Source organism: Mycobacterium sp. 2YAF39 (genome assembly GCF_052114565.1).
Classification (GTDB): Bacteria; Actinomycetota; Actinomycetes; order Mycobacteriales; family Mycobacteriaceae; genus Mycobacterium.
Genome location: NZ_JBFREZ010000014.1, coordinates 1 through 57007, shown reverse-complemented (window position 1 = coordinate 57007; position 57007 = coordinate 1). Strand labels below are relative to the sequence as shown.

The following is a 57007-nucleotide window of genomic DNA, read 5'->3' as shown; positions in this document are numbered from 1 at the left end:
TCCGGGACTCGACGAGGCCGACCACAGCTTCTTCGACACCCAGGGGATGAAAGTGCCGGGGGCGGAGGCCAAGACCGAGAAGCTGCCTGCGCAAAAGCCGACCGATCTGCCACCGGACAGACCGGTCTGACCGCGCGCTTTTCAGCGCCCACCCGGGCGCGATCACTGGTTGCGCCCGCCTACGCGCTGGTGCTGTCCCTGGCCGTGACCGCGCCACTGTTCGCGCCGGGTTATCTGCTGCTTCGCGATGCGGTGTCGACTCCGCGCTCGTATCTGTCGGATGCCGCGCTGGGGCTTTCGGAGGCTGCGCCCCGCGCGCTGCCGCAGGATTTCGCCGTGGCGTTGGCCTCGACGCTGATCGACGGCGGGGTGGCCGTCAAGCTGCTGTTGGCCGCCGGGCTGTGGCTGGCGGGCTGGGGCGCGGCGCGCCTGGCGGCAGCGGTACTGCCGGACACGGGCCTGGCCGGCCAGTGCGTCGCCGCGACGCTCGCGATCTGGAATCCGTATGTCGCAGAGCGCCTTCTGCAGGGGCACTGGAGCTTGATCGTGGGCTACGGGTGTCTGCCGTGGGTGGCGACCGCCATGCTGCGGTTGCGTGAGCCGCGACCGGGGTGGACCGATGTGGGCGCGCTGGTGTTCTGGATCGCCCTCGCAGGGTTGACGCCCACCGGGCTGATGCTCGCCGCCACCGTCGCGCTGGCGTGCGTGTTCGCACCGGGTGCGGGCTGGGCACGGTGGCGGTGTGCGGCGGTGACGCTCGGCACCGCGCTGGCCGCAGCGCTGCCGTGGCTGACCGCCGCGGTCGTGGCGAGTTCGTTGGCGCCGTCACAGGCCGAGGGGGTCGCGGCGTTCGCGGCGCGTGCCGAGCCCGGCCTCGGCACGCTCGGGACACTCGCCAGCCTCGGCGGGATCTGGAACAGCGAAGCCGTACCGTCATCTCGCACAACGCTTTTCGCTATTGCCGCAGCGATCGTACTACTCGGTGTGGTCGTGTTGGGGTTACCGGTAGCAGCTCGCCGCCCGGCCGCCGTGCCATTGCTGTGCCTTGCCGCCCTTGCGATCGTGGTGCCCGCGGTGATGGCGACCGGCCCCGGGTTGGCAGCCGTCGAGGCAACGGTGCGAACACTGCCTGGGCTCGGCGTGCTGCGCGACGCGCAGAAGTGGGTCGCGTTGGCAGTCCCCGGTTACGCGCTCGCGGGAGCGGCAGCGGTCGTGACACTGCGGCAACGACTTCCGGCAGCCGCAACGGCCCTCATCTGCTGTGCCGCACTGATCGCCACGCTGCCCGATCTTGCGTGGGGGGTGGGCGGCAAGGTCGCGCCGGTGACCTACCCGTCGGGGTGGGTGTCCGCCGCGTCGATCATCAACGCCGACCCGCGCCCCGTCGCCGTCCTGCCCGTCGACAGCATGCGGCGCTTCGAGTGGGCGGGCGATGCGCCGGTGCTCGACCCGTTGCCGCGCTGGGTGCGGGCCGACGTGTTGTCGACCGGCGACCTGTCGATCGGCGGCAGGACGGTGCCCGGCGAGGGTGAACGCGCCCGCGCCGTGCAGCAGATGTTGTTGGACGGCGCCGATCGCGACCAACTGGCTGACGCCGGGGTGGGCTGGGTGGTCATCGAATCCGGCGGCGCCGCAGATACTTTGGCGCTGCCGGTCGCCTACCACGACGATGACCTCACGCTCTACCGCGTGGGCGGTGACCTACCCCATGCGCATGGACGCGGCATCATGTTGGCAGCGCATCTCGTCTGGCTGGCGCTGCTGCTTGGCGGGTTGGCGGCGTTGATTGGTCGAGCCGCGACGAGAGCTAGACGACGCCGCTGACCGGTGTGCCTGCGTTGACGGCGTCCAACACGGTGCGCATCGCGTCGGTGCTCTGCCGCCACGAGAACTCACCGCTGCGCACTACGGCCTTGGCGCCGAGCTGGTCGCGAAGCACCGGATCGGTCAACAGATCCGCGAGCGCGTCGACGAGACCGCCGCGATCGTCGACAAGCAGGCCGGTGACCCCGTCGACGATCGAATCGGTCAGCCCGCCCGACGACCGGTAGCCGATCGTGGGCACACCGTGCTGGCCCGCCTCGATCACGGCCAGCGCCCAACCCTCTTTGCGCGACGGCAGCACATGGACCCAACACTGCTGCAGGACATCGTGTTTGGTGACCTCGTCGACGTGTCCGTGAAACGTCATCGCGTCGGAGATCCCCAGCAACTCGGCGTGTTCCACCAGGCGCTCGTCCCACCAGCCACCGCCGAGCACATCCAGGTGCACGTCCGGAATTCGCGGGCGCAGTTCGGCGATCGCCTCGAGTGCGTCCTCGATCTGCTTGTGCGGTACCAGACGGGACAACACGACGACCCTGGGCGTCGCCGACCGCGGCGCGGTCAGGCTGGCAGGCGGTGCCTCGTCGAGACCGTTGCGCACGACCGCGATCCGGCCGGGATGCACACCGAGCGCGGACAGATCCCGCGCCGACGGCAGCGACACCGTGACGTACTGATTGCGGCGGTGAAGCCACGGCGACAGTCGCGACTCCACGAACCAGCCGAAGCGGCCGAGCACGGGACCGGCGACGGGCCACTGCTCGCGATGACAATGATGTACCAGCACGGCGACGCGGCGCCCGTAGGCAAGTCGCGCGAGGAACGGAATCCCGTTCTGGGAGTCGATCACCACGTCGGGACGGACCTTGCGCAGCGGGCCGAGACCGATACGGGCGAGAACCATCGACAGCCCCGCCCAGACGTAGATGGAGTAGGAGCCGCCGCCTCGGCTCACGCGCACCCCGTCGACGATCTCGCGCCGCGCCGAACCCGGGTAGCGCGCGGTCCGCAGGGTCACATCGACACCCGACGCCGCGAGTTGCGCGCCGATGCGCTGCAGATACGTCTCGCTGCCGCCGCCTTGCGGGTGGCCGGTATCGCGCCAGCACAACAGCAGCACGGAGCGAACACCTCGGTCGGACATCCCGTTCACACTAGCTGCTGGTTAATGTCCCCTGATGGCCGTTACCGACCTCTTCGCCCGCCGGGCGACGCTGTCGCGGTCGGTGCGACTACTGCGGGAGTTCCGGTACGAGCAACCCGATCCGGCGCGGTTCTACGGCGCGCTCGCCGACGACACCGTCGAGCTCGTCACCGATCTGTGGTGGGCGCAATCCCGTGTCGCGCCGACGGGCCGCACCCTGCTCGACGTCGGCGGCGGGCCGGGCTACTTCGCCGCCGCCTTTGCCGGCGCCGGTTTCTCCTACATCGGGGTCGAGCCCGACCCTGCCGAGATGCACGACGGACCTGCCCACAACGACGGCACAGCCACCTACGTACGTGCCTCGGGGCTGGCCTTGCCCTTCGAGGACGACAGCGTCGACGTCTGCCTGTCCTCCAACGTGGCCGAGCATGTCGCTGCGCCATGGCAGCTGGGGCGCGAGATGCTGCGCGTCACCAAACCGGGCGGGCTGGTGGTCCTGTCGTACACGGTGTGGCTGGGTCCGTTCGGCGGACATGAGACGGGGTTGTGGCATTACCTCGGCGGACAGCAGGCCGCGCAGCGTTACACCCGAAAGCACGGCCGTCCGCCCAAGAACAACTACGGCTCGTCACTGTTCGCGGTCTCGGCGGCCGACGGCCTGCAATGGGCGTCCGCCACCGGTGCTCTGGTCGCCGCATTCCCGCGCTACCACCCGCGATGGGCATGGTGGATGGTGCGTATTCCGGTGCTGCGGGAGTTCATGGTCAGCAATGTCGTGCTGGTCCTGCGGCCACCGACTGCAACAGGTTCTACTTTCCAGGGTTCGTAGGTAGTGTGACGGTCATGACACAGACCGTCAGTTTCAAGACCGAGTGGGACAAGCTTTTCATCGGTGGCAAGTGGGTCGAGCCCGCCTCTTCGGAGGTCATCGAGGTGCACTCACCCGCCACCGGCGAGCTGGTGGGCAAGGTTCCGCTGGCCACCGAAGCCGACGTCAACGCCGCATGCGCGGCGGCCCGCAAGGCATTCGACGAGGGCCCGTGGCCGCATATGAAGCCGCAGGAGCGTGCCGCGATCCTGGCCGCCGCGATCAAAGGCATGGAAGACCGCGCCGAGGAACTGAAGTATCTGCTGGCCGCCGAGACCGGGCAGCCGCAGACGATCGTCGACATGATGCAGTACGGCGCCGCGATGTCGGCGTTCCAGTACTACGCGGGCGCCGCCGACAAGTTCCACTGGCGCGACATCCGCGACGGTGTCTACGGCCAGACGCTGGTGATCCGCGAGCCCATCGGTGTGGTCGGCGCCGTCACCGCGTGGAACGTGCCGTTCTTCTTGGCGGCCAACAAGCTCGGCCCGGCCTTCCTCGCGGGCTGCACCGTGGTGCTCAAGCCCGCCGCCGAAACGCCGTTGTCGGTCTTCGCGATGGCGGAGATCTTCGCCGACGCGGGTCTTCCCGAGGGTGTGCTGTCGATCGTGCCCGGCGGCCCCGACACCGGGCGAGCGCTGACGTCCAACCCCGAACTGGACAAGTTCACGTTCACGGGCAGCTCCGCGGTCGGCAAGGAGATCGCCAAGATCGCCGCCGAGAAGCTCAAGCCGTGCACACTCGAGCTCGGCGGCAAGTCCGCCGCGATCATCCTGGAGGACGCGGACCTGGACTCCACCCTTCCGATGCTCGGCTTCTCGGGTGTGATGAACAGCGGTCAGGCGTGCGTGGCCCAGACGCGCATCCTGGCGCCGCGCTCGCGATACGACGAGATCGTCGAGAAGATCGCGAACTTCATCTCCGCCATGCCCGTCGGCCTGCCCGACGACCCCAACGCCGCGATCGGCCCGCTGATCTCCGAGAAGCAGCGTGAGCGCGTCGAGGGCTACATCAAGAAGGGTGTCGATGAGGGCGCCAGGATCGTCACCGGCGGAGGTCGCCCCGAGGGTCTGGACGGCGGTTGGTTCGTGCAGCCGACGGTGTTCGCCGACGTCGACAACTCGATGACCATCGCGCAGGAGGAGATCTTCGGGCCCGTGCTGGCGGTGATTCCGTACGACACCGAAGAGGACGCCATCCGGATCGCCAACGATTCGGTCTACGGCCTGGCGGGCAGCGTGTGGACGACCGACAACAAGAAGGCGATCGAGATCGCGGGCAAGATCCGCACCGGCACGTACGCGGTCAACATGTACGCGTTCGATCCGTGTGCTCCGTTCGGCGGATACAAGAACTCCGGCGTCGGACGCGAGAACGGCCCCGAGGGCATCGAGGCGTACGTGGAGCCAAAGAGCGTGCTGCTGCCGTTCGGCTACACACCCGAGGACTGATCACAGGAAATATGCTCTAGACCATAATTCCGGCTGCTGCCTGCACCTGCGGGCAGCAGCCGGAATCATGTCGGAGCAGCGGTTCACCTGCTGTTTACGATGATGTGGCTGTGACGCGGAATACATTTGTCGCGCCAGGGTGTTATCTCTTTTATGATGCTCATCATAGGTAGGGAGGTACGCCATGTGGATCGTTGAGATCAACATCGCTGGCCGTCGATTCGTCCACGAGGTGCACACCCGGCGACCGTCCTTCAAATTCAGCCCGCGCAGCTTCGGCTGGCGTCAACCCCAGCTCGAGCAGACGCGCGCGGCCTGATCGCAACGTTGGAGGTTGTTCTGTCTTCCACCGCGACCAAACCCGCCAAGCGGGGGTCCACCCGCACCAGCATGTTGATCAGCGCCGCCGAGGTGCTGCGCGAACGTGGTGCGGCGGGTGTCACGATCGACGAGGTGCTGGCCCGCAGTGGCGCACCCCGCGGATCGGTCTATCACCATTTCCCCGAAGGCCGGAATCAGATCCTCGCCGAGGGACTGCAGTATGCCGGTGAGGCCATCACCGAAGTCATCGACGAAGCCGCCGTCAACGGTGGCATGTATCTGGTCAGGAAATTCGTCGTCTTCTGGGAGGAACTGCTCGTCGAGAGCAATTTCACCGCGGGCTGCCCGGTGGTCGCCGCCGCCATCGGCTCGGCCGACGAAGAAGTGCAGCTGACCACCGTCGCGGGCCGCATCTTCGGTCACTGGCGCGACGCGCTCACCCGCGCCTTCGCCTCCGACGGATTCGGCGACGCCGATGCCGCCTCGTTGGCCACCATGTGCATCGCCTCTCTCGAGGGTGCCGTCGTGCTGTGCCGGTCGACGCGCAGTGTCGATCCGTTGCGCGATGTCGCCGACCAGCTCGAGTTCCTGATCAAGTCAAGGGAATTCGTGCATCGCTACGGCGTTCCCACCGCGCACACACGAAATCGCGATTGACCGCCGACTCCACCAACGCCCATTCCGACCGGATCGGCAGCACCGGAGATCCCCCGCCCAATGAACATGGCGCGTAGCTGACGATCATCTCGTCGATCAGACCTGCCGACGCGAACTGTGCTGCCACCTCGCCGCCACCGACCACCCACACATCCTTGCCTGCCGCGGCGGCGATCAACTGCGGATGCAGCTGGCGCACATCGCCATCGAAGGTCCGCACCGGATGTTCCCCGGCGATGATGTGCGGGCGGTGCGTCAGTACCCACGACGGTTGCTCATACATCCACGCCCCGGGCTGGTTGCGCACCAACCACTCGTAGGTCGACGACCCCATCACCAGTGCCCCAACGGATTTGATGAATTCGTCGTATCCGAACGCACCGTTGGAATCGATGTCGCGTGACGTCAGCCAATCCAGACTGTCGGCGTCGTCGACGATATAGCCGTCCAGACTGGAAGCGGTGTAATAGACAGTGGACATACGTTCTACCTTTCGCGTGCCTTGATCATCCATTCGAGCGGGTCGCCGTGCCCGGTGCGGATCCCGTGGTGGGCCAGCATCTTCCGGGCAAGTCCGCGGCGATGCGCGGAGTAGGTCAGGACATGCGCGACGATGCCGTAGAGCTGAAATGACTCCGGCGGATCGCACAGGGCGTCGATGACGGTATCCCCCATCCGGCCGGCGGCCGAGTAGTCCGAAATCATTGCGCTCCAGCGCTTTGCGATATCTATGTGATGCTCGGCCAGCTGCTCCGCGGTGCAGGACTCGGGCTGCGTCGCGGCGCGCTGCGGAAAGTCGCGCCCCTCGATCGTCGCCAGCCACACCTCCTTGGACCACACGATGGCACCGAGGACCGCACCGACACTGGGTTCTGGTCCGTCCCACTCGAGAACCTGCTGTCCGGGCGAGATACCTTCTGCCCATTGCTCTTTGGACAAGGCACACGCCTGCATGATCAGGTCGGTGGTGTCGGCCACGTCGTGGGCCACCAACAGCGCGGAGACGTCGGGCGATTCACCGGCATGGCCGTCGCTGTCGAGCCAGAGCGAATGCGGGGGATGGAAGTGCAGACCGTTCGGCGCGGGCAGCCGGAAAGCGGTGTCGGCGGCACGCGACGGCGGCACGCCGAAGCTGCGGCTGAACGCGCGGGAGAACACCTCGGCCGACGACCAGCCCTCGTCGGCGGCCACCGCCGACACCGCCTCGCCCTCCTTGAGTCGCCAGGCCGCGCGCTCGAGCATGATGCGGCGCCGCAGCGCGGCAGGCGACTCCCCCGTCAGCCGTCGCACCTCCCGCGAGAAGTGAAACTCAGACGCAAAACTGCTGCGTGCCATCTCGCCGACGCCGGTGTTGTCGGCGTCGACGACCGCATCGAGCAGTTCACGTAGTCGGTCGCGATGAGATCCCTCACTCACGGTGATCGAGTATGGTCTCCCCGCCCTCGACAAGGACATGACAATTCCTGCTGCGGTGGGCGGCGCTAGTGTCGTGTCCAGTGACTCAATTCGATGCGCTCTGCGCCAATGACTCGGAGCTGGCCGAACTGCGGGCGGCGATCCGGGAGTTTCTCGCCGCCGACCGCGAGGAGTTCGGCTGGGAACCGGCGATCGACTCCTGGCTGGCCAGCTGGGACGCCGACTTCTCGGCCCGGCTGGGCGACGCCGGGTTCGTCGGCCTGACCATCCCCGCCGAGTACGGCGGGCGCGGGCTCGGTCATCTGCACCGGTACGTGGTGACCGAGGAACTGCTGGCACACGGTGCGCCGGTCGCCGCGCACTGGTTCTCCGATCGGCAGTTCGCTCCGTCGTTGCTGTCGTATGGCAGCGACGAGCAGCGCCGGGAATTCCTTCCCGTCATCGCCGCAGGCAAGCTGCATGCGGCGATCGGGATGAGTGAGCACGACGCGGGCTCCGACCTGGCCGCGGTCAAGACGCGGGCGACCCAGACCGACGGCGGGTGGACCCTGTCCGGCACCAAAGTGTGGACCAGTGGCGCCCACCTCGCGCACCGGATCGTCGTGCTGGCCCGCACCAGCCCGCTGGACCCCGAGCATCGGCACGCCGGATTCAGCCAGTTCTTCGTCGAGCTGGACTCACCCGGCATCACCATCGACCCGATCGTGCAGATGGGCGGCGAACACCACTTCAACGAGGTGACGTTCGACGAGGTGTTCGTCGCTGATACCGACGTGCTGGGCGCCATCGGCGACGGCTGGCGACAGGTCACCTCCGAGCTGGGCTTCGAACGCAGCGGACCCGAGCGCATCCTGTCCACGGTCACGCTGATCGTCGGCGCCATCAAGGCGTTGCCGGGCGACGTCGACGACGGAACCGCCGCGGCGGTGGGTGAGCTTGTCGCCCGGATGATTTCGCTGCGGCAGCTGTCGATCTCGGTGGCCCGTGCGCTTGCCGCAGGTGAGGACGCGGCGACCCGGGCGGCGTTGGTGAAGGATCTCGGCACCCGCTTCGAACAGGATTCCGTCGAGCTGGCCGCCGATCTGCTGGACCGCGTGGACCGTCGAACACCTGAAGCCGCACGGCTTACCGACCTGTTGGCCACTGCACGGTTGCACTCACCGCTGTTCACTCTGCGGGGCGGTACCAACGAGGTGTTGCGGGGCGTCGTGGCGCGAGGGTTGGGTGTGCGATGAACGAACTGGAGCAACTCGTCGCCGACCTGGGACAGCGCTCGCTGGAGGCCAGACTCGACCGGCCCGGTTACCCGGACACCTTCGATGAACAGTTGTGGCGAAACCTCGAGGAGACCGGACTCAGCCGGCTGACCTCCACCGAGGACGCCGGGCCCGCGGAGGCGGCCACCGTGTTGACCGGTCTGGCCCGGCATGCGGCCGCGGTGCCCATCGCCGAAACCGACCTGCTGGCAATGTGGCTCGGCGAGAAGGCGGGTGTGACGGTCCCCGATGGCGGTCCGCTGACCGTCGTGCTCGCTGATGCCGAACTACGCGACGGCGTCCTCACGGGAACCGCGCACGATGTGCCGTGGCCGGACTCTGCGATGGTGGTGCTTGCCGCCAGAACCGCCGACGCCCTTCATGTCGGGCTGATCGCCGACCCGCAGGCAGCGGTGGCGCACAACCTCGCGGCCGAGCCTCGCGGCACGTTCGCATTCGAGGTCGAGGCGGACACGACGGGGGTGCTCGACGTTGGCGTGGCCGACGAATTCACCCGGCGCGGCGCGTGGGCCCGCTGCGTGCAGACCATCGGCGCACTGGACGCCGCGCGTGACCTCACGGTGGCGCACACCAGCGAGCGCGTTCAGTTCGGGCGCCCGCTGTCCAAGTTCCAGGCGGTTCAGCACTCGCTTGCGCAGATGGCCGGCGAGATCGAACGTGCCCGCGCCGCCACCGAGCTCGCGATCACCGCGGCAACCGACTTCGGGTTCGACAGCGCCGCAACCGATTACGCGGTGACGGTGGCAAAGGTCGCGACCGGTCGCGCCGTCGAATCGGTGACCACGATTGCGCACCAGTTGCACGGCGCGATCGGTGTGACGGTCGAGCACCGGCTGTGGCTGTTCACCATGCGGGCGCGAAGTTGGATCGACGACTTCGGGACCACCACGCACTACGCGCGACGGCTGGGCCGGATCGCACTCGCCGCCGACGATCCGTGGCAGATCGTCGTCAGCTGTCCAGCACCTCGTTGACGCGCGCCTCGACGTCGCCGCGATCACCGAAGTCGCCGAGGTCGATGCCGAACCGTTCGGTCAGGGCGGTCAAGACGCCAGCGGCCGTCGCGAACCGGATCCGTTCGGTGTCGCCCGAGCTGTGGATCGCAAGATTGCGGCCGCGCAGATTCCAGCGGGCGTCGCCGGTGACAAGCGCCACCGATAGTCCGGTGACGAAGCCCGACCTCGGATGCGTTGACACATACCAACTTCCGACTTCACGGTCGATCTGCGGAATCGGACGCGACGAGAAGGTGTAAAGCGCCTGCCACTCGTCTCGGATCTGTGCCTGCAGAACGTATCCGTCGCTGTGGTGGAGGACTCGGTAGGGCTCGTGCCGGGTGGGTTGTATCGTGCCGACTTCCAGGCGGATGGGCGACGACAGGGTCTGGCCCCCGAATCCGACGTCGACCAGCCATCGTTCGTCGGCACCCGGCACCGTCACCGACAAGGCCTCGTGCGTCTGCGCGGGCAGGTCACCTGAAGTGTTCATCCACACCACGCGCCCCCCGAGGCGCTCGACCCCGAAACCCAACTCCGCCAACACATATCCCATGACACCGTTTTGTTCGTAGCAGTAGCCTCCGCGACGGCGATGCACGAGTTTGTCGGTGAGCGCGAGCACCCCGAGGTCAGCGACCGGGATGCCCATCACAGGATCCAGGTTCTCGAACGGAATGGCGCCGTTGTGCGCCGCGACGATCGCGTGCAGCGTCTCGAGGTCGGCTGCCGCCTGCCCGGTGTATCCGACGCGGTCGAAGTAGGCGGCGAGGTCTGTCATGTGCAATATCCTGCGGCCTCAACGGCAGTTGAGGTCAACTTTGCGCACGGATTCCTAGGGACGCCCGCGTGACGGCGTCTGCGCCGCAACACCGTGCCGCAACGGAGTTCCTGGCTCGGCCGCTGTCGACTCCTGCACCGGGGATCCGGAGGGTGTCTTCGCGGCACCGGGCGTACTAGCAGGATCACCGGGAGAGGGTTCGGCTTCGTGCTCGAAAAGCCTGCGCAACGGACCCTCTTCGAGCATCCGGATGCGGTGTCGGATTTCGTTGAGCGGCATCTGGTCGTAGTCCGGTAGTGGCAGTTCCATTACCACCGGTTGCCCACCGCGGCCCAGCCGAAAACCGTCAGGTGCCGGTCCACTTCGGCGCGCGCTTCTCGGCGAAAGCGATCGCACCTTCCTTGGCGTCGTTGGACATGAAGACCGGTGCCAGGATCTTGGTCTGCTTGGCCCACATCTCCTCGGAGTTCCAGTCGCGCGCCTCGACGATGATGCGCTTGGTTGCGGTGACCGCAAGCGGGCCGTTCGCGGTGATCGTCTCGGCGAGCGCGATCGCGGCGTCCAGCACCTTCCCAGGCTCCGCGACCGCGTTGACCAAACCCAGTTCCTTGGCCCGCTCGGCGGACAACCGCTCTCCGGTCAGCGCCAGCTCCATCGCGATCGCGGGAGGGATGCGCTGCGGAAGCCGCAACAGTCCGCCGCCGCCGGCCACCAGGCCGCGCTTGACCTCGGGGATACCGAACGCGCTTTCCTTCGACGCGACGATCAGATCGCAGGCAAGCGCCAGCTCCATGCCGCCGGCGAGGCAGAAGCCCTCGACCGCCGCGATGAGCGGTTTGACCGGCGGCCGCTCGGTGAATCCCATGCCGCGGCCCTCCACGACGACGTTCTCGCCGCGCGCGAACGCCTTGAGGTCCATCCCCGCGCAGAACGATCCACCTGCGCCGGTCACGATCCCGACAGACAGCCCGGCGTCGCCGTCGAGACGGTCGACCGCGTCGGCCAATCCGCGACTCACCTCGGCGTTGACCGCGTTCTTGGCTTCGGGACGGTTGATGGTGATGATCAGAATCCGGTCACGCTGCTCGACCAGGACGGCTTGTTCACTGTTGTCAGTCACGCGGCTGATCGTAACGGCCGCTCCGGCCCTGCGGTTTGGCGATCAGGGCTTCTTGTTCCCGTTGCCGTGACCGTTGCCTTCGGGTTTCTTTTTAGGGGGCCGCTGCGGCTCGTCGGCCACCGGAACCGGGGCCGGCGACGGCGGCGGCGCCGAACTGAGCGGGGGCGGAGGTGGCACAGCGGTGCTGCTGACCGGCTGCGGTGGCTGGGTGGTCGACGAAGGGTCGAGCGCCAATGCCAACGTGGCGACGAGGAGTCCGATGAACGCGGCCGCGGCGAGAACCAGCTTTAGTCGCCGGGTCATCGGTCTTCGAGTCCGTCGCGGTGGTACGAGGTAATGAGTCGACGGAGCCATGGGCGGCGCGAGCACCTTGGTAGCCGGCCGTGAAGGTGCCGCGACTCCCCCGAGGGCGCTGCGCATCTCGAGGGCATTGCGGAAGTTCGTTAGTCCGTCCCGGGACATCGCGCGATTGATGACCGCGGCCAGGGTGGGGTCGACGTCGGGCCGCACCGCCTCGATCGGCGGAGGCGGATCGTCCACTATGGCCCGCATCAGCGACACGGGGTCCTCCTGAGGAAACGGGCGTCGCCCGCTGAGCGCTTCGTGCGCCATCACCCCGACGGCGTACAGGTCGTCCTCAACCGACGCGGGCGCGCCCGCCATCCGGCGGGGACTCATGTACTCCATCGTCCCGAGGATCTGTCCGGTCGACGTCTGTGCCGTTGCGACGGTCTTGGCGATCCCGAAGTCCGCCACCTTCATGGCGCTGCCGTTCTGGGCGAACAGGACGTTGCCCGGCTTGATGTCGCGGTGCAGGACTCCTGCTGCATGCGCGATGCCTAGCCCGCCCAGTACGTCGTCGAGCATCGCCCGGACTCGGTGCTGGGGCATGGGACCCATTGCGATCTCGTCACCGAGCGTCCGTCCCGGTAGCCGCTCCATCACGATGAACGGTGCGCCCTTGTGCTCGCCGTAGTCGTGCACCGCCACGATGTTGGGATGATTCAGCGAGGCTGCGGCCCGCGCCTCGGCCTCGAATCGGCGGCGCGCGTCGGCGTCGGCACTTGCGGTCGGATAGAGCAGCTTGATGGCCACCGCCCTGTTCAGCCGCATATCCCAGCCATCGTGGACCTCGGCCATTCCGCCGGCGCCCAGCAGGCCCCTCAGCTCGTATCGGCCCGCAAGTGGTTCGCGGCCGTTCATGGCCGATAACGTAGCCCGATAGGCCCACCGTCAAACCCGTCGGGGCTGATCATTAGGCCTTGGCCGTCCAGTGCGGTAAACTAGAACACGTTCTAATTCCTGACCCCAGGGGGCAGCGTGACCTCGACCGATATCGAACCGTCGGAGCTGACCAAGTGGGATCCGGGTCTGACCGAGCGCGTCATGGGAATCTGTCGGCCCTTCCTCAAGCGCTATTTCCGGTCCGAGGTGCGCGGGCTCGAGAACGTCCCCGCGGGCGGCGCACTGCTGGTCTGTAATCACTCGGGCGGAATGCTGCCGATGGACGTCCCGATCCTCGCGGCCGACTTCTACGACCACCACGGCTACGACCGTCCGCTCTACACGTTGAGCCACGACATGTTGTCGGTCGGGCCGACGGGCGAGTTCTTCAAGAAGATCGGCTACATCAGCGCCAATCACGAGAACGCCGATGAGGCGCTGCGCTCCGGCGGTCTTGTCGTGGTGTTCCCCGGCGGCGACTACGACGTGTACCGGCCGACGTTCACCGAGAACGTCATCGACTTCGGCGGCCGCACCGGCTACGTGAAGGCCGCCCTGAACGCCGGGGTGCCCATCGTGCCTGCGGTCGGTATCGGCGGCCAGGAGACCCAGATCTTCCTCACCAGGGGGACCTGGCTGGCCGAGAAGCTCGGGCCGATCGCTCGCCTGGCACGCACCAAGATCGTGCCCGTGTCCTTCGGCTTCCCGTTCGGGCTGTCCCTGGTGGTTCCGCCCAACATTCCGCTTCCGTCCAAGATCGTCATGAAGGTGCTGCCGCCCATCGACCTCGTCGCCGAGTTCGGTGAGGACCCCGACGTCGACGAGATCGACGCGCACGTGCGGCACGTGATGCAGCGCGCGCTCGACGATCTGGCGGGCGAACGCCGACTTCCCGTGCTGGGCTGATCTGGTTTTGAATGGCGGCCCTGCGGCTATCAAGGTCTTCTATGAGTAAGCGTCGCCATCCGTTGCTGCGCGCGATCGCAGAACTTGTCAACGCCGCCAACGGTGTGCAGCCCCTCGGCCGCGAGGGTTACGTCACGCTTCCGGCGTTCGCGTTCGGCTGGCCGACGTCGGAGATGTCACCGGTGTACATGGGTGTCTCGATGCTCGATGCCGTGCGCCGAGGTATCCGCGGTGACTTCCGTGGCACGTGCGGGCGGATCGCTTTGGTGCTGACCGCAATTGCGTGGGCACTGCTGTACCTGATCCATCGCCGAAACGTCTCGTCACAACCGCATTTCGAGGAGCCGCTGCGCGAAGCGCTTGGTGAGGACTACGAGCAGATCGCGAACCAATCGCCGGCGAAGCGGCGTCGCGCTCAGATCGGCGTGTGGCCCACCGACCTGGTCCGGCGGCGCTACGTCGAGAAGGCGGGCACCGTGCAGTACGGCCCGCACCGCAAGGTGAACCGCGCCGACATCTGGCGCCGCGCCGACCTGCCGCGGGACGGGAAGGCCCCCGTGCTTCTGCAGGTGCCCGGTGGCGCATGGGCGATCGGGATGCGGCGGCCACAGTCCTATGCCCTGCTGAGCCATATGGCCGAGCGCGGCTGGGTGTGCTTGTCGATCGACTACCGCGTGAGCCCCAAGAACACGTGGCCGGATCACATCGTGGACGTCAAGCGGGCCCTCGCGTGGATCAAGGAGAACATCGCCGACTACGGCGGAGACCCGGATTTCGTTGCGATCACCGGCGGTTCGGCGGGCGGCCACCTCTCATCGCTGGCCGCGCTGACACCCAACGACCCGCAATGGCAACCGGGATTCGAGGATGCCGACACGTCGGTGGTCGCCGCGGTGCCGATCTACGGGCGTTACGACTGGTTCACCGGGACGGGCTCCGGCCGCAAGGAGTTCATCGCGTTCCTGCAGAAGTTCGTGGTGAAGAAGCCGTTCGCCGAGAACAGGCAGACGTATCTCGACGCGTCCTCCACCAAGCGGTTACGCCCAGACGCCCCACCGTTCTTCATTCTGCACGGCCAGGACGACTCGATCATTCCGGTCGGCGAGGGCCGCGAGTTCGCCGATGCGTTGCGCGAGGTGTCGACGTCCACCGTCGCCTACGCGGAGATCCCGCACGCCCAACACGCGTTCGACTTCTACTACGGGTCGCCGCGCGCGCACTACACCGCGCAGGCGGTCGAGGAGTTCCTGTCCTGGGTGCACGCCAAGGTCAAGCCACAACCGGCCGAATCGGCAATCACGCCACCGTCGGCGGAGCCGACAATCAAGTCATAGCGGCTTCGATGACCGTCAGCTGCTCGGAAAGTCCTGCAGCACGGCGGATCTCGACGAACGCGTCGACCATCGCGGCGGTCAGCTCGTGCGGATCGGTCAGCGTCGCCCCGTCGGAGAGCACCGAGATGTTGAGCTGGTCGACGTAACTCCACACCGTGATGTTGAGCCCGCTGCCCGTGGTCAGCGGACCGACCGAGTAGATCTCGGTGACCCGTGCGCCGCCGACGCGGCCGGGCTCACGCGGGCCGGGCACATTCGAGATGGGGATGTTGAGCACCTTGTTCTGCCCGTCCTTGTCCGCCAGCCAGTGGAACAGCCGCTCGGCGGGGGCGGGTGGAAAGTAGGCCGACCATCTGCTGACGAGTTCGGGTCCCATGAGGTTGTGGGTCTCCTTGGCATTCACCGCTGCGTCGTGCACGGCCTGCACCCGTTGCAGCGGGTCGTCCAGGTCGATCGGCACCACCATCATCACGCCGCTGAACCGGTTGCCGGAGATGCGGTCCTTCGAGAAGTCGAAACTGACTGGGACGGAAGCCAACAGCGGGTGGTCGGCCTTGCCGTCGTACTTGATCGACAGCTGTCGCAGGGCACCCGCAGATATCGCGAGCACCATGTCGTTGATGGTGACGCCGAGATGCTTGCCGGTCTCCTTCACGTCGGCGAGCGCGAGCGTCGTGGTGGCGAACTTGCGCTGCGCGTCGACGCGGTGGTTCATGAACGACGGCGGCGGCGTGAACGGTCGGGTCAGCTCGGGCGAGAGCTTGCGCGAACTCTGACGCACCCGTCTCAGCCCCTTCGCGGTGTAGGCCACGACGCCGGGGAACCGGCCGATGTGCCGCATGTGGTCGGCGAATGCCGTGCGCAACAATTCACCCCTGGTCGGCGGGGGGTCGCAGGCGTACGAGTCGCGATCGGCCTGCGGGCCCAGCTGCAGATCCATCCCGCGCGCAAGGAGGTTCGCCGACGCGACGCCGTCGGCGAGCGCGTGGTGGATCTTGCCGAGCACCGCGATCCGACCGTTCGCCAGACCTTCGATGAAGTACATCTCCCACAAGGGCTTGCTGCGATCCAACGGTGTACTGGCGATCCGGCCGACCGCGTCGTCGAGCTCGCGGCGGCCGCCGGGGCTGTCGACTCGGAACGGGCGGACGTGGTACTCGAGGTCGACGTCGCAGTTCTCCCGCCACATCGGATGGTGGAACTTGAACGGGACGTCGACGAGCTGATAGCAGAACGGCTCGAGCTTGTGGAGGCGGCCTTTGATGACCTCACGGAACTGGTCGATGCCGAACTCTCGACCCTTGAGCTCGGAGACGTCGATCACCGCGAGCTTGAGGGTGTGCATGTGCACGGTGGGCGTCTCGCTGTACAGCAGTACCGCGTCCCACCCGCTGAGCCTCTTCAAAAAGTGACCTCCTAACCGGAGATCCTATATAACCTTCTTCGCCCCGATGAGCGTCCGGTTTCGATGAATCTGGTTGAGGAACAACCCGATTGCGGTCGATGCCGATCCGGTGCGGGCACCGTCGATCATGTCGAACGCATGACCTGCGCCCGGAAGTTCGACGTAACCCACCACCGAATGCGATGCCGCGCGCAATTGCTCGACGAAGCTGCGCGCCTGTGCGACGGGGATGACGCTGTCACCGGTGCCGTGGACGACCAGGAACGGCGGCGCGTCGGCGTGCACGCGGGCGATGGGAGATGCCTTACGGAAGATGTCCGGATGGCGGTCCAGCTTGCGCTTGACCACGATGCGTTCCAGGAAGTCGACGAACCTGACCCGTTCCACGGTCGAACGGTCTTCCCAGTCGTAGCGCCCATAGATGGGCACCACGGCGTCCACCGACGTATCGGAGCCCTCCGGGAGTTCGGCCTGAAGCTCCGGGTCGTTGGCGGTCAGACCGGCCAGGGCGGCCAGGTGGCCACCGGCGGACGTGCCGGAGATCGTCACGAAATTGCGGTCGCCGCCGAACTTGTCGACGTTGGCGCGGGCCCACGCGATCGCCGTCTTGACGTCGGTGATGTGGGAGGGCCACGTGTGGTGCGGCGCCACCCGGTAGTCGATGGAAAGGCACACCCAGCCGAGTTCGGCCAGGTGCGACATGAGCGCGTAGCCCTGAAGCATGCGGCTGCCGTGCACCCAGGCGCCGCCGGGGATGAAGATCATCACTGGCGCGGGTTCGGCGGGCAGATCGTCGCGGCGCCACACATCGAGCAGCTGCGACGGGCGCGGCCCGTACTGCACCGACGAGCGATGGACGTTGCGGCGCTGCTCGCGCAATTTCCACAGCGGCGGCACCTTCTCGGGCGCGGGCCACTCGATGTCCAGGTCCCTGGCGTTGACAATGCCGCGCAGCGCCGACGCGGTCACTTCATTCGTGCAGTCCCTGTCTGCGCGCTTTTGCTCCGCGTCCCCGGGGCTAAGCAACGATTTCGCCGTCGCGCCCAGAAAGTCGGGAAGATGCCGATAGCCCCAGACGCTCGCCGCGGTGAGGGCACCAAGCGGCTCAAGGTGTTTGCCGATGACGGGCAGCGACGCCGACGCCACGCTCATCGCCAGCATGTAGTCCGACGGGCTCGCCTTCAGCAACCATCGAGCACGTGTCCACATTGTCGGTCCGGGGTACCGGGTTTCCGGTCGCGGATGCATTGCGCGACTGTACCCCGCAGCACAGATTCCAAACGACAACATTCGTCAGATGTCTAGTGCCCGGATCGGCCGGGTGCTTTGTGAGCCGGATCACTGGACGCTGAGCTGGGCAAACGGGATAGCGTTACGGGATTGGCATCAAACGTAAATCGATCGTGAATGAGGACTTCCACCGTGAGTAAGTCAGCCCTTGCCATCACTGAAGAACACACAGACCTTGCCGACGCCGCGTTTGGCCAGCTCAACCGGGTGAACTCGCGGGCCGCCGCCCGCGCGACACTCGACGGCGGGCCCTCGCATCCGGCCGAGATATGGTCGGCGGCCGCCGACCTGGGCTGGGCGGGCCTGGCGATCGCCGAGGAACACGGTGGTTCGGGCTTCGGGCTGTCCGAACTGGCCGTGGTGCTGGAGGCCCAGGGCCACGAACTGTGCCCCGGCCCGTTCCTGCCGAGCGTCGCAGCGGCAGTGGTGATCGATCGCTGCGCACCGGATTCCCTTCGTGCCCAAGTACTTCCGGGACTGGCCGATGGCAAGACCATCGGCGCGCTGGCGGTGTCGGGCACCGTGAAGATCGGGTCCGATCAGGTGGCGACCGGTGAGAGTCCGGCCGTACTGGGTGCGCCTGACGCCGACCTGCTGGTCGTCGTCGCAGGTGAGGACGTTGTGGTGGTCGACGCAGGCGCCGAAGGAGTCACCGTCACGGCACTGGATTCCCTGGACCCCACCAGAAGCATCGGGTCCGTCGCGTTACGCGACGTCGCAGTCGCCGATGACCGGGTCCTGCGCGGTGCCGCACGCAAGGCGCGAACGGTGTTCCGGATTCTGGCGTCCGCAGAGGCGGTCGGTGTCAGCTGGGCGAGTCTGGAGATGGCCGTCGAGTACGCCAAGGTGCGCGAGCAGTTCGGGCGCACGATCGGCACCTTTCAAGCGGTCAAGCATCACGCGTCGAACATGCTCGTCAACGCCGAGGAGACCACCGCGGCGACCTGGGACGCGGCGCGCGCCGACGACCTCGACACCGCATGGTTCGCCGCCGCGGTCGCCGCATCACACGCCATTCGAACCCAGGTTTTCAACTCGCAGAACAATATTCAGCTGCACGGCGGGATCGGCTTCACCTGGGAGCATGATTCGCACCTGTACCTGCGCCGGGCCCGGACCCTCGCCGCATTGACGGCCGAAGCGGGTGATCCGCTGCTCGACGTCGTCGAGGGGCAGCGCAGCGGCCAGGCGCACGGCGCCTCGTTCACACTGCCCGACGAAGCCGAGAAGTACCGCGAGCAGGCGCGCGAGGCCGTCACCACACTGCGCGGGCTGCCGACCGAGAAGCAGCGCGACTTCCTGGTCGACTCCGGGTACCTGGTGCCGCACTGGCCCAAGCCGTGGGGCCGCGCCGCGGACGTCCTCGAGCAGTTGGTGATCGAGGAGGAGTTCGGTACGGCGGGCAGGAGCGGAGCGACCGGGGAATCGAAACCGGTCGATCGACCCGATATGGGCATCACCGGCTGGGTGACGCTGACGATCTCCCAGGCAGGCACCGAGGACCAGCGTGAGCGCTGGGTCGAACCGGTGCTGCGCGGGGAAGTGATGTGGTGCCAGCTTTTCTCCGAGCCGGGCGCGGGCAGCGACGCCGCCGCGGTGCGCACGTCGGCCAAGAAGGTCGACGGCGGATGGCGCGTCACCGGGCAGAAGGTGTGGACCAGCCTGGCCCACCTGTGCCAGTGGGGACTGGCCACCGTGCGCACCGATCCCGACGCCGCGAAGCACGCAGGCGTGACGATGATGGCGATCGACATGAAAGCCGAAGGCGTCACTGTCAATCCGCTCAAGGGCCTCACCGGTCACGCGCATTTCAACGAGGTGTTCTTCGACGATGTCTTCGTGCCAGATGAGGATGTGGTCGGCGACGTCAACAAGGGTTGGCTGGTGGCCCGGGCCACCCTCGGCAACGAGCGCGTGTCGATCGGCGGCGGATCGGGCGGCGCCAGCGGGTTCACTGCCGGCGATCTCATCAAGCTGCTCGACAACGCCCCCGCCGAGACCGCGGCGTACTACCTGCGCCGCGCAGGCGAAGTCATCGCCGAGTCGCACACGTTGAGGCTGCTCAATCTGCGCCGGGTCACCCGCGCGATCGCCGGATCCGAGCCCGGCCCCGAAGGCAACGTCACCAAGTTGCTGCTCGCCGAGGCGGGCCAGCGGATGACCGAACTGGGTCTGGAACTGGCAGGCTCGGCGGCCGTCGTCGGGCAGACACCGACGCTGACGCAGGCCTACCTCGGCAACCGGGCGATGACCATCGCCGGCGGCACATCGGAGATCACCAGGAACACGATCGCCGAACGGATCCTCGGCCTGCCGCGCGACCCGCTGCTGAAATAGCCGTGGCGGACCCTCAGACATACTGGAAGAGTGCCGGGCTCTTTCAACCCTTCGGACTTCCATCCAGACCTGCGCAAGATCGCGCGGCTCACGCCGAAACAATCGGTGACGCCGGTGACGTTGCCCATCATGCGGATGGTGACCCGCCGCATGTGGCGCCGTGCCCCCGAAGACGTCGAAGCGTTGACCCTGCCGTCGGGTGTCGGCGTGTGGTTGTACCGGCCGACCGCGGGCGCCGGCCCAGGACCCGCGCTGCTGTGGATCCACGGCGGCGGCTATGTCATCGGCCACCCGGGACAGGACGACCAGCTGTGCCGCCGCTATGCCCGCCGCCTCGGCGCCACGGTGGCGTCGGTCGACTACCGACTGGCGCCCGAACACTCCTACCCGGTGCCGCTCGAAGACTGCTACGCGGCGTTGAAATGGTTGACGGCACTGCCATCGGTGGACGCGGACCGCGTCGCGATCGGCGGCGCCAGCGCGGGCGGCGGGCTCGCGGCCGCACTGGCGCTGCTCGCGCGCGATCGCGGCGAGGTGGCATTGGCCGCCCAACTGCTGGTGTATCCGATGCTCGACGACCGCACCGTTGGTCGCGACGGCCAGGACAATCCCGGCCTGCGGCTGTGGAACCGGACGAACAACAGGTTCGGGTGGTCGGCCTACCTTGGCGACGCCGATCCCGAGGTCGCGGTGCCTGCCAGGCGGGCCGATCTGAGCGGGCTGCCGCCGGCATGGATGGGCGTCGGGACACTGGATCTGTTCCACGACGAGGACCTCGCATACGCGGAACGGCTGAAGGCGGCCGGCGTCCCATGCGACATCGAGATCGTCGAGGGCGCCTTTCACGGCTTCGACGGCATCGTCCCGAAAGCCAAAGTGTCACAGTCGTTCTTCGACAGTCAGTGCGCCATGCTGCGGAGCGTGCTGACACCTTCGGCCGCCTAGCCCCAATAGACCACGGCCCCAGCGACGATCGTGGCCGCGACCATGCCCGAGTCGAGTTCGCCGAGCACTTCGGCTGGGGGTGCCGCCAGGATGCAGAGGTCCCCGAGTTGGCCCGGTGCGATCCGGCGCGGCACAGTCGGCTGGTCCGCCGCGCCGAAGAACATCTCCAGCGCGGTGCGTGGCGGCACCCGTTCTTCGGTGCCGAGCACGGTTCCCGCGCCGGTGGTGCGAAACACGGCGGCGCGCATCGCCGCCCACGGATCGTCGTGGCCGAAAGGCATATCGGTGGAGAGCGCAACAGGAACATCGGCCGCCAACAACGAGGCCACCCGCCAAAGATCGCGATGCTCGTCGGCGGGCACGTCCTCGAGATACTGCTCGCCGCGTTCGGCGACGAAGTTGGGCTGCGTCACGACGGTCGCCCCGGCATCGACGATGTCCGCGACACTGTCGGCCGGAACCACCGCGGCGTGCTCGATGCGATCCTGCGGATGGTGACCCGCCGATCGCAGCGCGGCCAGGGTGACAACCAATTGCGCGGCGGTGACGCAGTGCACCGCGACGGGTGCGTCGTCGGCGTGCCGCTCGGCGATCCATTCGGTGAGGCCCCGAAGGTCCAGATCGGTGTCGTGCAGGATGCGCTTGCCGGGGGCCAGACAATGCACACGTTGATGCAGTTCGCCGTGGCGGTGGGCTTGCATAAGTTTGACGACATCGCCGACTTCCAGGTCCGGAGTCGCGTCGGTCACGCCGGTCACCCCGTACGTACTGAGGCGCCTGCTGACCTCGGCAAGTCCACTGTCGTTGCGCTGCAAACTATCCGACCACGTGTGGTCGGCGCTGGGTAGCCGGCCGTCTGGGTGATCAGGAAGGCCGACCCGTGCCAGCCCGGCTGAGTTCAGGGTCCACAGGACTCCGCTGCGGTGCTGGATCCTGACCGGCACCGGCGGCGACAGCTCATCCAGGGTATTGCGGTCCAGCGGCCCCGCGACCGCCTCGTGATATCCGACGGCACGCAGCCATCCGTCGCTTCCCACCTCGGCGGCCGCGAGCGCTCGTGCCAGACCGGTGCGGCTGTGCACTTCGGACGGACCCACCCGAATCGACGTCAACGCTGCGGCCGCGGAATGGAGGTGGACGTGGTGGTCGTGCAGACCCGGGATGACGGTTGCGCCTGCGGCGTCATAGACCTGCTCGCCTGGCACCGACACCAGCCCAGGTGCCACTGCGATGATCCGCTCCTCCGCGCGGATGTCGACGGTGCCCCCGTCGAGCAGGGTCGCGCGCTGAATCAGCATGAAGCAAGATGCTTCTCGGTGATCAGCCGGTCGACGAGCCCGTTGTCGGCGCCCAGCACCGATGCCGGTATCGACGGCTGCGGGACTGCGGTGCAGTGGATTTCGCAGCCAGCCGGAAGTTCGGCGTACATGGCGGCGACGGCCGACATCGACACCTCGATCAGCTCGCCGCCGCCCCGGCACAGCGACTGCGCGACCGCGACGGCGGCCTCCAGACCCGTCAGTGGATCGGCGATTGCATCACCGCAGAAGACCGGATCGTCGTCGGCGCCGCGGACCAGTCCACCGGAGACCGCGGCGTCGTCGCCGAACGCCACCCAGTTGGCGCACTGACCCTCGGTACCGTGGCCGGTGATCCGCAGCCAGACGTTGCCGTCACGCGGATCGACATCCGCCGGCCCCAGACCGCGCCGCGCGAGTGCGGCCGGGCGCGAGGACTCGATCACCACATCGGCCGCGGCGAGCAAAGCCCGCAGACCCGTCGGATCATCGAAATCGACTAGATACGAGAGCTTTCCGCCGTTCATCCAGTCGAAGAACTCTCGCGGTCCGGCACGCGCACCGTCGGGGCGGGACATGCTCTCGACCTTGACGACGGTCGCGCCCGCCCATGCCAGCAACTGTCCGCAGAGCGGACCCGCCCACATCGCGGACAGGTCAGCGACCAGAAGCCCTGACGGACCGCGCCCTGTCGTTGCCGCACCACGGGGGGAGACGCGCGGCGCTTCGGCCGGCGTCTCGCCGAGCGCGGCGACGGGAAGCCCGAGCAGCCGCCCCCGATCGGTGACGTCACCGGAGTCGTGTTCGGACACCCAGCGGTGCACCTCGGGCCAGGGATCATCGCCCGGTGCGTCGACCTGGATCAGCGCGGAAACGGCGTCGACATCATCGGGACGCGCCAGCGTCAGCGCACACCACCCGTCGCGACTTCGCATCAGATGCGTTGCTCCGCCCGCCGATATCCGACCACGCGGCGATTGATCCAGCATCCCGGCGCGGCCGGCGATGATCACGTCGGCGTCGACCTCGGCGCCGGTGAGGTCACCGAATTCTCCTGCGATACCCCGTGCCCGCGTCAGCACGGCATCAGGGACGACCAGAGACGTCACAAGCTCATTGTGCTCAGAACTGCAGGGCAGTAAAGCGCCAGTCCAGTACCTGCTGGTCCGGCTCCCCCGGAGTGCTCCCCCGAGTCGTCCCCTGCCCTACGGGCGTGGGCCCACCGCTCCTGCCCCCTGGGACGGCATAGACCAATGACCTCAGCTTGAGGACCCCGCCACGGCCTTCCGGCAACGGCACCGCGCCCTCGACATGCAACTCGCTGTAGAGCGTGTCACCCTCGTGCACAGGTCCGGTGTGGGCGCACGACTGCCAGCCCAGCACCGTCACCATATTGGGCAACAGCCGGGTGGCCTGTGCCAGCGCCAGGCCGATGGTGTGCCCCCCGTACACCAGCCGCTGGCCGCCGACTCGCCAATCATGATGTGTCGCAGCGATGTTCAGGGTCAACCGCGCGAGTTCGGGGGCGCCGCTCACGACGTCGGCCGTGCTGTGCAGCACCGCACCCGCCATCCCCGTATCGAAATGAGCGCCGGGGACCTTCGCTCGGTACGCCTCGGGGTTCCAGTCGGCCGTCGGGTCGGGAACGGGTACGTCCTCGGTGCCGATCGCGGAGAGGTCGTCGGCGTGACCGGTGTCGGGGGCCTGGTCGCTCAGCGGCAGCATGGCGCAGCGGTGGAAGTCGAGGATCAGCCGGCCGACATCGTCGACTGTGGTCATCCGCAGCGCCGCAAGCCCCGTGGGTGCGCGGCCAGGCTTGACCGAGTTCTGCTTCATCCCAACCACTTCGGTGCGGGTGAACAGTGTGTCGCCGATTACCGGGAAGCGGTGGAACATCAGACCGCGGTAGAACAGGTTGGCCTTGACCCGCTGGGTCGCCAGGGTCGACTGCCCGATCGCCACGTCGCACACCAACGAGGGGTGGGCCAGCGGGCCCGGGGCGCCGGCGACGGCGGCCGCGAGCTCACCGTCGAGGGCAAGGCGCAACCGATCGCCGATGATCGACTGATGAACGGCCGCCGCCCCGGCGGTCAGGGTCATCGACGGTGCGGCGTCGAAGACCAGTCCGACCTCGAGGTCGTCGAAGAATGGGCCGCTCACAGCAGCCATGTTGGCATTGGGCCGCACAAAGTGCAAATATGGCCGTACATATGTTGACTGAAGAAGAAACCATGCTGGTGGCGACGGTGCGGGCATTCGTCGACCGCGATGTGAAACCTGCGGTGCGCGAGGTCGAGCACGCCAACGAATACCCCGAGGCGTGGATCGAGCAGATGAAACGCATCGGCATCTACGGCCTGGCGATCCCCGAGTCCTACGGCGGCTCCCCCGTGTCGACCCCCTGTTATGTCGAGGTCACGCAGGAGCTGTCGCGGGGTTGGATGAGCCTGGCCGGCGCGATGGGCGGACACACCGTCGTGGCCAAGTTGCTGGCGCTGTTCGGTACCGAGGAGCAGAAGCAGAGATATCTGCCGCCGATGGCGACGGGTGAGCTGAGGGCGACGATGGCGCTCACCGAGCCGGGCGGGGGTTCGGATCTCCAGAACATCACCACCGTCGCCGCGGTCGACGGCTCCGACTTGGTGATCAACGGCGCAAAGACTTGGATCAGCAATGCGCGCCGGTCGGGTCTGATCGCCCTGCTGTGCAAGACCGATCCGGCCGCGACGCCGAAACACCGGGGCATCTCGGTGGTGCTCGTCGAGCACGGAGAGGGTCTGACGGTGTCGCGGGACCTTCCGAAGCTGGGTTACAAGGGTGTCGAATCCTGCGAGCTGACGTTCGACGGCTACCGCACACCCACGACGGCGATACTCGGTGGCGAGCCGGGCAAGGGCTTCGCGCACATGATGAAAGGTCTTGAGACCGGTCGTATCCAGGTGGCCTCGCGCGCGCTCGGAGTGGCGGCGGCGGCGCTGGAGGATGCACTGAAGTACGCCCAGGAGCGCGAGACCTTCGGCCAGCCGATCTGGAAGCACCAGTCCATCGGCAACTATCTTGCCGATATGGCGACCAAGCTGACGGCCGCGCGACAGCTGACTCTCTATGCCGCCCAACGGTATGACAGCGGTGAGCGTGCCGACATGGAAGCCGGGATGGCGAAGCTGTTCGCCTCCGAGATCGCGATGGAGATCGCATTGAACGCCGTCAGGATCCACGGCGGCTACGGATATTCCACCGAGTTCGACGTCGAGCGGTACTTCCGCGATGCGCCCTTGATGATCGTCGGCGAGGGCACCAACGAGATTCAGCGCAATGTGATCGCCGCTCAGCTGGTCGCCCGCGGCGGGATCTGATGCGGTCCGCGCCGGCGTATCAGACTCTGCGCGAACATCTTCGCGACGATATCGCCTCGGGTCGATACAGCGACGGCAGTCGGCTGCCCACGGAATCCGAACTGGTGGAGCGTCACGGGCTTTCGCGCCAGACGGTGCGGCGTGCATTCGCGGACCTGGTCGCCGAGGGTGTGGTGTACCGGGTGCCGGGGCGCGGGACCTACGCCAGCGAGGCGGGACAACGCTATCTACGCCAGCTGGGCTCGATCGAAGACCTGATGAGCCTGTCCGACGACACCACGATGGAAGTGCTGTCCGGGCTGCGCAGGCGGGTGGACCTCGATGCCGCCAGCCGGCTGCGGCTCGACGACGACATCGTCTACTCGGTGGTGTTCCGGCGCCTTCACGACGGTGTTCCGTTCGTGATGACGGCGGTGCACCTGGTGCCTGCAGTCGCGCATGCGGTGCTGTCGTCACCCGAACTCAAGGACGGTGCGGTGGGAGTCCAGACGGTGATCGGCATGCTCGAGCCGCATCTGGTCGAGCCCATCGCCGAGGCCGCACAGTCGATTACGGTCGCAACCGCGGACGGTACGGTAGCTGACGCGGTCTTGTGCGAGCCCGGTCATCCGATGCTGAGGGTGGACCGGCTGTACAGCGACACCGCTGGCCGCCCCGTCGAGTTGTCCGTCAGCCACTTTCTCCCGGAGCAGTACACGTACCGGGTGACGCTGCGCCGGTCGGGCTAGTTGTGATTTCGGCGTGCGCAGTCACGCTGAGCGTGACCAGCCACGCCGAAATCACACGACTTCGTCGACCAGACCCCACTGAAGAGCCGTCTGCGCATCGATGGTCTGACCGCTCAGCACCAGATACGCCGTACGCCAGCGCCCGATCCTGCGCGTGACGCTCACCGTGCCGCCCGCGCCGGGTATCAGTCCCAGGCTCAGCTCCGGCAGGCCGAAGACGACGTCCGTCCGCGACCGCACCCATCCGCAGAACGCGGCCATCTCCAGCCCACTGCCCAGCACCTGACCGTGCACCTCCGCGCGGCACCGCCGGCCCAGTCGCGCACTCAGCTCGTCGAGCACCAGGGCGGGGCTGTGCCGGGTGCGGGCCAGATGGGCGCTCGACGGGTCGGCGAACGTGCCGAACTCGGCGAGATCACCACCGCTGCAGAACGACGGACCGTTGCCTGAGAGCACGACGTCGGTCACCGACGGGTCGAGGCGGGCGACCTCGAGTGCTTCCAGCAGCGCCGCCCGGGCATCGGTCGAGAACGCGTTGTGCCGCTGCGGCCGGTTGAACCGCACGTAGAGCGTGTTGTCGATGCGCTCCGCCTGCACCGGATCCGGGATGTCGACCGGCCGTGCGGATCCCCGCTCGCCGAGCCAGCGTGCGAACTCCGGTCCCGACTGCAGCGTCGAGTAGGCGAGCGACTCGGTGATGACTCCGGTGAACGCGGACGCCTCGACATCGAGCGCGCGCAGCACGTCGCTGCAGACCGCGGCGGCCTGCGGCCATCTCAGGCACCGCTCGCTCAGTGCCTCGAGAGCCTCGGGCACCGAGGCCACCGTGACGGCGCGACGGTCGTCGCCTTTCGCTTCGGTGAGCGTGAAAGTCGCGTCGTCGCTTGGCGATCCGATCGCTACGACGACGCCGTCGGCGAGTTCGACGACTTCCCCGCTAATCACGAGTATTTCGCTATCAACTCCTGCTTGAACATCTTGCCGGTCTCCGTACGCGGCAGCTGCGGTTCGAACGACAGCGACCGCGGACACTTGTAGTGCGCCAACCGTTCACGCAGCCATCCGAGCAATTCCTCGCCGAATTCCTCGGTGGCGTCTGCGGGGTCGACGGTTTGAACGACGCCCTTGACGCTCTGGCCCATCTCGTCGTCGGGGATGCCGAACACCGCGGCGTCGAGCACCTTGGGATGGGTGACCAACATGTTCTCGGCTTCCTGCGGGTAGATGTTGACGCCGCCGGAGATGATCATGTGATGCTTGCGGTCGGTGAGGTACAGGTAGCCGTCGTCGTCCAGATAGCCCACGTCGCCGACCGTCACCCAGCCGTGTCTGTCGCGTGACTCGGCGGTCTTGTCGGGATCCTTGTGATAGACGAACTGCACGACACCCAGGTCGAAGTAGATCTGGCCGGCCTGGTTGGGCGGCTGGTCATTCCCGTCCTCGTCGAGGACGTGTGCCACACCGAGCAGCGGTTTACCAACGGAGCCAGGACGTTTCAGCCATTCCTCGGCCGAGATGAAGGTGATGCCGGCACCTTCTGACGAAGAGTAGTACTCGTCGACGACCGGGCCCCACCAATCGATCATCTGCTTCTTGATGTCGACCGGGCATGGCGCCGCCGCGTGTACGACTCGTTGCAGGCTGGACGTATCGAACGAATTGCGCACGTCTTCAGGAAGTTTCAGCATCCGGACGAACATGGCCGGGACGAACTGGCCGCTGGTCACCCGGTATCTCTGGATGGCGTCCAAGGCGGACTCGGGGTTGAACTTCGACATGATCACGGTCGTCACACCCATCGCCTGCGCGCTCATCGACCACAGGCACGGTGCGGTGTGGTACAGCGGCGCCGGGCTCAGATAGACGGAATCCTGGCTCATCTGGATGGCCATCAGGAGTGCCGACACCAGATTCGGTGTGTCGGCGGGCTTGGCATGGGTGAGTTCGCGGCGAATTCCCTTGGGACGGCCGGTGGTTCCCGACGAGTACTGAAGTAGATCGCCCTCGATCTCGTCGTCGATGGGTGTGCTGGGCCGGTTCACGACACACTCGGGGTAGCGCTGCCACCCGTCGAGGTCGTCGTCGGCTATCAGCAGCAGATCGGGCAGCACATCCAGCTCTGCGAGTCCTTGGCACACTGTGCGCGTCGCCTGTGAGCCGATCACCGCCTTCGCACCACTGTTGTCGATGATGTACGCCACCTCGGGCGGTGTGAGATGAGTGCTCACCACCGTGTAGTACAGACCGCTGCGCCGCGCGGCCCACATCACCGTCGGCAGATGCTCGTTGTTCTCCATGAGGACAGCGACGGTGTCGCCCTCGATCAGCCCGGCGTGCCGGAAATGGTGGGCCAGCCGGTTGGCCCGCTCTTCCAGCTCCTTGAACGTGACCACGGTTGCGGCCGGATGGATGATGACGGCCGGCTTGTCGGGCGTGGCCTCGGCATGCTCGCGAATCTGCATGCGCCGACTTTACGACGTGCGATCTTGACAGGTGTCAAGTGGTCGAAAGACACAGGTTGGGCGCGCTGCCAGACCTACGATCACATCGCCGGGGAATCGGGGGTCGAGGTGCGCGAATGACCAACGCCGCGCCGTCGGGCGTCGTCACGTTTCTGTTCACCGACATCGAGGGATCGACCCGCCGGTGGGAAGCCGACGCGGACGCGATGCGCTCGGCACTCGGCATTCATGACGCAGTGTTGAGGGATGCGATCCAAGACCACGGCGGTGTGGTGTTCAAACACACCGGCGACGGGGTGTGCGCAGTATTCGCCTCACCCGGCGATGCCGTCGACGCCGCCGTCGCCGCCCAACGCTCCCTCGAACTCCCCGTGCGGATGGGCCTTGCTACCGGCGAAGCCCAACTTCGCGACGGCGACTACTTCGGCGCCGTCCTCAACCGTGCCGCTCGGGTGATGGCAGCAGGGCACGGCGGCCAGATTCTGCTCGACGGGACAACCGCCGGTTTGGTTCCCGCCGCGGACATGACGACGCTGGGAAGCAAGCGATTACGTGACATCGCGAAGCCGGTCGAGATCTTTCAGGTCCAGGCCGCGGAGTTGCGAACTGATTTCCCGCCGCTGAAGACCGAGGATTCGGCGCCGGGGAATCTGCGGGTCCCCACTACCAACCTGATCGGTCGTGAGACAGAACTCAACGAGCTGCAATCGGCGTTGAAACAGCATCGTTTGGTGACGCTTACCGGCGTCGGAGGAGTCGGCAAAACACGCTTGGCTTTGGAGATAGCCGGGCGCTCAGCAAGTGCCTACCTGGACGGTGTGTTCGTCATAGAGCTTGCCGCGATAGCCGACGAGACCGCCATCCCCGAGGCGACGGCAGCGGTGCTCGGCGTCAAACAGCAGCCGGGCATGACGGTGACGGCCAGCATCGCGTCGGCGCTACGGGGACGTTCCCGGCTGCTGGTGTTCGACAACTGCGAACATGTGCTCGACAGCTCCGCCGGTCTGATCGGAGCGATTCTAGGGGCGTCATCCACCGTCACGATCCTTGCGACCAGCCGAGAGGGCCTCGGACTGGCGGACGAACAGCTCTGGCCGGTGCCCTCACTCGACGTCGGCAGCGGCGTCGAGTCGACTGCTGCAATGCTTTTCGTCGAACGCGTGCAGGCAGTCTCGCCCGCCTTCTCGGCGTCCAACCATCCGGAGGAAATCACCGAGATATGCCAACGCCTGGACGGAATACCTCTGGCTATCGAGTTGGCCGCGTCACGCATGCAGTCGATGACCGTCACAGAGGTTCGAGATCGGCTCGATAGACGGTTCCGCCTCCTCGTCGGATCACGACGGCAGCTAGAGCGTCACCAGACCCTGCGTCATGCGGTGCAATGGTCTTACGACCTGCTCGACGATAACGAAAAGGACTTGCTCGCAACGTGCTCCGTGTTCTCGGGCGGATTCGATCTGGCCGCCGCATGTGGCGTGTCGGGCTCGGACGACGAATTCACCACGCTGGACACGCTGGACGCGCTGGTTCGAAAGTCACTCGTCGTCGCCGACAGGTCAGCAGGACACACCCGGTACTCCATGCTCGAGACCATTCGTCAGTTCGCCGAAGAGCAACTCGTCACGACGGGTGACCCCGACGCCGTGCGTACCATCCATGCGCGCTACTTCGCAGGGCTCGAAAGCAGCATCACCACCCTGTGGGATGGGCCACGCCAACGCGAGGCGTACTCGTGGTTGACCGTCGAGATGGCCAACTTGCGCACCGCATTCCGCTTTGCCCTCGACTCCGACGACATCGACTCCGCTTCGGCCATCGCCATTTACGCTGCGCTGGCGGGATTCTGGAGCGACCACTACGAACCAATCCGATGGAACGAGGAACTGATCGAGCCCGCGCGAAGGATCGGCCACCGGCGTCTCGCCCAGCTGTATGGCATTGCGGCACTGTGCTTCACAGCCGGTCGAATCGAGGATGCACTGGGTTATGCCACCGCAGGGCAGGAGGCGATTCTCAGTGGCCGCTTCGACGAGACTCGCCGAGAGCACGAGGCATCCCTCGCCGCTCCCTACGCGGCGGCGGGTGAGCCCGAACGATGGCTCGATTGGTGCCGCACCGCGGTCACGCTGCATCCCGACATCCATATCCACACGCGCGCCCTCTTTGTCATCGCGCTACAAATGGCCGGTCAGAATGACGAGGCAATCGATGTGGCTGACGAACTGCCCGCCATGCTCGAGGCTACCGACAACCCGACCTACGCCGCGTGGGCGCTGTTCGCCTACGGCACCGCGTACCGCGACCGTGATTCCCGCATCGCCTATGACGCTCTGCGTCGGGGACTCGAAATCGCACAGGCCAGTGGAAGTAGACAGACGGAGTCGAACATCGCGGCGATGCTGACTTCCCTCACGGCCGCCCACGGCGAGCCCGCCGACGCCCTCGACTACTCGATTGTGTCGATTCGCAATCAGTACGATTCGGGCAACTTCTTCCTCGTCGGAAACTCGTTCGCCGCCCTTGCGTCACTGTTCGTCCGGATCGGGCGAGCCGAAGCCGCCGCGACGTTGATCGGTTGCGCAGACACGCCCTTCAACCGCTCGTCATTCCCGATGTTGGCTACGGATGAAGTTCGATTACGCGATGCGCTCGGTGATGATGCGTACGACTCCCTCGCTCGCGCGGGCGCGCAGATGACCTTGGCGAGCGCCGTGACGTACGCCTGCGAACAGATCGATCGTGTACGCGCGGAGATGGCCGCCGAACGCTAGAAGCACGCGAGCCACGCGCGCTCGCGAGGGAGGTGAGGAAGTGACTAGTCCGCTTCGGCGAGACGGTGCTTCAAGGCGTCGAACTCGTCCTTGATTCCCGTGGGCAGCTTCTCACCGACGAACTCGAACCACTCCTCGATCAACGGGATCTCTTCGCGCCACTCGGCGGTGTTCACGGCGAGCGCCTCGTTGACGTCGGCCGCGTCGACATCCAGACCCGACAGGTCCATATCTTCTGCGGTCGGCACGATCCCGATCGGCGTCGTCTTACCGCCGGCCTTCTGCTCGATGCGGTCGACGATCCACTTCATCACGCGGCTGTTCTCGCCGAAGCCCGGCCACAGGAAGCGGCCGTCGTCGCCACGACGGAACCAGTTGACGAAGAAGATCTTCGGCATCTTCGACTCGTCGGCGTTCTTGCCGATGTCGATCCAGTGCGCGAAGTAGTCGCCGACGTTGTAGCCCAGGAACGGCAGCATGGCCATCGGGTCACGCCGGACGGTGCCGACCTTGCCCTCTGCGGCCGCGGTTTGCTCGGAACCCAGTGTGGCGCCGATGAAGACGCCGTGCTGCCAGTCGCGAGCCTGCGTCACGAGCGGCACCGTCGTCTTGCGGCGACCACCGAACAGGATCGCCGAGATCGGCACACCCTGCGGGTCGTCCCACTCCGGGGCCAGCGTCGGGCACTGCGACATCGGGGTGCAGTAGCGCGAATTGGGATGCGCGGCCTTGCTTTCCGTCTCGCGCAGAACCCAGTCGTTGCCCTTCCAGTCGATGAGGTGATCGGGTTCGCCTTCCAGGCCCTCCCACCAGACATCGTTGTCGTCGGTCAGTGCGACGTTGGTGAAGACGGTGTTGCCCGCCTCGATGGTCTTCATCGCGTTCGGGTTCGACGACCAGTTGGTGCCCGGTGCGACGCCGAAGAAGCCGAACTCCGGGTTGACCGCGTAGAGGCGGCCGTCCTTGCCGAACCGCATCCAGGCGATGTCGTCACCGACGGTCTCGGCGCGCCAGCCCTCGATCGTCGGCTGCAGCATGGCGAGGTTGGTCTTACCGCAGGCCGACGGGAACGCCGCCGCGACGTAGTACGACTTGTTCTCCGGCGAGATCAGCTTGAGGATCAGCATGTGCTCGGCGAGCCAGCCCTCGTCGTGCGCCATCGCCGACGCGATACGCAGCGAGTAGCACTTCTTACCGAGCAGCGCGTTGCCGCCGTAGCCTGAGCCGAAGCTCCAGATCTCGCGGCTCTCGGGGAAGTGGCTGATGTACTTCGTGTCGTTGCACGGCCACGGGACGTCCTTCTGGCCGGCCTCCAGTGGGGCGCCGATGGAGTGCAGCGCCTTGACGAAGAAGCCGTCTTCGCCGATCTTCTCCAGCGCCGCCTTGCCCATCCGGGTCATCGTCCGCATCGACACGACGACGTATTCGGAGTCGGTGAGCTCGACGCCGAGCTTGGGGTCCTCGGCACCGAGGGGGCCCATGCAGAACGGCACGACGTACATCGTGCGACCGCGCATACAGCCGCGGTACAGGTCTGTCATGATGCCGCGCATCTCAGCGGGGGCCATCCAGTTGTTGGTGGGACCGGCGTCGATCTCGTTCTCAGAGCAGATGAAGGTGCGCGATTCCACGCGGGCCACGTCGGAGGGATCCGAGAGCGCCAGATAGGAGTTCGGCTTCTTGTGATCGTCGAGCCGCTTGAAAGTGCCCGCCTCGACGAGCTGCTCGGACAGCCGGGCGGCCTCCTCCTCGGAGCCGTCGGCAAACACCACCCGGTCCGGCTGCGTGAGTTCGGCGACCTCCTGGACCCAGGCGAGCAGCCCTTTGTGCTTGGTCGGTGCGGTGTCCAGACCTGGAATGGTCGCTGCGGTCATCAAAATCTCCTGTATATGTTTTCTGCCAGGACTCAGGCACCTAGAGCGTCAACCCGCCTGAAGAGGCTGCGCATCCGGTCGTCCCCGTATCTAAGAGGTTAACGCGGGTGACATACCCGCGGTAAATCGGATCTATGTCCGATCACTCACAGGAACGATTCAGAAAGCCCATCTCGGCGGTGTATCGATTCAGCTGACGGCCTTTCCGGGACGACGGAGCCGGACAGCTCCTCCCGGACAGCATCCAACTCGCTCTGAAGGGGCGGCAGGCGTCGGTCCATCGCCTTCGCCGCCCGTGCCGCGGCGACCGCGTGCTCGCGCAGTTCGGCGTCGATCTCGGCGACCCTGTCGGCCGCGGTGGCACTGTCGACCTCGTCGCGGTGAGCGAGCTCCGAACACAGTGCCGTCTCGGCGACCAGGATCCGGGTAGCAACCCTTTCCTCCACCGCGGAGCGCAAGACGTTGACGGCGTCGGTGACCCAGCGGTCGAGCAACCCCCGGTCGTGAAGCAGCCCGCGAATGCCCACCACCCACACGGTCAGCGCCAGCCCGACCGCGCCGCCCACCGCCAGACCTGCCACGGTCATACCGGGCGCCAGCCCGGCGAACAGCCGGGTCACCACGAGCGCCATCCCGAGCCCGAACCCTGCGCCGAGGATCAGCATCAGCCGCGTTTCCTGCCGACGTGACTTCAGCGGCGGCGGACAGAGCTGTGGCGTCGGCGGTGGCGCGATCGCCGCGGGTGCGGGCACGTGCAGTTCGGCCGCCACGTGTGCCAGCTGATCGGTCACGCCCTCGTCCACCTCTTCGGCAACCGCACGCACGCAGTTCCGCACCTGCGACTCGAAGGATCTGATGCGGCGACGCGACAGCTGCGCCGCGTCCTCGGCCAGCTCACCCCTCGCCGACGTACAGCGGTTGCGTGCCAAGTACCCGAGCTGCACCCGGGCCTGCTTGAGCTGACTGCGCAACGTGATGTTGCGCTCGTTCTTCGACAGGCGTGTGCGACGCAGAATGTCGTCACGGGTCTCGTGCAGTACGCGCACCCGGGCGCGGCGTTCTGAACCGTCGCCGTCGGCCCTGCACTGCTCGATCATGCTCTGCAGTCGACTTTCACGCGCGCGCAGTCGATTCCGTTGTGCCACATCGGGATCCGACAGCCGTTGCCGCAACAACGCGACGAGTTCATCGGTGCGGGGTTCGCCCAGATCCGGAGCGGCCGCGGCGCCGGCCCAATGAACCTCGGCGTATCGCGGCGCACGCTGCGCCAACAGCGCCCGGTCCGCGGCAAGCGCGTCGCGCCAGTTGCGGTGCGCATCGATCTTCGCCACCACGCCGATCACCAGATCGGTGTCCCTGGCCGCCGAATCCATTAGCGCACAATCGGATTCCGTCACCGGCGCAATTGCCGACACCGTGAAGACCACCGCGGCCAGGGCATGCGAGGAATCCATTTCCCCTGACTCCACAAACGTGTACTCGGGAAACCGGGTACGCAGCGCACCGATCAGGCTGGTGGTACCCGACATGCACGGGCCCACCACCAGTACGACGACGGAGCTCCCGCAGGTCACCTGCACCGCCCGAGCAGACGCAGCGACCCTCGGCGAATATCCACCGAGCAGCTGTAGTGCAAGGCACCGAGCGGCCCGGTGCCGTAACGCCGCCAGTGCACCGCGCGCCTGCGGTGCGCCGCGGGATCGTCTCCCCTGTCGACGTGCATGCCGTCGGCTTCCACCACCTCGACGGCCGCCCCCATCACAGCCAGCACCGTGCCGTCGGCCACGAGGAACCCGGCGAGTTCCTGGTCTCCGGATCTTATTGCGAGCGCATGCAATTCGCCGATCGCTGCGCGCACACGCTGGTACCGCACGGGCGCGGCGACTGCTTCCACCTGCGCCACCGCGTACTCCACGCCGCTCATTCGGCGCAGCAGCGCCCGCACCGCAGCCGCGTCGGCACCGTCTTCGATGGCCATCACCGCACGGGTGATGCCGAACCGGTCCAGCGCATCCAGCAGGCGTCGACGCATCTGCGCCGACAGCGGATGTTCGCATCGCACGAACGCGTCGGTGGATGCCAGATCCGCGGGCGTATCGACCAGCGTCCGCAGTGCGGCCATCAGTTCGTCGTCCAACTCGGCCGCAGCGAGCAGCCCCACCATCGCCACCGTGGGCGTGTTCGTCGACGCACCGATCGCCGCGGCATGACGCTGCGCCACCGCCAGCGGCCCGTCGACCCCGTACGCCGTCAGATCCGCCTTGTTCAGGACGATCGCGGTCGGACGGTCCGATCGACTGACCGCGAGCCGATCCTCGGGCTTGAGGACTTCGGCGATCACATGCACGGCGACGTCCGCGTCGGCGGCGTCGGTGCTCACCGCGACACCGGAACAGGTCAGGGCGGCAGCCACGGTTGTCCGCCCGACCCCACGTCGACCCTCGACGGCAACGCGCACCGGCGCACCGGCTCGCCGGATGATCGGCGTCAACCGCGGATTGCGGCTCCGCTCGGCGAATTGGGTCAGGACGTCGACGAAGATCAGGCGGCCTCCATGTTCCCCCGCGGAGCTCCGCATGCGGTGGCCCCGTTTCCCACCCACGATGGTGGCACCCCCAGCGGCATGGCGCGTGCGGCAGTTGTGACCTCTGGGGATAAAAGACAGCGTGCCGACACCAGGTAGCAGCAAAAGGCAACTGTTGGGTATCAATCTGCACCACGATGCGGGTACTCCACCCTTGATGAGCGACCATGGACGGATGCTTTCGGGAAGCGCGGATGTCGGGGCACCACCCGCGTCGCATCTGCATCCCCGCATCACCAGCTTCCGAACCCGCCGCACCACGCTGAGCGGGGGCCAGCAGGCCACGTGGGAGCGGCTCTGGCCCGAGCTGGGGAAGTACGCCCGCGAAGGCGACGGACCCGCACCGCTGCTGGACACCGAGACATGGTTCGGGCGTTCGGCGCCCATCGTGCTGGAGATCGGCTGCGGAGCGGGCACCTCGACGCTGGCGATGGCGCAGGCCGAACCCGACATCGATGTGGTGGCAGTCGAGGTCTACAAACGCGGGCTCGCTCAGCTGCTGTCCGGTATCGATCGCGAGAACGTGCCCAATATCCGCTTGATCCGCGGCGACGGCGTCGACGTCCTCGAGTACATGTTCGGCCCCGCATCGCTGACCGGTGTTCGGGTGTTCTTCCCCGATCCCTGGCCGAAGGCCCGCCATCAGAAGCGTCGGCTGCTGCAGCCGGCGACCATGGCGCTGATCGCCGACCGCCTGCGGCCAGGCGGTGTGTTGCACGCCGCGACCGACCACGCGGGTTACGCCGAACACATCGCCGAGGTGGGTGACGCCGAACCGCGACTGCGCCGGGTGTCCGCAGACGACGCCCTGCCCATGTCGGCCGACCGGCCGGTGACGAAGTACGAGCGCAAGGCGCTCGCAGGCCCCGTCGTGACCGAACTGCTCTGGGAGAAGGCCGAATGAGCCTCACCGAAGACATTCAGCGGATAGAACCCCAGATAGAAGAGGCCGCGCCGGCCACCTCCAGGGTGCTGCTGGTCTGGGACGCACCCAACCTGGACATGGGCCTCGGCTCGATCCTCGGCGGCCGCCCGACGGCGGCGCACCGGCCGCGTTTCGATGCGCTGGGCCGCTGGCTGCTGTCCCGCACGGCCGAACTCTCGGCGGCGCGTCCAGACGTCTCGCTGGAGCCCCCCCTAATTCCGGAGGCCACCGTCTTCACCAACATCGCCCCAGGTAGCGCCGATGTGGTTCGCCCTTGGGTGGAGGCATTGCGTAACGTCGGTTTTGCGGTCTTTGCGAAACCGAAGATCGATGAAGACAGCGACGTCGACATCGACATGCTCAATCACATCGCGCTCCGCAGGAGCGACGGACTGGCCGGCGTGCTGGTGGCTTCAGCCGACGGGCAGGCATTCAAGCAGCCCTTGGAGGAAATCGCCCGCGACGGCATACCTGTCCAGGTGCTCGGATTTCGCGAACATGCGAGCTGGGCGCTAGCGTCGGATACCTTGGTGTTCGTCGACCTGGAGGACATTCCTGGTGTTTTCCGGGAGCCACTGCCGCGAATCGGACTCGATTCGTTGCCCGAGCAGGGGGCTTGGCTGCAGCCGTTCCGGCCGTTGTCATCGCTTTTGACGTCGCGCGTCAACAATTGAACTTGCGCGGGTCACCACTGACTTAGTTAGGAGCTCAGTTGTTCGCCTGGTGGGGTCGAATGGTGTACCGGTACCGGTACGCCGTCATCGGCGTCATGGTTGCACTGTGCCTCGGTGGCGGCGTTTTCGGTATCAGTCTCGGCGAGCACGTCACCCAGAGCGGGTTCTACGACGAGGGCAGCCAATCGGTCGCCGCGTCCATCGCGGCCGACAAGGCATACGGACGCGACCGCACGAGCCACGTCGTGGCGATCCTGACGCCGCCCGACGGCAAGAAGGTCGACGATCCCGAGTGGATGAAGAAGACCACCGACGAGCTCAACGATCTCGTCGCCGACCATCAGGACCAGATGGTCGGCTGGGTGGGCTGGCTTCGCGCCCCAACCAGCGACGACCCGACGGTCCAGCAGATGAAGACCTCGGACCTGTCGAAGACGTTCATCAGCGTCCCGCTCAAGGGCGACGACGACGACACGATCCTGAAGAACTACCAGGCCATCGAACCCGATCTGCAGAAGGTCAACGACGGCCACATTCAGCTCGCCGGTCTGAATCCCCTCGCCGGTGAGCTCACCGGCACGATCGGCGAGGATCAGAAGCGCGCCGAAGTCGCCGCTATCCCGCTCGTGTGCGTGGTGCTGTTCTTCGTCTTCGGCGGCGTGATCGCGGCGGCCCTGCCCGGCGTCATCGGCGGCCTGACCATCGCGGGAGCGCTCGGCATCATGCGCATCCTCGCCGAATTCATGCCGGTGCACTTTTTCGCCCAGCCGGTGGTGACCCTGATGGGGCTCGGCATCGCGGTGGACTACGGCCTGTTCATGGTCAGTCGATTCCGCGAGGAGATCGCCGAGGGGTACGACACCGAGGCCGCGGTGCGCCGCGCCGTGATGACGTCGGGCCGCACCATCATGTTCTCCGCGGTCATCCTCGTCGCGTCATCGATGCCGTTGCTGCTGTTCCCGCAGGGCTTCCTGAAGTCGATCACCTACGCGATCATCGCGTCGGTCATGCTCGCGGCGATCCTGTCTGTCTCGGTGTTGCCCGCCGCACTGGCCATCCTCGGTCCCAGGGTCGACGCGCTCGGGGTGCGCTGGTTGGTGAAGTTCACCGAACCGACGCCGATCACCTCCGACCCTGCGAACCCGCGCACCAACACGTTCGCGCTGGCCTCGATCCCCGCGGGCCTGCTGCTTCCGCCGGTGGGTATCGCGCTGGGTCACCTTGCGCGCAAACGCATCAAGCAGACCGGTGAGCAGGGCGCGCAATACGCGCTGATCGGTCTGACGATCGGCTACATCACGATGCTCGGCGGTCTCGCCTACGCCGTGATCTCGGCCAAGGAAACCCTCGGCACCGCGCTGTACGCGGTGCTGCTGGGCATCGTGATCTTCGTCGCCGTCGTGGTGATCGGTATCGCGCTGGCGCGCTATGTGCCGTTCGCTCGCACCCCGATCGTCTGGTGGTTGAACTGGCTGGCGGAGAAGACGCAGAAGACCAAGACGCGCGCCGAAGTGGAGAAGGGTTTCTGGGGCAAGCTCGTCAACGTCGTGATGAAGCGCCCTGTCGCCTTCGCGGCGCCCATCGCGGTCGCGATGATCGTGCTCATCATTCCGCTCGGTCAGTTGGCCCTCGGCGGCATCAGCGAGAAGTATCTGCCGCCCGACAATGCGGTCCGGCTGGCGCAGGAGGACTTCGACAAGTCCTTCCCCGGGTTCCGCACCGAACCGCTCACGCTGGTCATCCAGAACACCGACGGCCAGCCGGTCACCGATCAGCAGGTCGCAGAGATTCGCAGCAAGGCCCTGACCATTCCTGGCTTCATCGAACCCGACGGCGACGCGTCGAAGATGTGGCAACCGCGCGGCGGTGAATCGAGCGACCCATCGGTTCGCGTGATCCAGAACGGTCTGGTCAACCGCAACGACGCGGCGAAGAAGGTCGACGAACTGCGGTCGATATCGCCGCCCCGCGGCATCACGATATCCGTCGGTGGCACACCGGCTTTGGAGCAGGACAGTATCCACAGTCTGTTCGACAAGCTGCCGTTGATGGTCACCATATTGATCGTCACAACGACGGTCCTGATGTTCCTGGCGTTCGGTTCGGTGGTACTGCCGATCAAGGCCGCGGTGATGAGCGCGCTCACCTTGGGCTCGACGATGGGCGTGCTGACATGGATGTTCGTCGACGGCCACGGGTCCGGGGTGATGAACTACACACCGCAGCCACTGATGGCTCCGATGATCGGCCTGATCATCGCCGTGATCTGGGGGCTGTCCACCGACTACGAGGTGTTCCTGGTCTCCCGAATGGTCGAGGCCCGCGAACGCGGTATGTCCACCGCGGAGGCGATCCGCATCGGCACGGCCACCACGGGCCGGTTGATCACCGGTGCCGCGTTGGTCCTCGCTGTCGTCGCGGGCGCCTTCGTGTTCTCCGATCTGGTGATGATGAAGTATCTGGCGTTCGGCCTACTCATCGCACTGCTGCTGGACGCCACCATCGTCCGAATGTTCCTGGTGCCGGCGATCATGAAGTTGCTCGGCGACGACTGCTGGTGGGCGCCTAGGTGGATGAAACGCATCCAGGAGCGCCTGGGTCTCGGCGAGACGGAATTGCCCGACGAGCGCAGGCGGCCCGCCGTTCGCGCGCCGGAGGAAGCTCTGGTCGGCGCGGGTGCACCCGTCCCGCCGCCGTCTGCACGGCCCCGGGCGCCGCACGACCCGACGCATCCGGCCGCCGAGGGTGCATCGCGCCCGTCGATCGCACGGGCCGCGGCGCCACCGCGAACCAACGCGCCCTCGGCTACGGGTACGACGCGTATGCCGAGCGGGCGCGCACCCTCCGATGAACCGGAGACGACGAAGCTCTCGACCGCCAAACGGGCGGTGCGTAACGCCGTGACCAACGCCGCGGCCGCCACTCGCGCGGCTGCCGCGCCGCCGGCACCGCGTCCGCAGGCGCCGCGGGAGGAACGCGAAATCGAGTCGTGGCTCGGCGAATTGCGCGGCACCAACGCGCCCGCGGGCCCGCCGACACCGCCACCGACGAACAGGCCGCCGACCGAGGGCAGGGGACGGCCGTCGACGGACCCCACCCGCGCGATGCCGGAAGCGACCGGCGGACGGCGAAGGGCGCCAGAACCCGGCCCGACCAACGAACCGCCGACTACGGCGATTCCGGCGCAAGCCCCGGAGTCCGATGACGCCGCTCCGACGACGGCGATCCCGGCGCAACGGCCGCAAGATCCGGAGACCGCCACCGACAAGCTCAACACCCGCGAGGAAGGCGAGAAGCCGAAGCGGCGTGGCGGCGGTATGAGCGCTCAGGATCTGCTGCGCCGCGAGGGCAGGCTCTAGTCCTTCTCGGCGTCCCCGACATCGTCGGCTTTGGCCGTGATGACCGCCTCATCCCCGGTGGCCTGTGCGGCCTCCTCGGCCGCGGGATCCCTGGCCAGCAGCACCCTCGTCGCGCTGTTGACGAACGCCACCGCGGGCACGGCCAGCAGTGCGCCGACGATGCCCGCCGAAACCCCACCCGCCGCGATCGCGAGCACGACGGCCAGCGGATGGATCGAGACGGCGCGGCCCATCACCAGCGGCTGCAGCACATGGCCCTCGAGTTGCTGAACGGCGATGATCAGGCCGAGGGTGATCAGCGCGAAGATCCAACCCTTGGCGATCAGCGCGACGATGACGGCGACGAATCCGGCGATCACCGCGCCGACCAGCGGGATGAACGCACCGAGGAAGACCAATGACGCCAACGGCAGCGCAAGCGGTATGCCCATGATGGCCAGACCGGCGCCGATGCCGACCGCGTCGACGAGCGCGACGAGGAACGTGGCACGCACGTATCCGATCAGCGAGCGAAAGCCTGCCCGGCCGGCGTCGCGCACGCGCGGCTGCACGTGCGCGGGGAAGATCTTGGTGATGAACGCGAAGATGTTGCGGCCACCGTGCAGCAGGAATATCAGCGTGAAGAACATCAGCAGCGCGCCGGTGACGATTTCGGTGAGGGTGCCCGCCGTCGACAGCGCTCCGCTGGTCAGTTTCTCCTGATTGTTGCGCAGCGCTTCGAGGGCGCTCTCGCGAACCTGTTGTATCTGTTCATTGCTGACATGAAGTGGGCCGTTGGCCAACCAGTTGCCCACGCCCTCGATGCTGTGGCCGACCTGTTCGGCGAGCGCGGGCACGCCGTCGACGAATTGGCTGACGACGAAGGTGAGGATGCCGCCCACCACCGCGAAGCCGGACAGCAGCATGAGGGCGACCGCGGCTCCTCGCGGTACGCCCCGTCGATCGATGAAGTCCACGGCGGGCATCAGGAGGGCGGCCACCATCGTCGCCAGGAGAACGGGAACGAAGATGACCTCGAGTCGTTTGAACAACCACAGCACCGCGAAGATCGCAGCGAAGATGACCAGTAGCCGCCACGACCACGCTGCGGCCTTGCGCACCAGCGGGCTCACCGCCTGGTCGACATCGGACACACCCGCTGACATTCCGTCAGCGTAACGGCCCGCCTCGCGGAGTCCGTGTATCTCGGGAAACACCGCCCCACGCTTTACCCTGTAGGGCGTGTCACACGACGCGCCGGCGCGCCAGGCTCGCGGTCAGAACCGCGCAGCGCGCGGTAAGTACTGGTGGCTGCGGTGGGTGATCATCGCCGTCGCGGTCGTCGTGCTGTCCGTCGAACTCACCTTGGTACGTGAACAGCTCGCGGATGCGTGGCGCAGTCTGTCCTCGGCGAACTGGTGGTGGGTACTCGCGGCGATGGGTGCGGCGATGGCCTCGATGCATTTCTTCGGTGACATCCAGCGCAAGCTGTTGCGCTCGGCGGGCGTACCCGTGCACCAATGGCGTTCGCAGGCCGCGTTCTACGCGGGTAACTCACTGAGCACGACGCTGCCGGGTGGCCCGGTGCTGTCGGCGACGTTCATCTACCGCCAACAGCGCTCGTGGGGGGCCACCCCGGTCATCGCGTCATGGCAGCTGGTGATGTCGGGCGCGCTGCAGGTGATCAGCCTGACGTTGCTCGGCTTGGGCAGCGCGTTCTTCCTTGGCGCCAAACACAACCCGTTCTCGCTCATCTTCACCCTCGCCGGCTTCATCATGCTCATCGTCCTCGCCCAGGCGGTGGCGTCCCGTCCGGACCTGCTCGACGGCGTCGGCGTTCGCGTGCTGTCGTGGGTCAACTATCTGCGCGCCAAGCCCTCGGACAACGGTCTGGACAAGTGGCGCGAGACCCTGGCCCAACTGGAGTCGGTCAACTTGACGCGGCGTCAGATGGGCGTCGCCTTCGTGTGGTCGATGATGACGCTCGTCACCGGTGTGGGGACGTTGTTGCTCGCCTGTTTCGCCGCCGGTGGGAAACCGTCGCTGCTCGGGGTGGTCGTCGCATACGTTGCCGCCCGTGCGGTCGGTTCGATCCCGCTGATGCCCGGCGGCCTGCTGGTGGTCGAAGCGGTCCTGGTGCCAGGACTCGTTTCCAGCGGAATGACCTTGGCCTCAGCGATTTCCGCGATGCTCATCTACCGAACAGTCAGCTGGATCTTCATCGCCGCGATCGGGTGGGTGGTGTTCTTCTTCATGTTCCGCACCGACGCCGACGTCGATCCCGACGCCACGAACAACGCGGAGGATTCATGCGGACCCGGGAATCAATAGCGATCCTCGGTGCGGCGGCCGTACTCGCCGCCTGCTCACCGTCGACCGAAACCCGTTCCACCGAAACGGCGTCCACACCGGCGTCGTCGGCGGCCGCCGGACCTCTTCGTGGACCCGAACCGTCGGTGGCCACCCCGATCGTGGCCAGCGTCATCGCCGCGCCGATCCCGGTTCCCACCACCGACGGTAAGACCCACCTCGCCTATGAACTGCAACTCACCAACGTGCTTGCGCACGACGTCACCATCACCTCGGTGACGGTCCTCGATCGCGATGTCGCGCTCCTGAACCTCCCCGGTGATCAGCTGGGCCAGTGGACTCGCATCCTCGGAAACACCGCGCCCACAACGACTATCGGCGCGGCGCAGACCGCAGTCGTGTGGTTGGATGTCGCCCTCGAGAAAGACGCCTCGGTTCCCGCACGGCTGACGCACAACATCTCGGTGTCCAATCCGCAGCCGCTGACTCCGCTGTTTCCCGCCAGGACGACCGAGAACGTCGCGCCGGTCGAGGTACAGACGCGTGAACCGGTCGTCATCTCGCCCCCGTTGACGGGTCCGAACTGGTTGGCGGGCAACGGCTGCTGCGGCATGGAAGCGCACCGGATGTCGCTCAATCCCATCAACGGTCAACTGTGGGCCGCCGAGCGGTTCGCCATCGACTACGTGCAGCTCGAACCCGACCGCAGGCAGTTTGAAGGAGACCCGAAGAAGCTTGAGAGCTATCCGGCGTTCGGCAGCGACATCCTCGCTGTCGCAGACGGTCCCGTCGTGGCGGCGGTCGACGGCTTGCCCGAACAGGTGCCCGGCACGGGCCCCACCGGTCTGCCCCTGGACCAGTACGCCGGCAACCATATCGTGCAGGACCTCGGCAACGGCAACTACGCCCTGTACGCCCACATCAGGACCGGCGCCGTCGGGGTCAAACCGGGCGACCGGCTGACGACAGGCCAGGTCATCGGCTCGGTCGGTAACACCGGCAACAGCACCGCACCCCATCTGCACTTCCACGTGATGAGTGCGGTCGATCCACTTCGCTCCAACGGACTTCCCTTCGTGTACAACCAGTTCCGGCTCGACTCCCGCGTCTCCGGGACAACGGCCGAACTCGAGGCGCTTCCCCCCGATCAGCCCATACCACTTCAACCAGGCTTCGCCGCGCGCGATGAGAACGACGTCATGCCAATGGATCTCGACGTGATGACCTATGCCGATCGATAGCGCCGAGCAGACCCGTCCTGCGTTGACCGCGCTCGGGACCGACGTCCTGTGCGTCGTCGTCTTCTGCGCGATAGGCAGGCGCAGTCACGCCGAAGGGCTGACCGTTTCGGGTATCGCCGAGACCGCGTGGCCGTTTCTGGCCGGAACGGTTGTGGGCTGGCTGCTGTCGCGGGCCTGGCGGCGTCCGGCCGCACTGGTGCCCACCGGCGTGGTTGTGTGGTTGTGCACCGTCGTGGTGGGGATGGCGCTGCGAAAGCTCACATCCGCTTCGGTGGCACCGAGTTTCATTGTGGTGGCGTCGCTTGCGACCGCGCTGCTCTTACTCGGATGGCGAGCCGGGGCCACTCTGCTCACCCGACGCTGACACCGTCAAGGTCGCACGCAACCCGCCCAGTGGGCCGTCGGAAAGCTCGATGCTGCCGCCGTGCAGTTCCGCCTGCTGTGCGACGAGAGCGAGGCCGAGCCCGGAGCCGCCAGGTGCTGCGGTGCTGCCACGCGAGAACCGGCCGAGGACCGCCTTGTGTTCCTCGGCGGGCAGTCCACACCCGTTGTCGTCCACGACGATGACGATCGTGTCGCCCGCGCGTCGTGCCTCCAGCTCGATGCGGGCCGCCCGCCCGTGCGTGATTGCGTTGCGCACCAGGTTGTCGACGGCAAGGCGCAGGCCGCTCGGCCAGCCCCAGACGACACCGAGGTCATCTTCCGCCTCCACCACGATCTCGACCTCTCCGCTCAACCGCATGTTCTCCCGCGCCACCCGGTCCAGCATGTCGGTGACATCGATGAGTTCGCGGTCCTCGGCCTGCGCCAGTTGACCCGACGCCAGTTGCCCGAGTGCGGTGATGATCGCCTCGACGCGTCGCTGGGCCCGGGACAGGTCCGCGACGACTTCATCGCGTTCGTCGGCGGGCAGATCGTGGATCCGTAACGTGTCCAGATCGGCACGCATCGCGGTGAGCGGAGTGCGCAACTCGTGGGCGGCGTTGGCCGCGAAATCCTGCGCGGCCTGCAACGAGTTGGTGGTGGCCCGCTGCGCGGTGGCCAGTCGCCTCAGCATGGCCGACATCGCCTCCGAGAGGTCTTCGGCTTCGCGCACTCCACGGACTTCCGGCATCTGCTCACTGCCCCTGCGCAGCTGTTTGGTGTGTTCTGTCAGCCGTCGCAGCGGCCGTATCGCGGGACCCGCGAGCAGCCAGCCGAGGAGGGCGGCGATCAGCACGGCCAGTAGACCCGCCGCGGTGTAGAGCGGGATCCTCGAGCGGTTCAACAGGATGCTGTCGGCGCGGATACCGATCGACATGATCACGCCGTCGGGCTCGTCGACGGGAATGGTGCGGACCCGGTACTCGACGCCGTTGACGTTCACGGTGTCGGTGCCCGGCGGCAGCTGCGGCAACTGCAGGCCCCGCTGGAACACCACCTGACCGGTCGACTGGGACCGGCCCGTCGTCAACACTCCACGGCGCGGGTCCTGCACCTGTTCGGGATACATGCTGGCGTCGATGATCGAATCGAGTCGGCGATCCAGTTGCGCCGCATCGTTATTCGCCAACACCACCGATGTCGCGATCGTGAACACCGCCACGACGGCGGCGGCGGCTGCTGCCGACGCCACGGCCACCCGGGTGCGAAGCGACGCGGATCGCAGAAACCGCGGAAGTCTCACCCGCTACGGCTCGTCTCGCAACACATAGCCGATCCCGCGAACCGTGTGGATGACCCGCGGCAGGCCATCGCGTTCGAGCTTGCGCCGCAGGTAGGAAATGAAGACATCGGCCACGTTGGTGTCGACGTCGAAGTCGTAGCCCCAGACGAGTTCGAGAAGGCGCTGACGGCTGAGCACCACACCGGCGTTCTCGGCCAGCACGGCGAGGAGGTCGAATTCACGCTTGGTCAGATTGACGCGTTCACCGCCCACGAAGACCAGACGCCTTGCCGTGTCGATGGTCAAGGGACCGACCGTCATGGTGTCCGACTGCTGGTCGGAGTGGCCCGCGCGACGCAGCAGTGCGTGCAGCCGCGCGACCAACTCGCCCAGATCGAACGGTTTCGTCAGGTAATCGTCGGCGCCGGCTTCCAGGCCCGCGATGCGGTCGTTGACGGTGTCCCGCGCAGACAGCACGCAGATCGGGATCTCGTTCCCGAGTGCACGCAGCGCCGTCACGACGGCGACGCCGTCGAGCTCCGGCATTTGGACATCGAGAACAAGCGCGTCGTGCGATTCGTTCGATAACAGCCGCAAGGCCTCTTTACCGGTCGCAGCAACCCGAACGTCAAAGCCCGAATGGCGCAAACCGCGCGCGACCGAAGTCCTGACGTCCGGGTCGTCATCGACCATCAGGACGGTGCGGCCAGCACCGTCCACCGGCTCAGTTGGCCCCCCGAACGGAGGCTTAACTGTCCGCGATGCCGTCGCCGTTGGTGTCGCCGCAGCGGTTCTTCAGGTCGACCAGCGGCTGACGAATCCCGGTCAGGTCGGCCTTGGCCTGAGGATTCTGGTTCAGATAGTTCTGAACGTCGTCACGAACGTCCTCGCGGGGCACACCCTCGAGGCTCGTGAAGAAGAAGTTCACATCCGGGTGGGTGAAGAGGTAGGCAGACGTCGCCGCCGACACGCCCGAAGCGACACCAGCCAAGTCAGCCGCGGTGCAGTTCGGCGGGTTAGGAGGCGCAGGTGCCGGTTGCGCCGACGCCGAAGGCATGGCACCAATGAGCATCGCACCGGCAATCGCGCCGGTTCCCACCGCGCCAGCAACCGCACGTCGGGCAGTACGGGCCGAGAGCAACATGGACAAGCTCCTTCGTAGGAAGTGAAAAGGAAGTAACCATGGGCGGTTACCGACATCAAAAGCTAAGCAGAATGTGCAGCGACTTTCTTGCCTTGCGGCCAACGAATCTTAAGAAAGTCTGAAATCGCAGCTCAATGGCGCTACCAGCGAAGGTGGCGCGTCGGTGCAGGCTACGGTAGGCCCCCGATCGCGGTACCTGGGAGTGGCCCGGAGCCCTGTGACACCGGCGATGCCGCCGCCGGTTGCGCCGGTGCCGCGGCGCCGGGAGTACCCGCGCTCGTCCCGGTGGGCAGGCCTGCCGGCAAACTCGATGGCGCCTGTTGTGCGGCCTGAACCAGACCCATCACCTGTGGCAGCGTCAGCGGCAGTTGGCACCGGCCGGAGAGCGTCGCCAGCGGCTGCTGCAGCTGCTGCAGATCCTTGGCCGCTTGCGGATTGGCGTCGAAGTACGTCTTCACCGCGCCGAGCGACTGCGGGCCGGCCTGCGATTTGGAGATCGTCGTCAACGCCTGATTGGTCTGCGGGTGCTCGTCCAGGTAGTCGCCCATCGAGGTGGCCACCGAGCCGATCGTCCTGGCGACTTCACTGGCCGCACACGGGTCCGGTGCCGCGGTTGCTGAGGGCACGGCCGGCGACGGTGGCGCCACCACCGCGGCGCCGCCGACTGCGGAGACGGCGAACGCGGCCCACAGTCCGCGTCGCAGCGCAGCAGAGATCGATTTCATGGACGCTCTCCTTACGGTTTGCGAACGTCTCGGTGCTCCGAAAAGCGCTCGCGAATCGACGGCAACAGGTCCCCGACCAGAAAAACGGCCAAAACGGCCACCACATATATTGCCATCAGCAGCGCGGGGCCGACCAATTCAGCGAGCAGATGCACATGTCAACGGCAGGAGACCGGCAGCCGTCAACCAGGTGCGACGGTGTAGGTGAAGAAGAGGGTTAGAGCTGCTTAAGGCGTTGCTGGCAGAGTTCGCGGGCGCCTTCGCCATAGCACACGCTGTTGTACGCTCACGCTAGAAACGCCGGGTGGAATGTCGTCGGCGGGCCGACTCCGGGGAGAAAGCGGGGACTTCGACATCCAGCAGTTCATGATGCGCTTGAGCAGCACCCTGCGCAGATATCGCTGGGCGGTGTTCGCTGTGTGGCTGCTTCTCCTGGTGCCATCGATCTATCTGGCGCTGAACCAATCGAGTCACCTCACCGGGGGCGGTTTCGAGGTCGAAGGTTCACAGTCGCTGCGGGTCCAGCGAGAACTCGAGCAGAACTTCCCGGACCAGGGTGCGTCGCCGTTGGCCCTGGTGGCCGCACCGCGCGCCGACGCGTCCTACGAGGACATGAACAACGCCGTCGCATTTCTGGAGCGCGCGGCCGCCGAGGTGCCCAGCGTCAGGCTCGTGCCCAATCCGCAGCAGCCGGCGCCGCAACCCGACCGTCCGTACGTCGTCACGCTGCAGCTGGACTTCAACAACACCGGCGCGGTCGACGTCGCAAAACAGCTGCGCCAGAAGGTCGGGATCAACGGCGAGGACCCCGGCGAGATCGAGAACGGCAGGGTCAAGCTCTACGTCATCGGGCAGGGCGCACTCGGCGCCGCCGCGACACAGGCCACCAAACACGACATCGCGCAGGCCGAGCAGTGGAACCTTCCGATCGTCCTGATTGTTTTGCTCGCCGTCTTCGGGTCACTGGCCGCTGCGGCGATGCCGCTGGTGTTGGGAATCTGCACCGTCGTCGTGACGATGGGACTGGTCTATCTGCTGTCGATGTACACGACCATGTCGGTGTTCGTGACGTCGACGGTGTCGATGTTCGGAATCGCACTGGCCATCGACTACTCGCTGTTCATCCTCATGCGTTTCCGCGAGGAACTGCGCTCGGGCCGTGATCCCGAACAGGCCGCCGATGCCGCGATGGCCACCTCGGGTCTGGCTGTCGTGCTCTCCGGCCTCACCGTGATCGCCTCGGTGACCGGCATCTACCTGATCCAGACGCCCGTCCTGGTCTCGATGGCCACCGGCGCGATTTTGGCGGTAGCCCTTGCCGTGCTGACCTCGACGACGCTGACGCCTGCCGTTCTCGCCACATTCGGTAAGGCAGCGGCCAAGCGATCGTCGTATCTGCATTGGTCCCGGCGCCCGGAGACAACCCAGTCGCGGTTCTGGACACGCTGGACGGGCTGGGTGATGCGGCAGCCGTGGCTGGCGGCGCTCGGGGCGTCGCTGATCCTTCTCACGTTGGCCGCGCCCGCGTTCTCGATGGTGCTCGGCAACAGCATGCAGCGTCAGTTCGAACCGACGCACGAGATCCGCGGCGGGGTGAACGCGGCCGCGCAGGCGCTCGGACCCGGCGCGCTCGGGCCGGTGCGGGTTCTGGTGAGCTTCCCCGACGGCAACGCCGCGTCGGCGCCGTCGAAGGCACCCTTGCTGGACACCTTGCGCCAGCGAATGGCCCAGGGCCCCAACGTCGTCTCGGTGGCGCCTGCGGTTTTCGGTGAGGACTACCGGCACGCCCTGCTTTCGGCCGTGCTGTCGGTGGACCCCGAGGACATGGGCGCGCGCGAAACGGTCGACTGGATGCGCGCACAACTGCCCTCGACGCCCGGACTCGGCGGCGCGACCCGCGTCGACGTCGGCGGTCCGACGGCTCTGATCAAGGACTTCGACGATCAGGTGTCCGCGAAACAGCCGCTGGTGTTCGCGTTCGTCGCGTTGATCGCGTTCGTGATGCTGCTCGTCGCCATCCGGTCGGTGTTCCTGGCGCTCAAGGGCGTCCTGATGACCGTCCTGTCGGTCGCCGCCGCCTACGGCAGCCTGGTCGCCGTCTTCCAGTGGGGCTGGCTGGAGGCCCTCGGCTTCAAACCGATCTCGTCGCTGGACAGCACCATCCCGCCGCTGGTGCTGGCGATGACGTTCGGCCTGTCGATGGATTACGAGATCTTCCTGCTGACGCGCATCCGGGAGCGGTTCCTGCAGACCGGCAACACCCGCGACGCCGTCGCGTACGGCGTCAGCACCAGTGCGCGCACGATCACCAGTGCCGCGCTGATCATGATCGCGGTGTTCATCGGGTTCGCCTTCGCGGGTATGCCGCTGGTCGCCCAGCTCGGAGTCGCGTGCGCCGTGGCCATCGCGGTCGACGCCACCGTGGTGCGCCTGATCCTGGTGCCCGCACTGATGGCGATGTTCGACGAATGGAACTGGTGGCTACCCCGCTGGCTGGACCGCATTCTGCCGTCGGTTGATTTCGAGAAGCCGCTCCCCAAGGTCGAGACTCCCGATCTCATCATCATCCCCGACGACATCTCGTCCCTCGGGCCGAGCGGTTCGGAACTGCGGATGGTCGTCAAATCGGCAGCCAAGCTTAAAACCCTTGCACCCCAAGCTGTTACCGTCGCCGATCCACTCGCGTTCAGCGGCTGCATGCCGGTGAAGCAGTTGCGCAGCGCGAACCGTATCAACGGCACACACCGCAACGGCGCCAACGGCAAGGCGCTGCTCACCGCCGAACTGCCGGTACATCCGGTGACGATGTGGCGGGGCCGACTGTCGGTCGCACTGGATGCGCTGAGTGCGGCATCCGGTTTCGAGCGGGCGCCGATGGAACGCAGCAGCCCGGTCGAGACCACCAATGTGCAACTACCGACCGGCGACCGATTGCAGATCCCGACGGGCGCCGAGACACTGCGGCTGCAGGGTTACCTCATCATGTGTCGAAACAGCACAAGGGACTACGCAGACTTCGCCGATCTGGTCGAGGCGATGGAGACTCGTACGGCCGCGACGGTGCTGACGGGGATAGACCGGTACTACTGTGGACAGGATTCGAGGAAACAATGGGTGGCCACCCAGTTGGTGCGCCGACTGGCCGACCCCCAACCGTCAGACGAGCACGACACCCGCATGTCGGGCCCTGAGGCGGAGGCCGATTGGGCCACGGTGAGGGAGCGCTGCCTTTCGGTGGCGGTGGCGATGCTGGAGGAGGCGAGGTGACGGTGGCTCCCGACGTTCGGGGCACCCAGCGCCGTGAGGCTGCCTCCGGCGGCCATAACGGCCCTGCCCGCCATCCCGTGGCCGACGACCGGCCGGTCGAATTCTGGCCCACCGCGGCGATACGCGCCGCGCTGGAGACCGACGATCTCAACGTCTGGCAGCGCATCGTGGCGGCGATCAAGCGCGATCCGTTCGGCCGCACCGCGCGCCAGGTCGAGGAAGTTCTGCAGACCGCCCGTCCGTACGGCGTTTCGAAGGCGCTCGCCGAGGTGCTCCAACGCACCCGCGAGCATCTGGAAGCCAACGAGCGCGCCGAGGTCGCACGCCAGATCCACGCGCTGCTCGACAAGTCCGGTCTGGGCCAGCAGGAGTTCGCATCGCGTACCGGTGTGCCGAACAACGACTTCGCGGCCTATCTGAGCGGTGAGACCAGTCCGTCCGCGGCGCTGATGGTGCGCATGCGCAGGCTCTCCGACCGGTTCGCCAAGATGCGGTCGACGCGCCGCGACGACCAGGCCTGAGCACCTACGCTGGCGGCATGAACAGCAACAACAAAGCCGCGATCAGCCTCACGACAGGACTCGAGGATGCCGAGAAGGTCACCGTGGCGTTCCTCGTCGCCGTTGGCGCCGCCGAGAGTGGCAGGCCGACGCTGATGTTCCTCACCAAAGAGGCCGTCCGACTGGCGGTGCCGGGCGTCGGCGTCGGGAATTTCATCAGCGGAGCCGAAGCCGGCGGGACGGTTCAGCTCTGGGAATGGATCGGCGACGGCGCAACCACGTTCAGCTACTAGGCACCGATGGACATCGAGCGCATTCTCCGCCAGACCCGGACCGTGGCGATCGTCGGTATTTCGGGCGACCCCATGCGGCCGAGCCACGGCGTGTGGCGATACCTGAAGTCCGCGAGCGACTACGAGCTGTACCTGGTGAATCCGACGCTGCGTGAGATCGACGGCGACATGGTCTATCCGTCCCTTGCGGATCTGCCCGTGGTACCCGACCTGGTCGACGTGTTCCGGCGCCACGAACATTTGCGTTCGGTGCTTGGCGAGACCATCGACGTGGGCGCGAAAACCCTTTGGCTGCAACAGGGTCTGACCGACGACGACATCGCTCGCGATGGTGCTGCGGCCGGGCTACAGGTCGTGATGGACCGTTGCCTGAAGGTGGACCACGCCCAGCTCCTCGGCTAGCGCGAGTGGATCGGCGACACGTCGTCGACCAACCAGCGGCCGTCCTGCTTCGACAATTGGACCCGCAGCGCGAGCACCGCGGTCTCGGGTGGATTGCCCGGCGAGTTCTGGGTCCCGCGCAGGATCACCGCGACGCTGGCCGCCGCAGGCCCGATCGCCTCTACCCCAGCAGATACCGTGCTGGCCTGAGCGGAGACTTTTCGGCTGGCCAAATCCTTTGCTACGGAGGCGAATTCCTTCTTGAAGGCATCTGCGCTCTGCGGAGACATCATTCCTGTGGCCCGGTCGATCGAGGCGGTGGGGTTCTGCGGGGTGAACGTCGCGGATGCCTCCGCGACGCTGGTCGCGATACCGACCACTTCCCCGGTGTCCTTGCGCAGGTTGCGATCTGGCACCGACCAATTCAGGTAGCCGACGATCACGGCGGCCGCCAGCGCCGCCGTCGCGCCCGCGACCACCGCAAGCCGCAGCCTCGGCCCGTCGTCGTCGGAGCCGACGGTGACACCGTCCCGCCGCGCCAGTACGACGTTGACCACGACCGCCTCGACGATGAGCACGCAGAGCACCGAAAGAATCGCGACCCACCACAGCGGCCATGCGAGCGCTATACCGATGTACACCAGTCCGGCGATCGCGGCCAGCGGCGGCACCACGTCGAAAGCCAAGATACGCAGGGCATTTCTCATCGGATCGGCTCCAGCCGCGAGATCATCGGCTTGCCGTCGATGTCTGCGACATCGAGGCGAAGCGTCCAGCGCACCGTCTGCGGCTTGTCGCTGCCTGCGTTCTCGCTGACTGACGTCGCTACGACCATCACGGTGTCGGTGCGCGAGGCGAACACGGACAGCTCGGGCGCGGCCGGCTGCGGCGGCCCTTGATGGCCCGGCTGTTCGTGATGGGTGTATTCCACCGCCACCGAGTCGACCTGGCCGGTGGTGCGCGACTGCAACTTCTGGACCAGTTCGCGGTACGGCTTCACCGAGGCGTCGAAGTCGGCGTTGAGCTGTCCGACAGTGCCCTCGTGGAGCTGGGCCAGGCTGGCGTCGACGGTGTCCTTGTTCATGTTGATGAGCACGCTCGTCCACTCGGCGGCGGCCTGCATGGCGCTGGTGCGGTAATGCAGCTCGTCGGCGTCGGCGCGATGCTGCGTCCAGATCAGCGCGGCGAGCACGATCGCGGCAATGGCGATCACGCCGACGACAGCGGAGCCGATGCCATAGCCGGAAATGCTGCGATCGGCATCGCTGGAGTTCGGCTCGTCGTCGGGCATGCGCGTGAGGGTACCCGGCGACCTCACCCGCGCGGCCACGACGAGGAGTCTGGCACCCTGGTGGGGTGACCGTAGAAGCCATCCGCTCGGGTATCGACCTGAGCCACGTCGAATCCGGTGCCCGCCCGCAAGACGACCTGTTCGGCCACGTCAACGGCCGCTGGTTGACGGAATACGAGATGCCTGGCGACCGCGCCACCGACGGCGCATTCCGGTCGTTGTACGACCGCGCCGAGGAGCACGTCCGTGACCTGATCCTCGGAGCCGCGTCAGCGGCGACATCGGATGGAGTGGCCGCACCTTCCACCGACGCCCAGCGCATCGGCGACCTGTACGCCAGCTTCATGGACGAGCGTGCGGTGGCCGAGCGGGGTCTGCTGCCGCTCCTAGACGAGTTGGCCGCCATCGACACCGCCGACACTCCCGATGCGCTGGCGGCGGTGCTCGGGCAGTTGCAGCAGGCCGGGTCGGGCGGCGGTGTCGGCTTTTACATCGACACCGACTCGAAAAACTCCACGCGCTACCTTCTGCACTTCACTCAGTCCGGCCTCGGCCTGCCCGACGAGTCGTACTACCGCGAGCCGCAGCACGCCGAGATCCTGGCGGCATACCCCGGGCACATCGCGGCGATGTTCGCGATCGTGTTCGGCGGTACCGCGGCCGACCACGCGTCCGCCGCCGCCCGGATCGTCGCGCTGGAAACGAAGATCGCGGCCGGGCACTGGGATGTGGTGAAACGACGCGACGCGGATCTGACATACAACTTGCGGGCGTTCACCGACATCCCCACCGAGGCACCGGGTTTCGGATGGGCGACCTGGTTGTCGAACCTTGGGATTTCTGACGCGCAGGCCGCCGAGGTGGTGGTTCGCCAGCCCGATTACCTGACGGCGTTCGCCGCACTGTGGGCGAGCGAGGAGCTCGACGACTGGAAGCTGTGGGCGCGGTGGGAGCTGATCAACGCCCGGTCTGATGTCCTCACCGACGAGCTGATCGAGCAGAACTTCGAGTTCTACGGCCGCCTGCTGTCGGGCACCGAACAGATCCGCGATCGCTGGAAGCGCGCCGTGTCGCTGGTCGAGGGTCTGATGGGTGACGCCGTCGGACGGCTCTACGTCGAACGGCACTTCCCACCTCAGGCCAAGGCCCGGATGGACGAACTCGTCGCAAACCTGCGCGAGGCCTACCGGGTCAGCATCAACTCTCTGGAGTGGATGACACCGCAGACCCGCGAGAAGGCGCTGGTCAAGCTCGACAAGTTCACGCCCAAGATCGGTTATCCGGCCAAGTGGCGCGACTATTCGACGCTGGTGATCGAGCGCGACGACCTGTACGGAAACGTGCGGCGCGGGCACGCCCACGAATACCAGCGTGAGCTGGCCAAGCTCGGGGGCCCCGTCGACCGCGATGAGTGGTTCATGACCCCGCAGACGGTCAACGCCTACTACAACCCCGGTATGAACGAAATCGTGTTTCCCGCTGCGATTCTGCAGCCACCGTTCTTCGACGCCGAGGCCGACGATGCCGCCAACTACGGCGGGATCGGGGCGGTGATCGGTCATGAGATCGGGCACGGATTCGACGACCAGGGCGCCAAGTACGACGGCGACGGGAACCTGATCGACTGGTGGACCGACGAGGATCGTGCCGAGTTCGGCACGCGGACAACGGCTTTGATCGAGCAATATGACCAATATGTACCGCGGACGCTGAGCAACGGCCACCACGTGAACGGCGCATTCACCGTCGGGGAGAACATCGGCGATCTCGGTGGCCTGTCGATCGCGCTACTCGCCTACCAGCTGTCGCTCGGGGGTGAACCGGCACCGGTCATCGACGGCCTGACCGGTGAGCAGCGCGTGTTCTTCGGCTGGGCACAGGTGTGGCGCACGAAATCCCGTGACGCCGAGGCCATCCGGCGGCTTGCCACCGATCCACACTCGCCGCCGGAGTTCCGGTGCAACGGCGTCGTCCGCAATCTGGACGCGTTCTACGAGGCGTTCGAGGTCGACGAGTCAGACGCGCTGTATCTCGACCCCGAGCACCGGGTACGGATCTGGAGCTAGAACATCTGCCAGTCTGACGCGCCGTCGGGCTGGTTGTACCAGCCCTTCGAGTTCTTGACCACGATCGGATCGCCGCTGCCGAAGTTGTCGTAGAACCATTTCGCGTTCTCAGGGCTGATGTTGATACATCCGTGGCTGACGTTCCGGACACCTTGATCGTCCACCGACCATGGCGCGCTGTGTACGAAGTTGCCGCTGTTGTCGATCCGGACCGCAAGATCCACATCGGTCTTGTAGCCGTTGGCTGAATTCACGGGCACACCGTATGTCGAGGAGTCCATGACGATGTGGGGAAATTTCTCGAGCACATAGTAGGTGCCGTTGGGGGTGGTATGGCCGCCACCCGACATACCCATCGATACCGGGATGGTCTTCACCAGCTCGCCGTTACGCATGACTTCCATCTCGTGCGTCGCATCGTCGATGGTCGCGATCAACTGCTCGGGAACGGTGAAGGTCGACTTGGTTCCCGCGGCGTCGATGTAGACCTTGGTGCCTGCCGGCCAGAAGTCCTGCGGGCGCCACCGCAGCTGGGTGTCGCTGGTCCAGTAGAACCTGCCGGGAACGGGTGGCACGGACGTGATGTGCACGGCGTCCTGGGCCATCTGCTGGTTGGCGATCGGCCGCTGGAAGTTGATGTAGATCGGCTTGGCGGCACCGACGATCGAACCGTTCGTCGGATTGAACGACGGCGGCAGGAACGGCGGCTCACCGACGAACGGCGTCGGATTCTGGCCTTCCGGCGTTCCCGGCGGGACCGCCATCGGCTGGGGCTGCCCAAAGAGCGGTGGCGGGGGCGGCGGCAGCGGCGCGCCGGGCGGCGGCGGTCCGGGCGG

The 57007-nt window shown here is 66.6% G+C and carries 51 protein-coding genes (1 of these 51 cut by a window edge); 26 read left to right on the top strand and 25 right to left on the bottom strand.

Annotated elements, in window-relative coordinates; genetic code table 11:
* Together AB4Z42_RS27075 and AB4Z42_RS27070 are read left to right on the top strand one after the other, a co-directional pair.
* A protein-coding gene (locus AB4Z42_RS27075) for a DUF3068 domain-containing protein (RefSeq protein ID WP_442012330.1) crosses the window boundary here: on the top strand, positions 1-130 show its final stretch. Its footprint begins 1067 nt before the window's first position; only the last 130 of its 1197 coding nucleotides appear in the window; its start codon lies off the left edge, out of view; the stop codon is at positions 128-130.
* Positions 131-204: 74 nt separating this feature from the next.
* Positions 205-1824, top strand: a complete 1620-nt coding sequence (locus AB4Z42_RS27070; RefSeq protein WP_442012329.1) for a hypothetical protein — start codon at positions 205-207, stop codon at positions 1822-1824.
* Here the strand turns inward: AB4Z42_RS27070 and AB4Z42_RS27065 are convergent.
* Positions 1808-2968, bottom strand: a complete 1161-nt coding sequence (locus AB4Z42_RS27065) for a glycosyltransferase family 4 protein (RefSeq protein ID WP_442012328.1) — start codon at positions 2966-2968, stop codon at positions 1808-1810. The two genes, AB4Z42_RS27070 and AB4Z42_RS27065, sit on opposite strands and share 17 nt — an antisense overlap.
* 34 nt (positions 2969-3002) lie before the next feature.
* On the opposite strand from AB4Z42_RS27065, the gene AB4Z42_RS27060 reads away from it, so the two are divergent.
* The 4 genes from AB4Z42_RS27060 (at position 3003) to AB4Z42_RS27045 (ending at position 6265) form a co-directional block, all read left to right on the top strand.
* Positions 3003-3797, top strand: coding sequence for a class I SAM-dependent methyltransferase (locus AB4Z42_RS27060; RefSeq protein ID WP_442012327.1), 795 nt, complete (start codon positions 3003-3005; stop codon positions 3795-3797).
* A gap of 14 nt (positions 3798-3811) precedes the next feature.
* On the top strand, positions 3812-5287 hold the full coding sequence (locus AB4Z42_RS27055) for an aldehyde dehydrogenase (protein WP_442012326.1): 1476 nt from the start codon (positions 3812-3814) through the stop codon (positions 5285-5287).
* 184 nt (positions 5288-5471) lie between these two features.
* Positions 5472-5606 carry a hypothetical protein gene (locus AB4Z42_RS27050; RefSeq protein ID WP_442012325.1) on the top strand — a complete coding sequence of 45 codons (135 nt, stop codon included), beginning with the start codon at positions 5472-5474 and terminating at the stop codon, positions 5604-5606.
* Positions 5607-5677: 71 nt separating this feature from the next.
* The gene (locus AB4Z42_RS27045; RefSeq protein WP_442012375.1) at positions 5678-6265 is read left to right on the top strand and encodes a TetR/AcrR family transcriptional regulator; all 588 of its coding nucleotides are present in this window, start codon (positions 5678-5680) and stop codon (positions 6263-6265) included.
* On the opposite strand, the gene AB4Z42_RS27040 is transcribed toward AB4Z42_RS27045, so the two are convergent.
* Together AB4Z42_RS27040 and AB4Z42_RS27035 are read right to left on the bottom strand one after the other, a co-directional pair.
* Positions 6201-6746 (bottom strand): dihydrofolate reductase family protein, encoded by a 546-nt coding sequence (locus tag AB4Z42_RS27040; RefSeq protein WP_442012324.1) that lies wholly within the window; start codon positions 6744-6746, stop codon positions 6201-6203. The two genes, AB4Z42_RS27045 and AB4Z42_RS27040, sit on opposite strands and share 65 nt — an antisense overlap.
* 5 nt (positions 6747-6751) lie before the next feature.
* The gene (locus AB4Z42_RS27035) at positions 6752-7720 is read right to left on the bottom strand and encodes a helix-turn-helix domain-containing protein (RefSeq protein WP_442012323.1); all 969 of its coding nucleotides are present in this window, start codon (positions 7718-7720) and stop codon (positions 6752-6754) included.
* Between the two features lie 41 nt (positions 7721-7761).
* Here AB4Z42_RS27035 and AB4Z42_RS27030 point away from each other — a divergent pair, with 41 nt between their 5' ends.
* Both AB4Z42_RS27030 and AB4Z42_RS27025 read left to right on the top strand, forming a co-directional pair.
* Positions 7762-8916 (top strand): acyl-CoA dehydrogenase family protein, encoded by a 1155-nt coding sequence (locus AB4Z42_RS27030; RefSeq protein WP_442012322.1) that lies wholly within the window; start codon positions 7762-7764, stop codon positions 8914-8916.
* Positions 8913-9932, top strand: coding sequence for an acyl-CoA dehydrogenase family protein (locus AB4Z42_RS27025; RefSeq protein ID WP_442012321.1), 1020 nt, complete (start codon positions 8913-8915; stop codon positions 9930-9932). Before AB4Z42_RS27030 ends, AB4Z42_RS27025 begins: the two co-directional genes overlap by 4 nt.
* Here AB4Z42_RS27025 and AB4Z42_RS27020 read toward each other — a convergent pair.
* Genes AB4Z42_RS27020 through AB4Z42_RS27005 form a run of 4 tightly spaced genes read right to left on the bottom strand, consistent with a single transcriptional unit; the run spans position 9910 to position 13057 of the window.
* Positions 9910-10734: an arylamine N-acetyltransferase family protein gene (locus AB4Z42_RS27020; protein WP_442012320.1), complete on the bottom strand. Its 825-nt coding sequence runs from the start codon at positions 10732-10734 to the stop codon at positions 9910-9912. The genes AB4Z42_RS27025 and AB4Z42_RS27020 overlap by 23 nt on opposite strands.
* A gap of 54 nt (positions 10735-10788) precedes the next feature.
* Positions 10789-11043, bottom strand: a complete 255-nt coding sequence (locus AB4Z42_RS27015; RefSeq protein WP_442012319.1) for a hypothetical protein — start codon at positions 11041-11043, stop codon at positions 10789-10791.
* A gap of 37 nt (positions 11044-11080) precedes the next feature.
* On the bottom strand, positions 11081-11863 hold the full coding sequence (locus AB4Z42_RS27010) for a crotonase/enoyl-CoA hydratase family protein (RefSeq protein ID WP_442012374.1): 783 nt from the start codon (positions 11861-11863) through the stop codon (positions 11081-11083).
* A gap of 33 nt (positions 11864-11896) precedes the next feature.
* Positions 11897-13057 carry a serine/threonine-protein kinase gene (locus AB4Z42_RS27005; RefSeq protein WP_442012318.1) on the bottom strand — a complete coding sequence of 387 codons (1161 nt, stop codon included), beginning with the start codon at positions 13055-13057 and terminating at the stop codon, positions 11897-11899.
* A gap of 117 nt (positions 13058-13174) precedes the next feature.
* Here AB4Z42_RS27005 and AB4Z42_RS27000 point away from each other — a divergent pair, with 117 nt between their 5' ends.
* Together AB4Z42_RS27000 and AB4Z42_RS26995 are read left to right on the top strand one after the other, a co-directional pair.
* Positions 13175-13984 (top strand): lysophospholipid acyltransferase family protein, encoded by an 810-nt coding sequence (locus tag AB4Z42_RS27000; protein WP_442012317.1) that lies wholly within the window; start codon positions 13175-13177, stop codon positions 13982-13984.
* A 41-nt stretch (positions 13985-14025) separates the two neighbouring features.
* On the top strand, positions 14026-15318 hold the full coding sequence (locus tag AB4Z42_RS26995; RefSeq protein ID WP_442012316.1) for an alpha/beta hydrolase: 1293 nt from the start codon (positions 14026-14028) through the stop codon (positions 15316-15318).
* Here the strand turns inward: AB4Z42_RS26995 and AB4Z42_RS26990 are convergent.
* A complete protein-coding gene (locus tag AB4Z42_RS26990) occupies positions 15308-16723 on the bottom strand; it encodes a WS/DGAT/MGAT family O-acyltransferase (RefSeq protein WP_442012315.1) in 1416 nt (471 codons plus the stop codon). The genes AB4Z42_RS26995 and AB4Z42_RS26990 overlap by 11 nt on opposite strands.
* A 24-nt stretch (positions 16724-16747) precedes the next feature.
* Positions 16748-17971: an alpha/beta hydrolase fold domain-containing protein gene (locus AB4Z42_RS26985; protein WP_442012314.1), complete on the bottom strand. Its 1224-nt coding sequence runs from the start codon at positions 17969-17971 to the stop codon at positions 16748-16750.
* A 174-nt stretch (positions 17972-18145) separates the two neighbouring features.
* On the opposite strand from AB4Z42_RS26985, the gene AB4Z42_RS26980 reads away from it, so the two are divergent.
* Complete coding sequence (locus AB4Z42_RS26980; RefSeq protein WP_442012313.1) at positions 18146-20350, top strand: acyl-CoA dehydrogenase; 2205 nt, start codon at positions 18146-18148, stop codon at positions 20348-20350.
* A 30-nt stretch (positions 20351-20380) separates the two neighbouring features.
* Positions 20381-21295 carry an alpha/beta hydrolase gene (locus AB4Z42_RS26975; RefSeq protein WP_442012312.1) on the top strand — a complete coding sequence of 305 codons (915 nt, stop codon included), beginning with the start codon at positions 20381-20383 and terminating at the stop codon, positions 21293-21295.
* On the opposite strand, the gene AB4Z42_RS26970 is transcribed toward AB4Z42_RS26975, so the two are convergent.
* The 3 genes from AB4Z42_RS26970 to AB4Z42_RS26960 are packed head-to-tail and all read right to left on the bottom strand — an operon-like array spanning position 21292 to position 24762.
* Complete coding sequence (locus AB4Z42_RS26970) at positions 21292-22593, bottom strand: amidohydrolase family protein (protein WP_442012311.1); 1302 nt, start codon at positions 22591-22593, stop codon at positions 21292-21294. The two genes, AB4Z42_RS26975 and AB4Z42_RS26970, sit on opposite strands and share 4 nt — an antisense overlap.
* On the bottom strand, positions 22587-23702 hold the full coding sequence (locus AB4Z42_RS26965) for a CoA transferase (protein ID WP_442012310.1): 1116 nt from the start codon (positions 23700-23702) through the stop codon (positions 22587-22589). The genes AB4Z42_RS26970 and AB4Z42_RS26965 overlap by 7 nt, the downstream gene beginning before the upstream one ends.
* A 13-nt stretch (positions 23703-23715) precedes the next feature.
* Entirely contained in the window at positions 23716-24762 is a 1047-nt protein-coding gene (locus AB4Z42_RS26960) for a MaoC family dehydratase (RefSeq protein WP_442012309.1), read from the bottom strand.
* A gap of 41 nt (positions 24763-24803) precedes the next feature.
* Here AB4Z42_RS26960 and AB4Z42_RS26955 point away from each other — a divergent pair, with 41 nt between their 5' ends.
* Complete coding sequence (locus AB4Z42_RS26955) at positions 24804-25949, top strand: acyl-CoA dehydrogenase family protein (protein ID WP_442012308.1); 1146 nt, start codon at positions 24804-24806, stop codon at positions 25947-25949.
* Positions 25949-26677 (top strand): GntR family transcriptional regulator, encoded by a 729-nt coding sequence (locus AB4Z42_RS26950; protein ID WP_442012307.1) that lies wholly within the window; start codon positions 25949-25951, stop codon positions 26675-26677. Before AB4Z42_RS26955 ends, AB4Z42_RS26950 begins: the two co-directional genes overlap by 1 nt.
* Before the next feature lie 51 nt (positions 26678-26728).
* Here AB4Z42_RS26950 and AB4Z42_RS26945 read toward each other — a convergent pair whose 3' ends face one another.
* Complete coding sequence (locus AB4Z42_RS26945) at positions 26729-27619, bottom strand: enoyl-CoA hydratase/isomerase family protein (RefSeq protein ID WP_442012373.1); 891 nt, start codon at positions 27617-27619, stop codon at positions 26729-26731.
* Positions 27619-29139 carry a fatty-acid--CoA ligase FadD4 gene (gene fadD4 / locus AB4Z42_RS26940; protein WP_442012306.1) on the bottom strand — a complete coding sequence of 507 codons (1521 nt, stop codon included), beginning with the start codon at positions 29137-29139 and terminating at the stop codon, positions 27619-27621. The genes AB4Z42_RS26945 and fadD4 overlap by 1 nt, the downstream gene beginning before the upstream one ends.
* A 116-nt stretch (positions 29140-29255) precedes the next feature.
* Between fadD4 and AB4Z42_RS26935 the strand changes: the two genes are divergently transcribed.
* Entirely contained in the window at positions 29256-31913 is a 2658-nt protein-coding gene (locus tag AB4Z42_RS26935; protein WP_442012305.1) for an ATP-binding protein, read from the top strand.
* A gap of 44 nt (positions 31914-31957) precedes the next feature.
* Here AB4Z42_RS26935 and AB4Z42_RS26930 read toward each other — a convergent pair whose 3' ends face one another.
* The 3 genes from AB4Z42_RS26930 to AB4Z42_RS26920 form a co-directional block, all read right to left on the bottom strand.
* A complete protein-coding gene (locus AB4Z42_RS26930; RefSeq protein ID WP_442012304.1) occupies positions 31958-33787 on the bottom strand; it encodes a phosphoenolpyruvate carboxykinase (GTP) in 1830 nt (609 codons plus the stop codon).
* A gap of 146 nt (positions 33788-33933) precedes the next feature.
* On the bottom strand, positions 33934-35361 hold the full coding sequence (locus tag AB4Z42_RS26925; RefSeq protein WP_442012303.1) for a hypothetical protein: 1428 nt from the start codon (positions 35359-35361) through the stop codon (positions 33934-33936).
* Positions 35358-36365, bottom strand: a complete 1008-nt coding sequence (locus AB4Z42_RS26920) for a hypothetical protein (RefSeq protein ID WP_442012302.1) — start codon at positions 36363-36365, stop codon at positions 35358-35360. The genes AB4Z42_RS26925 and AB4Z42_RS26920 overlap by 4 nt, the downstream gene beginning before the upstream one ends.
* 163 nt (positions 36366-36528) lie before the next feature.
* Here AB4Z42_RS26920 and trmB point away from each other — a divergent pair, with 163 nt between their 5' ends.
* Genes trmB through AB4Z42_RS26905 form a run of 3 tightly spaced genes read left to right on the top strand, consistent with a single transcriptional unit; the run spans position 36529 to position 41329 of the window.
* On the top strand, positions 36529-37275 hold the full coding sequence (gene trmB, locus AB4Z42_RS26915) for a tRNA (guanosine(46)-N7)-methyltransferase TrmB (protein WP_442012301.1): 747 nt from the start codon (positions 36529-36531) through the stop codon (positions 37273-37275).
* Positions 37272-37970: an NYN domain-containing protein gene (locus AB4Z42_RS26910; RefSeq protein ID WP_442012300.1), complete on the top strand. Its 699-nt coding sequence runs from the start codon at positions 37272-37274 to the stop codon at positions 37968-37970. Before trmB ends, AB4Z42_RS26910 begins: the two co-directional genes overlap by 4 nt.
* 38 nt (positions 37971-38008) lie before the next feature.
* Positions 38009-41329 (top strand): MMPL family transporter, encoded by a 3321-nt coding sequence (locus tag AB4Z42_RS26905; RefSeq protein WP_442012299.1) that lies wholly within the window; start codon positions 38009-38011, stop codon positions 41327-41329.
* On the opposite strand, the gene AB4Z42_RS26900 is transcribed toward AB4Z42_RS26905, so the two are convergent.
* Complete coding sequence (locus AB4Z42_RS26900) at positions 41326-42474, bottom strand: AI-2E family transporter (RefSeq protein WP_442012298.1); 1149 nt, start codon at positions 42472-42474, stop codon at positions 41326-41328. The two genes, AB4Z42_RS26905 and AB4Z42_RS26900, sit on opposite strands and share 4 nt — an antisense overlap.
* A 76-nt stretch (positions 42475-42550) precedes the next feature.
* On the opposite strand from AB4Z42_RS26900, the gene AB4Z42_RS26895 reads away from it, so the two are divergent.
* From AB4Z42_RS26895 to AB4Z42_RS26885, 3 genes are read left to right on the top strand one after another with little or no spacing between them, the layout of a single operon-like run.
* Positions 42551-43639 (top strand): lysylphosphatidylglycerol synthase transmembrane domain-containing protein, encoded by a 1089-nt coding sequence (locus AB4Z42_RS26895; RefSeq protein ID WP_442012297.1) that lies wholly within the window; start codon positions 42551-42553, stop codon positions 43637-43639.
* The gene (locus AB4Z42_RS26890; RefSeq protein WP_442012296.1) at positions 43618-44859 is read left to right on the top strand and encodes a M23 family metallopeptidase; all 1242 of its coding nucleotides are present in this window, start codon (positions 43618-43620) and stop codon (positions 44857-44859) included. Before AB4Z42_RS26895 ends, AB4Z42_RS26890 begins: the two co-directional genes overlap by 22 nt.
* The gene (locus AB4Z42_RS26885; protein ID WP_442012295.1) at positions 44846-45223 is read left to right on the top strand and encodes a DUF3054 domain-containing protein; all 378 of its coding nucleotides are present in this window, start codon (positions 44846-44848) and stop codon (positions 45221-45223) included. The genes AB4Z42_RS26890 and AB4Z42_RS26885 overlap by 14 nt, the downstream gene beginning before the upstream one ends.
* Here the strand turns inward: AB4Z42_RS26885 and AB4Z42_RS26880 are convergent.
* From AB4Z42_RS26880 to AB4Z42_RS26865, 4 genes are all read right to left on the bottom strand, one after another.
* Positions 45179-46525 carry a sensor histidine kinase gene (locus AB4Z42_RS26880; RefSeq protein WP_442012294.1) on the bottom strand — a complete coding sequence of 449 codons (1347 nt, stop codon included), beginning with the start codon at positions 46523-46525 and terminating at the stop codon, positions 45179-45181. The two genes, AB4Z42_RS26885 and AB4Z42_RS26880, sit on opposite strands and share 45 nt — an antisense overlap.
* A 3-nt stretch (positions 46526-46528) precedes the next feature.
* Entirely contained in the window at positions 46529-47197 is a 669-nt protein-coding gene (locus AB4Z42_RS26875) for a response regulator transcription factor (RefSeq protein ID WP_442012372.1), read from the bottom strand.
* 55 nt (positions 47198-47252) lie between these two features.
* Positions 47253-47648: a heme-binding protein gene (locus tag AB4Z42_RS26870; RefSeq protein ID WP_442012293.1), complete on the bottom strand. Its 396-nt coding sequence runs from the start codon at positions 47646-47648 to the stop codon at positions 47253-47255.
* A gap of 170 nt (positions 47649-47818) precedes the next feature.
* A complete protein-coding gene (locus tag AB4Z42_RS26865) occupies positions 47819-48373 on the bottom strand; it encodes a hemophore (RefSeq protein ID WP_442012292.1) in 555 nt (184 codons plus the stop codon).
* Between the two features lie 366 nt (positions 48374-48739).
* On the opposite strand from AB4Z42_RS26865, the gene AB4Z42_RS26860 reads away from it, so the two are divergent.
* From AB4Z42_RS26860 to AB4Z42_RS26845, 4 genes are read left to right on the top strand one after another with little or no spacing between them, the layout of a single operon-like run.
* The gene (locus AB4Z42_RS26860; RefSeq protein WP_442012371.1) at positions 48740-51640 is read left to right on the top strand and encodes an MMPL family transporter; all 2901 of its coding nucleotides are present in this window, start codon (positions 48740-48742) and stop codon (positions 51638-51640) included.
* Positions 51637-52161, top strand: coding sequence for a helix-turn-helix domain-containing protein (locus AB4Z42_RS26855; RefSeq protein ID WP_442012291.1), 525 nt, complete (start codon positions 51637-51639; stop codon positions 52159-52161). Before AB4Z42_RS26860 ends, AB4Z42_RS26855 begins: the two co-directional genes overlap by 4 nt.
* 17 nt (positions 52162-52178) lie before the next feature.
* On the top strand, positions 52179-52433 hold the full coding sequence (locus AB4Z42_RS26850) for a hypothetical protein (protein WP_442012290.1): 255 nt from the start codon (positions 52179-52181) through the stop codon (positions 52431-52433).
* Positions 52434-52439: 6 nt separating this feature from the next.
* Positions 52440-52835 (top strand): CoA-binding protein, encoded by a 396-nt coding sequence (locus AB4Z42_RS26845; RefSeq protein WP_442012289.1) that lies wholly within the window; start codon positions 52440-52442, stop codon positions 52833-52835.
* On the opposite strand, the gene AB4Z42_RS26840 is transcribed toward AB4Z42_RS26845, so the two are convergent.
* Both AB4Z42_RS26840 and AB4Z42_RS26835 read right to left on the bottom strand, forming a co-directional pair.
* On the bottom strand, positions 52832-53521 hold the full coding sequence (locus tag AB4Z42_RS26840; protein ID WP_442012288.1) for a hypothetical protein: 690 nt from the start codon (positions 53519-53521) through the stop codon (positions 52832-52834). The genes AB4Z42_RS26845 and AB4Z42_RS26840 overlap by 4 nt on opposite strands.
* On the bottom strand, positions 53518-54105 hold the full coding sequence (locus AB4Z42_RS26835; protein ID WP_442012287.1) for a hypothetical protein: 588 nt from the start codon (positions 54103-54105) through the stop codon (positions 53518-53520). Before AB4Z42_RS26835 ends, AB4Z42_RS26840 begins: the two co-directional genes overlap by 4 nt.
* A gap of 65 nt (positions 54106-54170) precedes the next feature.
* Between AB4Z42_RS26835 and AB4Z42_RS26830 the strand changes: the two genes are divergently transcribed.
* Entirely contained in the window at positions 54171-56171 is a 2001-nt protein-coding gene (locus AB4Z42_RS26830; protein ID WP_442012286.1) for a M13 family metallopeptidase, read from the top strand.
* Here AB4Z42_RS26830 and AB4Z42_RS26825 read toward each other — a convergent pair.
* Positions 56168-57007: L,D-transpeptidase (locus AB4Z42_RS26825; RefSeq protein WP_442012285.1), on the bottom strand; the 840-nt coding region annotated here is incomplete at its 5' end. The two genes, AB4Z42_RS26830 and AB4Z42_RS26825, sit on opposite strands and share 4 nt — an antisense overlap.

Excerpts from the sequence above, each read along its gene's own strand:
- AB4Z42_RS27065 (WP_442012328.1), bottom strand. The coding sequence starts at position 2,968 with ATGTCCGACCGAGGTGTTCGCTCCGTGCTGCTGTTGTGCTGGCGCGAT.
- AB4Z42_RS27060 (WP_442012327.1), top strand. The coding sequence starts at position 3,003 with ATGGCCGTTACCGACCTCTTCGCCCGCCGGGCGACGCTGTCGCGGTCG.
- AB4Z42_RS27055 (WP_442012326.1), top strand. The coding sequence starts at position 3,812 with ATGACACAGACCGTCAGTTTCAAGACCGAGTGGGACAAGCTTTTCATC.
- AB4Z42_RS27050 (WP_442012325.1), top strand. The coding sequence starts at position 5,472 with ATGTGGATCGTTGAGATCAACATCGCTGGCCGTCGATTCGTCCACGAG.
- AB4Z42_RS27045 (WP_442012375.1), top strand. The coding sequence starts at position 5,678 with ATGTTGATCAGCGCCGCCGAGGTGCTGCGCGAACGTGGTGCGGCGGGT.
- AB4Z42_RS27040 (WP_442012324.1), bottom strand. The coding sequence starts at position 6,746 with ATGTCCACTGTCTATTACACCGCTTCCAGTCTGGACGGCTATATCGTC.
- AB4Z42_RS27035 (WP_442012323.1), bottom strand. The coding sequence starts at position 7,720 with ATGTCCTTGTCGAGGGCGGGGAGACCATACTCGATCACCGTGAGTGAG.
- AB4Z42_RS27025 (WP_442012321.1), top strand. The coding sequence starts at position 8,913 with ATGAACGAACTGGAGCAACTCGTCGCCGACCTGGGACAGCGCTCGCTG.
- AB4Z42_RS27020 (WP_442012320.1), bottom strand. The coding sequence starts at position 10,734 with ATGACAGACCTCGCCGCCTACTTCGACCGCGTCGGATACACCGGGCAG.
- AB4Z42_RS27015 (WP_442012319.1), bottom strand. The coding sequence starts at position 11,043 with ATGGAACTGCCACTACCGGACTACGACCAGATGCCGCTCAACGAAATC.
- AB4Z42_RS27005 (WP_442012318.1), bottom strand. The coding sequence starts at position 13,057 with ATGAACGGCCGCGAACCACTTGCGGGCCGATACGAGCTGAGGGGCCTG.
- AB4Z42_RS26995 (WP_442012316.1), top strand. The coding sequence starts at position 14,026 with ATGAGTAAGCGTCGCCATCCGTTGCTGCGCGCGATCGCAGAACTTGTC.
- AB4Z42_RS26985 (WP_442012314.1), bottom strand. The coding sequence starts at position 17,971 with ATGCATCCGCGACCGGAAACCCGGTACCCCGGACCGACAATGTGGACA.
- AB4Z42_RS26970 (WP_442012311.1), bottom strand. The coding sequence starts at position 22,593 with ATGCTGATTCAGCGCGCGACCCTGCTCGACGGGGGCACCGTCGACATC.
- AB4Z42_RS26960 (WP_442012309.1), bottom strand. The coding sequence starts at position 24,762 with ATGGCTGCTGTGAGCGGCCCATTCTTCGACGACCTCGAGGTCGGACTG.
- AB4Z42_RS26955 (WP_442012308.1), top strand. The coding sequence starts at position 24,804 with ATGTTGACTGAAGAAGAAACCATGCTGGTGGCGACGGTGCGGGCATTC.
- AB4Z42_RS26950 (WP_442012307.1), top strand. The coding sequence starts at position 25,949 with ATGCGGTCCGCGCCGGCGTATCAGACTCTGCGCGAACATCTTCGCGAC.
- fadD4 (WP_442012306.1), bottom strand. The coding sequence starts at position 29,139 with ATGCAGATTCGCGAGCATGCCGAGGCCACGCCCGACAAGCCGGCCGTC.
- AB4Z42_RS26935 (WP_442012305.1), top strand. The coding sequence starts at position 29,256 with ATGACCAACGCCGCGCCGTCGGGCGTCGTCACGTTTCTGTTCACCGAC.
- AB4Z42_RS26930 (WP_442012304.1), bottom strand. The coding sequence starts at position 33,787 with ATGACCGCAGCGACCATTCCAGGTCTGGACACCGCACCGACCAAGCAC.
- AB4Z42_RS26920 (WP_442012302.1), bottom strand. The coding sequence starts at position 36,365 with ATGCGGAGCTCCGCGGGGGAACATGGAGGCCGCCTGATCTTCGTCGAC.
- trmB (WP_442012301.1), top strand. The coding sequence starts at position 36,529 with ATGAGCGACCATGGACGGATGCTTTCGGGAAGCGCGGATGTCGGGGCA.
- AB4Z42_RS26910 (WP_442012300.1), top strand. The coding sequence starts at position 37,272 with ATGAGCCTCACCGAAGACATTCAGCGGATAGAACCCCAGATAGAAGAG.
- AB4Z42_RS26900 (WP_442012298.1), bottom strand. The coding sequence starts at position 42,474 with ATGTCAGCGGGTGTGTCCGATGTCGACCAGGCGGTGAGCCCGCTGGTG.
- AB4Z42_RS26890 (WP_442012296.1), top strand. The coding sequence starts at position 43,618 with ATGCGGACCCGGGAATCAATAGCGATCCTCGGTGCGGCGGCCGTACTC.
- AB4Z42_RS26885 (WP_442012295.1), top strand. The coding sequence starts at position 44,846 with ATGCCGATCGATAGCGCCGAGCAGACCCGTCCTGCGTTGACCGCGCTC.
- AB4Z42_RS26875 (WP_442012372.1), bottom strand. The coding sequence starts at position 47,197 with ATGGTCGATGACGACCCGGACGTCAGGACTTCGGTCGCGCGCGGTTTG.
- AB4Z42_RS26870 (WP_442012293.1), bottom strand. The coding sequence starts at position 47,648 with ATGTTGCTCTCGGCCCGTACTGCCCGACGTGCGGTTGCTGGCGCGGTG.
- AB4Z42_RS26865 (WP_442012292.1), bottom strand. The coding sequence starts at position 48,373 with ATGAAATCGATCTCTGCTGCGCTGCGACGCGGACTGTGGGCCGCGTTC.
- AB4Z42_RS26860 (WP_442012371.1), top strand. The coding sequence starts at position 48,740 with ATGATGCGCTTGAGCAGCACCCTGCGCAGATATCGCTGGGCGGTGTTC.
- AB4Z42_RS26850 (WP_442012290.1), top strand. The coding sequence starts at position 52,179 with ATGAACAGCAACAACAAAGCCGCGATCAGCCTCACGACAGGACTCGAG.
- AB4Z42_RS26845 (WP_442012289.1), top strand. The coding sequence starts at position 52,440 with ATGGACATCGAGCGCATTCTCCGCCAGACCCGGACCGTGGCGATCGTC.
- AB4Z42_RS26840 (WP_442012288.1), bottom strand. The coding sequence starts at position 53,521 with ATGAGAAATGCCCTGCGTATCTTGGCTTTCGACGTGGTGCCGCCGCTG.
- AB4Z42_RS26835 (WP_442012287.1), bottom strand. The coding sequence starts at position 54,105 with ATGCCCGACGACGAGCCGAACTCCAGCGATGCCGATCGCAGCATTTCC.